This is a genomic window from Halorussus litoreus (assembly GCF_003382685.1).
In the GTDB taxonomy this organism is placed as follows: domain Archaea; phylum Halobacteriota; class Halobacteria; order Halobacteriales; family Haladaptataceae; genus Halorussus; species Halorussus litoreus.
On sequence record NZ_KZ859516.1, the window covers coordinates 1 to 55,146 of the forward strand.

The window sequence follows — 55,146 nt, forward strand, 5'->3', positions numbered from 1 at the left end:
CGCGGCCGCCGCGCGCCAGCGCGGCGGCCGCGCCCGGACGACCGTTCCGACAGGGCCCGTTTCGGCAGGACAGGTTCCGACAGGACCCGTTTCGGCAGGAGTAGCCCCGCCCGTGTGAATCGACCTGACCGACGGAACTCCCCTCAGTCGATCGACCGGTGGACGTCGAACGGCAGTCCCTCGACGCCGTCGCGCTGGAACGCCTCGATGGTCTCGTTGACCTCGTGGTAGCCCAGCACGTTCTCCTCGATCATCCGCTCCATAATCTCGGCGCGGAAGTCCAGTTCGTTGTAGATGTCGCGTGTGTTCTCGTAGCCCAGCAGGGTCGCGATCTGCTCTTCGAGCACGAAGGAGTTGTTCATCCCCTGGAACACGATCTCGTCCTCGACGGGGTCCCAGTAGAACGCCTGACGGGTGACGACCCCGCCCATCTCCTTCGAGTAGCCCTCGATCTCCTGGACGCTCGTGACCCGGCGCAGCACGTCGTCGCCCTGCTTGACCCGGTTCTGGAACAGCGCCACGTCGGCGTTGTCCATGAACGTCTCGGGGATGTTGATGGGGTCGCCCGTGAAGCGCTGGATCATCGAGACGATGTCGCTCGCGTGGAAGGTCAGCATCACGGGGTGGCCGGTCTGGGCCGCCTGGAACGCCATGCGACCCTCCTCGCCACGGACCTCGCCGACGATGATGTAGTCGGGGCGCGAGCGGAGGGCGGCCGCCACGAGGTCGAACATGTCCACGTCGGAGGACTCCTCGCCGCCGCCCTCTCGGGTGAGCAACTGCTGCCACGTGTCGTGGGGCGGCAGCACCTCGGCGGTGTCCTCGGCCGTGTAAATCTTCGAGTCGCGCGGGATGAACGACATGATGCAGTTCAGCGTCGTCGTCTTCCCGGACGCGGTCTCCCCGACCACGAACACGGTCTGCTCGTTCTCCAAGCAGAGCCAGAGGTACGCCGCCAGCTTCGGCGACAGCGTGCCCCACTTGGTAATCTGGGCCACCGAGAGCGGCGTTCCCTCGCCCTGACGGATGGTGAGGCTCGGCCCCTTCAGGCTCACGTCGTCGGAGTAGATGATGTTGATACGCGATCCGTCGGGCAGCGTCGAGTCCACGATGGGGTCGCTGTCGCTCACGGGGTCGCCGATGCGCTCGCCCATGTTTCGCAGCCAGTTGTCGAACCGCTGAGGTGAGCCGAAATCCACGCTGGTCCCGAGCATCCCGAAGGTGCCGTGGTCGACGTACGTCTCGTGGGGGCCGATGACGTGGATGTCCTCGTTGGCGCCGTCCCGCATGATGGGTTCGAGCGGGCCGAACCCGACGATGTCCCGGTTCAGCCGATACCGGATGTTCTCGTAGGTCTGCTCGGACACCTCGTAGGTGCCGACGTTGGTGAACTCCTTGACGACGCGAACCACCTCGTCGGTCGAGAACGACCGGACGCCCCGCTTGAAGTCGTTGTACGAGACGTTCCGCAACCAGTCGAGGATCCCCTCCGCCGACACGTTCCAGAAGCGATTGCCTCCGCTCGCACCGTTCGCGCTGTCGTTGACGAGCACCGTCTCGTCGAGCAGTTCTTCGATGCGGTCGTCGTACTCGCCCTCGTCTTGCGGCGCGGGCTTGTTGACGCTCTTCTCCAGGATCTGGTTGCGGACCTGCCCGAACAGCTCTTGCTCTGTGCCGGAGAGTTCGGGCTCGACCGCGTAGTACTCGGTGTCCTGTCCCACGTCGCCGTACACGTGACAGTAGATGGGACCGCCGACCGGATAGATGACGTTGGGCTTGTCGGCCTCCCACTGGTCGGCCGGCTCGTCGATGAGCCGCGGGAACTCACCGGTGAACTGCTTGAACCGCTTGAGGTAGTCCCGCAGGTGGGGCCGCCGCATGGCGACTTCCCGAAGGTCGTCCCGTATCTGTGCAGTCCCGTGCTCTGTCATGGTGGGTGGCGGTCTTACGCGACGCTACGACTCTCGATGACGATCCCGGCGTCGGCCCGGACCGAGAATCCGATGGTGTCGCCGACCTGCTCGCCCATCCCGGCGAACCGCTTGACCGAGATGTTCCGGCGCACGTCGTTGCCGACCTCGACCATCTGGAGCTCCATGAACACGTCCGCGATAGCCCGGAACGGGCCGATAGCCTCCTCGTCGACCGTGGAGGGGTCGACCGTGAGCACGATGACCTGCCCCTGCGAGACCAGATCGCGGAAGAAGGAGATGATTTCGAGGGCGGCCTGTCGCTCCTCGTTCTGACGGATGAGCGCCTCGAACATCGGGTCGTTCCGGAGGATAGCGTCGAACGTGTCGATGATGATCACGTCGGCGTTCCACATCGCTTCGGCGTTCATCAGGCGATTGAGCAGTTCCTTCCGGTTGCCGTCGTCCTCGCTGGGCTTGGTGAGCCGCCGTCCGCTCCCGGTGTCGACGTCCGCGTGGAGGAACAGTAGTCGTTCGTCCAGTAGGTGGTCCTCCACGTCGTACGACAGCGAGTGCATCTGGTCGATGAACCCGCTGACGGTCAACTCCGTCGACAGCAGGGTGACGGAGTGGCCCGTCTCGCAGAGCCCGTAGCTGAACCGCTGGCTCATCGCCGACTTGCCGGCCCCGTAGTCGCCCTCGATGAGCACGATGGAGCCCCGTGGGATGCCGCCGCCGAGTTCGTGATTCAGTCGGTCGTGATCCTCCAGTCCGAGCGAGTAGAGATTGTCGCGTGTCATGCTCTGAACTCCAGCACCTCCTCGTCGCCGCTGACGATCACCTTCGCGCGGTGGTCGCCGTCGGCCACCTCCGAACCCAGTCCGACCTCGATTCTGACGACGTTGCCGACCCGCCAGTACGAGCCGTCGACGACGGTCGTCGAGACGTTCGGCTGGTACCGTCCGTCGACCAGCACGTCCATTCTATCGGGTGACGCGTCTAGGTCCCGCGACCCGGTGTTCTTCACGAGCAGGGTAAGCGTCTCAGACGAATTGTCGTACACCGCGTCGCTGCCCGGATCGCTGATAACCTCGACGTCGGTCCGAACGTCGCTGCTCACGTCCACGCTCCGGTCACCGAGTGCGGAGGAGAGCCGCTGGACGCCTTGCGTGAAGGTGCCCGCAACGCTGGCCGCGATGAGCAGGCTCGCGATGAACAGGATGAGGTGGGACGTGGAGACGCTCGCCACTCAGATCACCTCCGAGACGGCGACGCCCGGCCCCGTCACGACCTTCACCTGCGAGGGCTCGGCCGACACGGAGACGTTCACGTGGAGGGTCTCGCCGGGGAGCCAGAGGTCGGTGTTCTCGTTACCGTCGACTGCCAGCGCCGTCATCCTCTCACCAGTAAAATTCGTGTAAGTCCCATCTATAAGAATATCGGTATCGTTCACGGAGAGCGACGTCGAGCCGGTGTTGGTCACGCTCAGATTCAGGTAGAGGCCGTCGCCCTCGTTGGCGACCGCCGCGTCGGCGACCGCGAGGTCGGTGTTCTGACGGGTCAACTCGCTGCTGGCGTCGTCCTCGAACGCGCCGTGGACCTGCTCGTAGCCGTTGTTCGCCGCGGTGTACGCGACCCCGAAACTGATGAACATCCCGAGGAACAGCACGACCGTCGCCCCGCTAACGCTGAATCCCATCGTTCCCACCTCGGATGCGCGCGCAGTGTTCGACGATCTTCCGCTGGACCGCGTCGCCGGTCAGCTGGCTGAGGAAGGTGAGACTCCGGATGTGGTCGTCGATCTCGAGGGTGGCCGGGCCGGTCTCACCCGGCTCGACCGAGTCCACGTCGGCGAACCCGCTCACGAACGACAGCAGCTCCTCCTCGACCGACTCGCTGATCCACCCGATGTCGCCGTAGTACTCGATTGTCCGGACCGCGTCTTCAGCCCCGAATTCGGTCACGAGGAACTCCAGCCACTCCATCACCACGAGGTCGGCGACGTACCCCTTCGGGAGTTCCGCGAGGTACGGCTTGCTGTCGAGTCCCGACCCCGAATCGGTCGCCGGTCGGGTCTCCGCGGCGGACTGATCTTCGGTGGGGTCGACGGGATCGGCGTTCGCGGGCTCCTCGAACTCGAATTCTCCCTCTTCGGGGTCGGCGGTCGGGGCGTCGTCATCGACGGTCGGCTCGCCCTCGACGACTGCCTCCTCCATCTCGGCGGCCTGTTCCGACTCCTCGCCCTCGGCCCAGTCGGCGTCGCCCGACTCGTACTCTTCCTTGAGTTCCTCGAAGGTGGAGCCACCGGCCTGTCCGCCGTCGTCGTCCGTCTCTGCGTCGTCCGCCTCCTCCTCCTCGATGGCGTCGTCTTCGATAATGTCGTCTGCGATAATGTCGTCCTCGTCCGGGTCGTCGTCCATCGCCTCGTCGGGGGCGTCGAAGCCGAGGTCGTCGCCCGCGTCCTCTCCGAACTCCGCGTCTTCCTCGAAGTCGTCGTCGAAGAAGCTCTCGGCCTCCGCCTCGGCCACGTCCTCGTCGAGGTCTTCCTCTGTTTCGGTCTCCTCCTCGCCTTCGAACAGTCCGAAGCCGCCCTCGCCCTCTCCGCCGAACGCGTCGCCGCCTCCTGCGACGCCCCCACCCTGCACGTCGTCGACGAACGGGTTGACGCCGCGGGTGACCATCTCGTAGATCTCGAGGAGCTTGCGCACGTTCTCCTCGGTCTCGTCGACCTTCTCGCTGATCTGTTCGTTCTCGCTCCGGACCGTGCTGACCGTCGAGGAGATGTCGGCCACCTCGTTCTCGAGCTCGTCGATGCGGTTCTCCAGCTCCTGCGTCGGGCCGCTCCCGCCACCGCCCATGCCGCCGAACTCGTCGCCGCCTCCGCCGTTGGCCCAGTCGTCCATCTCGCCGTCCATTCCCCCGCCGCCCATACCGTCGTCCATCCCACCGAAGTCGTCATCGAGGCCGCCGTCCATTCCCCCGCCACCGCCCATTCCGCCGTCGCCCATGCCGTCACCGCCCATGCCGTCGCCACCCATTCCGTCGCCGCTCATGCCGTCACCGAACAGGTCGTCACCTGCGCCGTCGGCGTTGACGCCGTCTTCCTCCTCTTCGTCCATGAAATCCATGATGCCCATCGCGACCAGCCCCGTCCCGAGGAGATGGACGAACTGGTCGCCGAATGCGATAAGTTTCATTACCGACAACAGCGAACTTGGCGCACATTAATCTTCCCCCTGCGTTATCATCGCTGATAGAAAACGGGTGACGCGGCTGAGGCCGCCGTCGAGCGTTCGGACCGGTGTCAGTCGGGTCGTCAGTCGAGCCGGACGTTCCCGGTCTTCTTATATATCCGGAGCCGTCGGACGACAGGTTCGAACGCGGGCTTGAGCGGCTCCGGCAGCGTCTCGGTCTTGCCGATGACGAGGTAGCCGCCCCGCGACAGCGACTTCGAGACGGTTTCGAGGATAGGGAGCTTGTGCTCGGTGTCGATGTAGATGAACAGGTTCCGACACACCACGAGGTCGAAGTTCGACTTCGGGTCGCCGTTGATGAGATCGTGGCTCTCGAACGAGACCAGCTCCTTGACCGGGTCGGTCACACTGAACCGCTCCCCGTCGCGCTCGACGTAGCGCTCGTAGTCGTCCAGCGGCGCGAGCTGCTCGCCGATGTCGGTCGTGCGCGTGTTCTCGTACACGCCCTCGCGCGCCGCGGCGAGTATCTCCGGGTCGATGTCGGTCGCGGTGATCGCGACGCGGTCGGCCTCGACCTCCGGGTCGTCGAGCGAGAGCATCGCGAGTGAGTACGGCTCGCGCCCGTCCGAGCACGCCGCGCTCCACACCGCCGGCCGGTCGTGCTCGGCCGACAGCGCCCGCAAGACCGAGCGGATCTCCTCCCAGACCTCCGGATTGCGGAAGAAGCTGGTGACGTTGACCGAGAAGGCGTCGAGTAGCGCAGTCCGCTCGTCCTCGTCGCTCCGGAGCAGTTCGTGGTACTCGGCGTAGTCCTCGGCCCCGCTCCGGCGCATCCGCGAGGACACCCGGCGGTCGAGATACGCGTCGTCGTAGTAGCTCGTGGCGAACCCCAACTCGGCTTCGACGTAGTCGAGCAACTGGAAGAACGCCGCCGGGCGCGAGTCGGTGCTCACAGCACCACCTCGCCGTCGTGAGCGCTCGTCACGGTGAGCGTCCACGACTCGGGGTCGACGCGCAGTGATCGGCCGTGGCTTCCGCCCACGTCCTCAGCGACGACATCCACGTCGCGCTCGTCCAGCGCGGTCCGCACCGCCTCGACGTTTCGCCGCCCCACGCCCTCGCTCACGCCCGAGAAGTCGAACATCCGGCTCCCGCCGGCGAGCTTGGCTTCTACGGAATCGAGGTTGCCGCCCGCTTCCTCGACGGCCGCCAGCAGATTCTCGACGCCCGACACCGCGGACTTGGCTGGTTTGCTCGTCTCGACCGATTCGTCGGTCGCGGTCCCTTCTTCCCCGGCGTCGGCCCGCTCGGGGAGCATCACGTGAGCCAGCCCCGCGACGCCCTCCGAGGGGTCCGCGACCGCCACGCCCACGCACGAGCCGACGCCGCTGGTCGCGAGCAGCGAGTCGCCGCTGGCGACCGCGAGTTCGGCGACGCCGACCCGGACGCGGCCCGGGTCGGCGTCGTCGTCGCCCGACAGAGGGCTGTCGGCGTCCGTGCTCATAGTGGCCCCGCTCTGGTCGTTCGCTCGGCGGTGTCGCCGGGGTCGATGTCGTCGAGCGCGTCCCGGAACTCCCGCTCGTCGGGGAGAACGTAGATCTCGCAGTCGAACGCCCGGTCGTCGGCCCGCAGCACGGTGTCGAACAGCACCGCGTCGGCCTGCCGCTGGCCGAGTCGCGCGACCACCGACTCGGCGACGGCGCGGCCCACGTCGTGGACGAACTGGGGCGGCGAGATGTCGATGGTCGTCTCCAGCACGTTGGCCCAGCCGTCCACGAAACTGCTTGTCATCACGTTGCCGATCTCCTCCATCGCCGACCGGGCCATGCCGTCGAACTCCTCGACCGATTCCGTTCCCGGCACGAGCGCCCCGACGACCTCGCGGGCCGACGCTTCGTCGAACAGGATCAGCACGTACCCGCGGGGCGTCCCCTCGAACTCGAACGCCGCGCCGACGTATCGTTCGGCGGGAAGCTGTGCGGGCACGTCCTCGACCGGGACGAAGCTCAGCCGCGTGACGTCGACGCGCGAGTCGATGCCGGTCATCTCGGAGACGCTCTCGGAGGCCGTCCGCGCGCCCGAGCGAGCCATCTCCCGGAGGGTGTCGAGTTCTTCGATAGCCACGCCGTCGCCGCCGAGTAGTTGCTGCATCGAGGCCGGGTCGGGGAACAGGTGGAACTCGACGTCGAGCGCCTCCCCGACCGCGCCGACCTCGCTCCGGAACGCGAGCGCTCGGTCGCGGTCGAATCCCGAAGCGTCGAGCGGTCCCGCGTCATCGAGCAGCCCTGCGGCGTCGAGCAGACCCGCGCCCGTCCCCTCGACGTACTCCGGCGGGGACACGTCCACCGTGGTTTCGAGGTGGTCGGCCCAGCCGTCCACGAAGCCGCTCGTAACGACGTTGCCGACCTCCGCGATGGCGCTCTCGGCCACGTCGGATCCGGGGACGAGCGCGTCGAGCAGCGTCTCCGCGCCCGCCGGGGAGAACGTCAGCAGGCTCGCGCCCTCGATGCCGCCCGAGAGGTCGACCGCGACGCCGATGCGCCGCTCGTCCTGCGCGAGGTCGTCGGCGGACGCCAGCGTCACGCCCGTCACGTCGACGCGGGCGTCGATGCCGGTCATCCCGGTGAGGTTGTCCGCGGCGCGCTCGCCGCCCTTCCGGGCGGTTCTGCTGACCGACCCGAGCGCCTCCACGTCGACGTTCATTGTATCTCGATCTGCTGCATCAGCGCGACCAGTTCCTCCAGTTCCGGGAAGGTGTACACCTTCACCTCCACGTCGGCCTCGCGCGCGTGGACACGCGAATCGAACACGAGCGCCATCTTGTCGCGGCGCGAGCCGACGAGTTCGTCGACCATCTTCGACCCCGCGCCGTAGGTGAACTGAGGCGTCGAGATGTCGATAGTCGTGTTGAGGACGTTGGCCCAGCCGTCGATGAAGCCGCTGGTCATGATGTTGCCGATCTCCTGGACGGCCGACCGCTCCATGTCCGAGAAGCCCTTCGCTGCGGGGTCGGCGCGGTCGCCGAGCATCCCGGCCGCGAGCTTCTTCGCACTCCGAGCACCGAACAGGAACAGGATGTGGCCGTGGGGCGGCTCCGTGAGTCCGATGTGGGTGCCGACCTGCTTGTCGTGGCCGACGTGGGTCTTGATGTCCTCGATGTCGAGGAAGTTGGTCTTGGTGATCTCCATCTCGGTGTCCATCCCGGTCATCTGGTTGAGATGGTCGGCCACCGTGTTCGCACCCTCCTTTGCCATCTGGTTGAACAGGTTCAGCTTGCGTATGTCGACTTTCAAGTTTCGTGTCTCTCCTCGGCTCATGGTCATAAGGTCTCCACGTCGAGTATCGTCACCACGTCGCCCTCGCCGAGCACCGCGGCCCCCGACAGCCCGGGGATGCCGCTCAGGATGCCCTCGAACGGTTTGACGACGACCTCCTCCTGTCGGCTCACCGCGTCGCAGTGGATGGCGACCGAGCGCTCGGACTCCTTGATGCGGACCAACATCCCGTCGCCGTTCTTCGTCTGGCCGGGGACGTTCAGCGCGTCACCGAGCCGAACGAGGGGATAGACGGTGTCGTCGTGGGTGACGACCTCCTCGCCCTCGACGGTCTGGACCGCCTCCATCCGGCGGATCTCGTCGACGTTCTTGATGGGGATACCGTACTCCTCGTCGCCGGATTGGACGAACAGGACCTTCACGATTGCGACGGTCACCGGCAGCGAGAGGCTGATGGTCGTGCCCTCGCCGGGCGCGCTTTCGACCGAGATCTCGCCGTCGAGTCGCGTCACCGTTTCCCTGACCACGTCCATGCCGACGCCGCGGCCGCTCACGTCGGTTACCTCGTCGGTGGTCGAGAAGCCGGCGTGGAAGATCAGCTTCTGGGCCTCCTCCTCGCTCAGCTCGTCGGCCTCCTCGCGGGACAGGGCGCCCTTCTCGACCGCGTTGGCTCGGATGCCGTCGGGGTCGATGCCGCCGCCGTCGTCCTCGACCTCGATGGTCACGCGGTCGCGCTCGCGCGAGCCCCGGAGCCGGATGGTCCCCTCGCGGGGCTTGCCTGCGGCCTCGCGCTCGTCGGGGTCCTCGACGCCGTGGTCCACGGCGTTCCGGAGCAGGTGCATCAGCGGGTCGCTGATCTCGTCGAGGATGGTCCGGTCGAGTTCGATGTCGGTCCCTTCCATCGCGAAGTCGATGTCCTTGTCCTGCTCGCGCGCGAGGTCGCGCACGAGCCGCGGGAACTTGTCGACCACCTTCTTCAGCGGGACCAACCGCATGTCCATCACGGTGTCCTGCAGGCTCGACGTGATCTTGTCCAACTCGTCGAGGTGGTCCTCGGCGCTGTCGAGTTCCGCCTGCTCGATGGATCGGCGGAGCTTGATTCGGCTGGTGACCAACTGCTCGACCTGCCCGTGGACGTCGTCGAGCTGGTCCACGTCGACCCGGACCGACTGTATCTCCTCGATAGACTCGTCGGTCGAGTCGGCGGACCCGGACGACCCCGAGCCGTCGGACGCACCCGTTCCGGAATCCCCGGACGCGCTCGTCCCGGACTCCTCGGGCGCGGAATCGCCCGTTTCACCTGCGGCACTCGCGCCGTCGTCGCCCGACTCGGCGGGACTCGCGCCGTCTCCGCCAGCCTCCGGGGACTCGGCCGCCGCGTCGAGATCGGGTTTCGGGACGCGAGTCACGGTCCCGCCGTCGATCTTGCCGACCGAGGCGACGACCGATTCGACCTCGCCCGCACTCGCCGCCGCGACGAACGCGTCGAAACCGTCGTCGTACTCGCCGTCGTTGACGGCTTCGACCGCCGGAACCGTGTCGAGCAGATCGAGATCCTCTTCGAGGCCCTCCAGCGCGAACATCGCGTCGACGCCCTTCATCTCGGGGTCGCCCATGTCCACGGCGACGTGGAACACCTCGCCGTCCGCCGACGCGAGTGCTGCGGGGTCGTCGAGGTCGGTCAGCGGGACTGCGTCGAGTACGTCGTCGCTGTTTCCGGTCGCCTCGCCGTTCGTCGCCTCGCTGGCCGTCGGTTCGGAGGACTCCCGCTCTTGGGAGCCAGTGCCGCCGTCCTCGATGACGGCTCGGATGTTCTCGATGGTGTCGAGGGCGTCGAGGTCCGTCTCGCCCGACGCCTCGATCTGGTCGAGCGCGCGGTCGATCTCGTCGACGCCCGCGAACACGAGGTCCATCATCTCGGGCGTGACCTCCATCCGGCCCTCGCGGACCTCGTCCAGCAGGTCCTCGATGGCGTGGGCGAGGTCGCTGGCGTCCTGGAACCCCATCGCGCCGAAGTTACCCTTCAGCGTGTGGGCCGTCCGAAAGATCGAGTCCATCGCGGCCTCGGACGATGGGTCGTCTTCGAGTTCGAGCAGCGAGTTGTTGAGTTCCGTGACGTTCTCTTCGCTCTCGCGGATGAAGTCCTGTAGGTAGTCGTCCATGTGTCAGTTCTCCGTATTGATAGCGTCGAGGATCGCCTTTCCCATCTCGTCTGCCGAGTGGACGCGGTCGACGCAGCCCGTCTCGATGGCCCGCGCCGGGATGCCGAACACCGACGAACTCTCCTCGTCCTGCGCGAGCGTCGCGCCGCCTGCGGCGTCGATGGCCTCGATACCCGCCGCGCCGTCGCTTCCCATGCCGGTGAGGACCACGCCGACGAGCGAGTCGTCGATCGCCTCGGCGGCCGTCTCCATCGTCACGTCGATGGCCGGGCGCACGCCGTGTTGCTGTTCGTCCTGCTGGAGTTTGACGCGGAGCCGTCCGTTGCCGTAGCCCGCGACCTCCATGTGGTAGTCGCCCTTCGCCACGAGCGCCTCGCCGCCGCCGATGCGCGTGCCGTCTTCGGCCTCGCGAACGTCGTACTCGCTGTGGCGGTCGAGCCGCTCGGCGAACCGGCCGGTGAATCCCTCGGGCATGTGCTGGACCACAAGCACCCGGAGGTCGGCGGCCAGCGGGAGGCTCGCGAGCACGCGCTCGACCACGCGCGGGCCGCCGGTCGACGCGCCGACGACCAGCGTGGGATCGTCGACGTAGCCGTGGTCGGTCTCGATGGCGTCCGTGTCGTCGGCGTCGTCGACCTCCGCGACCGAGTCGAGGTCGGCCCGCGTCGCCGACCGGACGGTCTCGACCAGCGCGTCGCCGTGGGCCGAGATCTCGGTCGAGACCTCGCCGCCGGGCTTGGCGAGGAAGTCGACCGCGCCCTTCTCCAGCGCCTCGAAGGTGGCCTCCGCGCCCTCGCCGGTGTGAGCCGACAGCATCACCACTGGCGTCGGATTCGTCGCCATGATCTGCTCGACGGCCTCGATGCCGTTCATGCGGGGCATCTCGACGTCCATCGTCACCACGTCCGGGTCGTGGTCCGCGACCGCCTCGACGCCCGCTTCGCCGTCACCTGCCTGCGCGACGACCTCGACGCCGGCGTCTTCGAGGATGTCCGAGATGACCGTGCGCATGAAGTGCGAGTCGTCGACGACGACTGCTTCGGTCATGCTGAGACGACGTCGTCGATGGCGTCCATCACGCTCGGCTTCTGGAACGGTTTGGTGATGTAGCCGTCCGCGCCCGCCTTGATCGCGGCCTTCATCTTCTCCTCCTGTCCGATACTGGTGCACATGATGACGTTCGAGTCGGGGTCGGCCTCCTTGATCTCGGAGGTTGCCTCGATGCCGTCTCGGATCGGCATCACGATGTCCATCATCACGAGGTCCGGGCTGTGCTCCTCGTACAGTTCGATGGCCTCGACCCCGTTCTCGGCCTCGCCAGCGATCTCGAACTCTTCTTCGAGTATCTCCCGGAGCAGATTCCGCATAAATTCCGAGTCGTCCACGATGAGTACGTTCTTCGCCATGGAGTAGTCACCAGTAGGCTGATAGAAACCGGGCTGAAATAAATTCTCTCATGCAATTATCATCGCTGATGTTCCCGGCGGGAGTTGCGGCCATCATTTCAACTGGTCGATGACCGCGTCGATGTCGATCCACACGACGAGGTCGAGCCCGTCGCCGTTCTGCTTCCGGATGAGCCCCCGCGAGACCTCCTGTTCGACGCTCCGCGTGTCGAACTCCGAGAGGTCGTCGTCGGTGTCGATCCGGTCCTCGGGGTAGGTCGAGACCTCCCGGACCTCGTCGACCCGGATGCCGACCTTCTGCTTGTCGTCCGGGCGGTCGAGGACCAGCACGTCCTGCTCGCCGCGCTCGACCGCGTCGCTCTCGACGCCGAGGAACGACCGCGGGTCGATAATTGCGGTGGTCTCGCCCCGGAGGTCCATCACGCCGTCGACCGCGTCGGGCGTCCGGGGGATGCGAGTTACCTTCTTCGTCTCGACGATGCTGTCGACCTCGTGGATGTCGACGGCGCAGTCGTCCTCGCCGAGGCGGAACTCCACGACCTGCCGAGTCGGAACGTCCCGAGAGTCGGGCGACTGCTCGGGGTCGTCCGACTCCGAGGCTGCGCCCGATTCGGTCGGTGCGCCTGAGCCGGTGTCGGTCTCCTGTACCTCCATAGCGCGCTCTGTTTGGAACATCGAACCCGAGCACGTAAAACCCGGCCTCGGCTCTCGCTATTGATAATCGGCTGGGCGTCTCGGAAGCTTCACTTTCTGCCGGCGTGCGCTGGATTCGACTGACGGCCCGGCGCGCGCTGGCTCGTCTTTTCCACATAGCTTGCGCTGGATCGTCCTTCCACCCGGCGCGTGCGGCGCGGCGTCTCACCGAGCGACGCGAGATGAGGCTCGTGGGAGCCGTGCTCCCACGGCGTCTCGACGAGTGAAACGAGTCGAGGTTCGTCAGCGCGTGCGCTGACGGCGCTCCCATGCGCCGCGCAACCCGCGCGAGGGCTGCAGGAGCGACGCGACTGCAGGCTCGGCGGACGCGGGTTGTCCGCCGGTGTCGTCGGGAGCGCAGCGACCGACGGCTCGGCAGAGCGTGCGCTGCCGGTGGACGAGGACCACAGGCCGGTGGACGAGTAGCGCAGGCTGGAGGCCGAGGACCGCAGGAGGCTGGGGTGGTATGCGGACCGCGGTGTTGTGCGGAGCGGTGCGGTCACGCCGAGACTCAAGGAGTAGCTAGCTTCACCCAATTGTTCAACGATATCTCGCTGGCTCGGCCACTGCTTTCCAGATTCCACGCAGACCGCCCAAGACAGACATCTTCCTCCGGGCCCGGCGTACTCTTCCGCAACCGGAGTACCCTTCCGGCGGGCGTGCGTAATCAATTTCCATGCCGGAGACGAACCGCAAGTTCCTGCTGGCGAATCGCCCCGACGGAAAACCCGACCGCGACACGTTCGAGCTGGTCGAGGAGGACGTGCCGGAACCCGGCCCGGGCGAGGCGCTGGTCCGGACGCTCTACCTCTCGGTCGACCCGTACATGCGCGGCCGGATGGACGCCGGCGAGTCGTACGCCGAAGCCTGGGGAGTCGGCGACCCGCTTCAGGCTGGCGTCGTCGGCGAAGTCGTCGAGTCCAACGGCGCGGGGTTCGAGGCGGGTGACGTGGTCACGGGCAACCTCGAATGGGCCGACTACGCCACCGCGGCCGGACCGGACCTCCAGCCGGTGAACCCCGATCTCGCCCCCGTCTCGACCTCGCTGGGCGTGCTCGGGATGCCGGGTCGGACGGCCTACTTCGGGACGCGCGAGCTCGCCGACCCCGGCGCGGGCGACACCTTCGTCGTCACGGGCGCGGCTGGCGCGGTCGGCTCGGTCGCGGGCCAGATCGCCAAGCTCTCGGGAGCGCGCGTGGTCGGGTTCGCCGGCTCGGACGAGAAGGTCGCGTTCCTCGAAGACGAACTGGGCTTCGACGCGGGTATCAACTACAAGTCGACCGACGACTACCGCGCCGCGCTCGACGAGGCTGCCCCAAACGGCGTGGACGCCTACTTCGACAACGTCGGCGGACCCATCACCGACGCAGTCTTCTCGAAGCTGAACGTCGACGCCCAGATCGCGGTCTGCGGCCAGATCTCGCTGTACAACGCCCAGCAGATGCCGACCGGCCCGCGAAAGCTCCCGAAGCTCATCGAGAGCCGGGCGCGAGTCGAGGGCTTTCTCGTCCAGGACTTCGCGCCGCGCTTCCGGCAGGCGACCAAAAAGCTCGGTCGGTGGGTGTCGAACGGCGAGATCCAGTACCGCGAGACGGTCACCGAGGGACTGGAGAACGCCCCGGACGCGTTCCTCGGACTGTTCGAGGGCGAGAACATCGGCAAGCAACTCGTGAAGGTCGGCGAACGCGGCGAGTAGTCCGAAACAGAAGTTCCCGACTTCTCAGACGTTCTCCGGTGGGAACACCATTCCGCGGTCGTCCTGCACCGCCTCGACCAGATCGGCGATGGTGTCGTTCGGGCCGAGGTCGTAGGCTTCGAGGATGGCCTGCAAGCACGACGGTGAGTAGCGCACCCGGACGTTCGACTCGGTGAGTAGGATGCCGAGCACGTCCTCGACCGCCGTCTCGGTGGTCAACTGCTGGGCGTACCACCGCAGGAGGCCGTCGAAGACGGTGCCCACGTCGTCCGATGACACCTGCTGGTGGCCGATGGCGTCCTCGGCCTTCGCAGTGACGTGGAACCCGTACTGGGCGCTGACTGCCTGCAAGTCCGCCTCCAGCGCCTGTTTCACCGCGCTCGATTCCACGGTTCCGACTCCGGATTCGGACGCGCTGGCTCGGGCTTCGGTCCCGGGCGCAGATTCGCCGTCGCCGTTCCCACCGCCAGCGTCGCCGGTAGCGCCTGCCGTGGATGCGCCACCTGCGTCCGCGGGAACGTCCGGACGGTCGTCGGTTCCGATGACGAACCGGTCTTCGTCCAACTGGACGACGTTCTCCTCGTCCTGGATGTCGAGTTCGTCCGGCGACAGCGCCGGCCCGTCCTCGGCGCTCGCGCCCTCCTCGGGAGCCAGCGGCGGCTCTTCCGAATCGCGGCCGTCGTCCGGGGCGGGGGACATTGAAGTATCGTTCCCGTGGATTTCACATAAATTCTCCGCCTAGATCTCCGGTTGGCCTGTCGCGGGATCACCAATTCGGCGGTCGAGGGACGACGAGGTCGCCCGTGCGTCGACGCTCCACTCGACGAAATCCGACTTGATTCGACTTGGTTCGACGATCGTCGTAGGAAGATTTTATTATCGTCGAACTTCTGGCGTTCCGTATCGTGACTGGCCTTCAGCATCCGACCGCGTCGTCGACAGCACTGCCGACCGAACTGGAGTCGCCGCGCGCGAAACTCGTCTACCTCTCGCTCCGATCGAGCGCGGCGTCCGTGGACGAGCTCCAGTCGACCCTCGGGGTCCCGAAGCTGACGCTCTACAGCGTGCTCCGGACGTTACGCGAACGGAATCTCGTGAAGAAGCAGGACGGTCGGTTCGCAGTAGTCGAGTAGTTACTCCTCGTCGTCCTCGGGGCAGAGCTGATCGGGCGTGCGGTCGTAGCGGGGCGTCGCCACGAACCGTTCGATGCGCTCGCGCTCTTTCTCGGAGAGAGGCATAGCAGGGGAAAACCACGGAAGGGGTAAAAAGACAGCGGCCACTGGTCCCGTTCCGGAGAGGTTCGGCGTCGCTCCGCCACGATTCGGATTTTCTCCGGCAACTCCCCACCAACCCTATTTGGTCGCAAGCCGTGTCTCCTTTCGATGGGGGACTGCACGCTCGACAGCACCGCGAGTCGATCCGGGGGGAACCATGGCCGAGGCTGACGACAAGTATCCCGCCGAGTCCGGCCGTCGACGCTTCGTAAAGGGGGTCGTCGGGAGCGCGGCACTGACTGGAGTCGGGACGGCGACCGCCGCGGCCGTCAGCTCGGCGACTGCGCCGTCCGGCGCGGGCGGCGGCATCATCCAGTACTACGGCGTCGAGAACACCGCGGGGCCTGCACCCCGCGCGATGCCACAGATTCCGGTCGAGATCGACGACGACGGGTACGTCAAGGGCGTCTGGCCCGAGCCCGAGACCGTGACCGAACAGGGCCAAGAGATAACGGTCGCCGAGATGCAACTCGGCGGGACAACCTACTCCAGCGAGTGGTTCCAGTACTGCGGCGTCCAGACGTACCCCGGCGTGGAGCCCGACGCCGATCAGGACAACTTCTTCCGGTACTCGTCGTCGCCGCCGTACGAGTGGCAACAGGAGGCGGTCGAGAGCGGCGACCGCGTCAACATTTCGGACTTCCAGGACTACGGCTCGTGGGGAAACGGCGTCGGCGAGAGCGGCGTCGGGAAGCCCGCGATGGCGACGTGGCGATCACAGGACGTTCCGGCGAGCGGGACCATGCCAGTCCAGCTTATCCGGTCGCCGGTGGTCGAGCAGATGTCCGAGCGGGGCGGGAGCGACTGGGTTTCGGCCAGCACCGAACAGGGGTTCGTCGCCAACCTCAACAAGTGCACCCACTTCTGCTGCGTCCCCGCGTTCAAGGCGTTTGCCGACAGCGGACGGTTCGGCGCGGCCGACGAGATCTACTGCCAGTGCCACCAGTCGGTGTACGATCCGTTCAGCCTCGTCACGCAGTCGTTCGTCTCCCTTCCCCGGCCCGACGAGTGATGGCCCGAAGCACCGGCCGGTCCACGCCGCGTCGGTACGCCTCACTCCGGCAATCCTCGACGCGCCCGCGGACCGGCAACAAACGTTTTGTGTCCACGGTTAGCAAGGACGAACGTTGAAGCGAACGCTGTCCACGGTCGTCGAACGAGTGAAGCGCCTCTGGAACTCGTCCGCCGCATCTGGGGACGAGGAGAGCGCCGACGAGCGAGACGCCGGTCCCGACCTCTACGAATGTGCCGGCTGTGGCGCGGTGTTCATCTCGAAGCCCGACGAGTGTTCGACCTGCGAAGACGACGACTTCACGAACGTCGGTTCGTTCTGAGTCTCCTTTGGATCTGACGCCACGGCCATCTCCGACCTTCCGCCCGAAAAAGGACTGATCTCGCGGAGCGGGGCGTCCGCGGAGAGAGTGCTGTCTGCGGCGCGCGACCCGTCCGCCGAGAGCGCGCGGGCGTTTCTCAGCAGAAACAGCCCGGCGTACAGGAGGGCTCGCACCAGCAGCAGTTGTCGCACGTCTCGCCGGCGCAGTCGTCGCATCGCTCGATGGAACAGTCGATGTCACAGCCACCGTGACACTGGATGCTGACCTCGCCGTCCTCGCCGGGAACCTCGGCACCGTAGACGGTGACTTCGCCGTCGCTGGTTCGGTGGGTCGCCGACGCGAAGCCGATCTCCGGCCGGACGCGGATGGTGACGAACCCGTCGTCGGTCTTGCGGTTGACCGTGTACGAGGGGGTCGTTCTGGTGCCCGCGAAGTTGGTGGCGACGGTCTTGGCGACGCCTTCCTCGGTCGCGCCCGGGTGGGCTTGCGCGTCGAGTTCGAACTGACCCAGTCCGGGGTTGTCGAGGACGCCCTCCGCGCTGAGTTCGCGGAGCAGATCGGCGTTGTTCGAGAGGTGCTTGCGCATCGTCCGCGCGTCTACCTCGGCGTCGTCCGCGCTCGCGATGCTACTCAAGCCAGCCGTGCCGGCGACCGCACCGACGCCAGCTTTCTTCAGAAGGTTTCGTCGTTTCATTTTTGGACTCCATCGGCGACTCTAGACATATTCTTACTTTAATTTTTTGTGCGTAATCTAGAACGAGTGGGTTCGAGCGCCCGCTGTTCGACCGCGTTCACGGAATCCGTCTGGCCGTCCGAAGAGCGACGCGTATCCCGCTCGCGCCCGAGCGGCCACACGTCCGAAGGGATGTGAACTTTGAAAGGATTGATTAGATTTGAGCCGCATGACACGACCACCGGCACGCCCCACGTCAGTGCCGGACTGGCACCCATGGACACCCAAACCGCGCTCGAACTGCTGCGACACGAACACCGGCGAGCCGCGGTCGTCATCTTGAGCGAGACGAGCCCCCTCTCGCGGCCGGAGCTGACGGTGCGGCTCGCCGCGAGGGTGGTCGACGGCGAGGCGACCAGCAGCCTCCCGGACGAGGACACGCGGCGTCGGCTGCGCCTCGGGCTCCACCACAACCACCTGCCGAAGCTGTCCGAGGCCGGCGCTATCGAGTACGACGACCGGCAGGTGACCGCGATGCGGAAGCTGGAACCGCTCGCGTCGTTGCTCCGCGACCATCGCCGCGACCCGCCCGCCACGGCCAGTAGCCTCGGCGAACAACTGTCCGGGTTCTACGCGTAGCAATTTTTCGACTCGGCGAATCCTCACCCCATCGTTAGACTCGGCCGAACCCTCACCGCGTATTCTCGATCTGGGCCGCGAGCGAGGGGCGCGCGGCAAACCGCGCGCCCCTCGCCCGCAGCCCTTTTTTCGTCGCTTCGCTCACGGAGCGACTCGACCCAGCTCGGGACAGTCGGGGGCAGCCTCTTTTGTTCGTTCTTTCGGGGGACCGTCGACGTAACCCGCGGAATCGGACCAAACGCCTAAGTTCGCGATGGTCCCATTTATAGGCGCTCGATGGCCCCTGAGCTGGCGATTGTCGTAACTGCGGTGGTGTTGCCGTTCGTCGCTTCGGGAGTGGCACCGCTGGTCTACCGCCTCGCGGGCGACTACACCGGCTACTTCGGTGCGGTCGTCGCACTGACCTGCTTCGGACTCGTCGGAACCCAACTCGGGAGCCGCGGCGCAGTCGCCCTCCCCTGGGTGCCGTCGATGGACGTGGCGCTGCGATTCTACGTCGACGGGTGGGCGGTGCTGTTCGCGCTGCTGGCCAGCGGCATCGGCGCGCTCGTGTTCACCTACTCGGCCAGCTACATGCACGACGAGCGGAGCCTCGCGCGGTACTACGCGACCTTGCTGGCGTTCATGGGATCGATACTCGGCGTGGCGTTCGCCGCGGACCTCGTCGTCGTCTTCCTGTTCTGGGAGCTGACGAGCCTCTGTTCGTTCGTGCTCATCGGTCACCACACGGAGGACCGCGAATCCCGGTACGCCGCACGGATGGCGATGGTGGTCACCGTCGGCAGCGGCCTCTTTCTGCTGGTCGGCGTCGTCCTGCTGGCAATCGCGGCCGGCGACGCGCTCGGGGCGACCACGTTCGACCTCGCGGCGATGCTCGCCGACACCGACGCGATGCGGGCGACGCTGCGCGAGTCGGGGCTGTTCGTGCCCGCGCTGGCGGCGTTCGCCGTCGCTGCGGGCGCGAAGTCCGCGCAGGTGCCGCTGCACTTCTGGCTCCCGAACGCGATGGCCGCCCCGACTCCCGTCTCGGCGTTCCTCCACTCCGCGACGATGGTGAAGGTCGGCGTCTACTTCGTGGGGCGGCTCCGGCCGCTGTTCGGCGGCCCGGAGTGGACCCTGCTGTTCGCGACGGTGGGGCTCGCGACGATGACCGTCGGCGCGATGCTGGCGGTGGTCGCGACCGACGTCAAGGAACTGCTGGCGTACTCGACGGCGAGCCACCTCGGGCTGATGGTCGCGGGCTTCGGCTTCGGGACCGTCTACGGCAGCGAGGCCGGAGTCTTCCACCTCCTGAACCACGCGCTGTTCAAGGCCGCGCTCTTCCTGGTCGCCGGCATCGTCGCCCACGAGGTCGGCACCCGGCGGGTCGACGCGCTGAGCGGCCTCTGGCGCGACCTCCCGGTGACCGCCGCCGTGACTGCCGTGGCCGCGCTGAGCATGGCCGGCTTTCCGCCGTTCAACGGGTTCTACTCGAAGGAACTGCTGTTCGAGGCGACCTACGAGGCGGCCCACGCAGCCGGCGGGCTGGCGTGGCTCTATCCCGCTGTCGCGGTGTTCGCGAGCGTCTTCACGGTGCTGTACTCGCTGCGATTCCTGGGCATCTTCTTGGGCGAGCGGCCAGCCGCTGTCGCTTCGGTACACCGGCCGTCACTCGCGCTGGTGGTCCCGCCTGCGGTGCTCGCGCTCGGGACCGTCGCGATTAGCGCTTCCCCGCAACTGGCGGTCGACACCGTCGTCCAGCGGGGCGTCGCGGCTACGAGCGCGGGCCGACCCGAAGTACACGTCGAGTTTCCGACGCACGTCTCGCCGCCGGTCGTGATGTCGGCGATCACCATCGGGGTCGGACTGGCGGGCTACGCGGTCTACGACCGGGTTCGGACCGCGGTCGCAGCGCTCGCGGACGCCGCCTCGTTCGCGCATCCCAACTTGTGGTACGACCGCCTCCTGTTGGGCGTCGAGGCGGCCAGCCCGCGAGTCGCCCGAACCGTCCACAACGGCCGACTCCGAACGTACGTGACCTGGGTGGTCGCGACCGCGAGCGCGCTCGCGCTGTTCGGCTACGCCACCACGTCCGGACTTGCTCCCGGTGTCGAGAGTACGCGGATCACGGCCGCGATGGGGCTGGTGCTGGTGGTGGCAGTCGTCGCTGCGGTCGCGGTCGTCATCGCGCCGTCTCACGTCGTGGGCGTGCTCGCGCTGTCGATTCTGGGGTTCATGGTCGCCATCTTCTACATCCTCGCCAGCGCTCCGGACCTCGCGTTGACCCAACTGGTCGTCGAGACGCTGGTGTTGCTCATCTTCCTGCTCGTGCTCGAACGGATGCCGGCGTTCTACGGCGACCTCCGACCCCGGGTCGTCGCGCGCGACGCGGCGCTGTCGGCCGTCGTCGGGGCCACGGCGTTCCTGACCGTCGTGCTGTCGATTCCCGATGCTGGCGCGGACCCGACGGCCATCGCCCGCTTCTACGCCACCGAGGCGGTGCCCTCGGGCGGGGGCACGAACATCGTGAACGTGATACTGGTCGACTTCCGGGGCTTCGACACGCTCGGCGAACTGTTCGTCGTCGCCATCGCGGCGATGTCCATTGTAGTGCTGATAGAGATGCGGGACAGAGGTGAGACCCAGTGACGACTGTCATCATGAAGACGACCGCGCGCATCGTCGTCCCGATAATCCTCGTGTTGGCGATCTCGCTGCTGTTGCAGGGGCACAACCTCCCCGGCGGCGGATTCATCGCCGGCGTACTCACGACCGTCGCGTTCGCGCTGATCTACGTCGCCCAAGGGCTCGACTACCTGGACAGCGGCGTGCTCGGACAAGAAGTCGAGTCCGGTGCGGGCGTCTTCGAGCACCGCTCGGTCACGGCGTTCCGTCAGACGTTCATGGTAGGGCTGGCGGTCGCGGTCGCCAGCGGCTTCGCCGCCCTGTTGTTCGACGAGCCGTTCCTCACCCAGACGTTCGTCATCGTCGAGCACTTGCCGCTGTATCACGAGCTAGAGTTCGCGAGCGCCTTGGCGTTCGACGTCGGCGTGTACATGGTCGTCGTGGGCGTGCTCCTGACGATCCTCTCGGTGGTGGGTGCCGAGTGATTCGACGCGTTCGCGGTCCCGGCGCTCGTTGGGGAGGTGACCGACCGTGAGCGTCGCGCTCGCGACCGTGGTCGGCGGCCTGTTCGCGCTTGGGACGTTCCTGTTGCTCCGGCGGGACCTCGTCCGCGTCGTCTGGGGCGTCTCGGTGCTCTCGCAGGCCGCCAACGTCTACCTCATCTCGATGGGCGGGGTCCAGCCCGGCACCCACGACACCGTGCCTGTTCTCGACGCCCACGGCGGGGCGGTCCCCGAGACCACCGACCCGCTGGTGCAGGCGCTAGTGTTGACCGCAATCGTCATCAGCTTCGGCACGACGGCGTTCGCGCTCGTGCTGACGTATCGCGCGTATCAGGAGAACGAGACGATGGACGTCCAGGAGTGGCGCTAACGATGGCGAACGACCTCGTCGTCGCACCGATGCTGGTGGTGCTCGCGAGTATCGTCGCGATGCTGGCCTTGCGTCCGCGCCCGCGCGCTCAGCGCGTGGCGAGCGTCGCCGGCAGCCTCGCGTACGCGGTCGCCGTCGGCGCGGTCGCGTGGCTGATCGTGCTTTCGCCGGACGCCCCCGGCGCGGCGACCTACCAACTCGGCGGCTGGGCGGCCCCGTTCGGCATCACGTTCGTCGTCGACGCGCTCTCGGCGTTCATGCTCACCATCGCCGCCGTGGTGGGACTCGCCGCGGTCGTCTTCTCGGTGGTGTTCGTCGACCGGGCGAACCAGGGGGTGTTCTACCACCTGCTGTTCCACTGCCTGCTGCTCGGGGTCACGGGGGCGTTCCTCACCGGCGACCTCTTCAACCTCTTCGTCTGGTTCGAGGTGATGCTGATGGCCAGTTACGTGCTCGTGGCGTTCTACGGCGGGCCACAGCACACCGCTGCCGGATTCCGCTACCTCGTGCTCAACGTCGTCGGCAGCGTCCTGCTCCTGCTGGCGGTCGGCGGCCTGTACGCGACCACCGGCACGCTCAACATGGCCGATATGTCGCGGCGGCTCGCGGACCCGGCAGCTTACGGCATCGACCCGGCACCGGTCGTCGGACTGGGGGCGCTAGCGTTCGCGACGTTTTCGCTGAAAGCCGGACTGGTGCCGTTCCAGTTCTGGGTGCCCGGCGCGTACCGGTCGGCACCGCTCCCCGTCGCGGCGACGCTCGCAGGCGTCACGAAGAAGGTCGGGATGTACGCCATCGTTCGCGTCTACTTCACCGTGTTCGCCGGCGCGACAGTGGGGATTTCCGTTCCTGGGGCCGCCGGCGCGTCGCCGCTGGCCTTCCTCGCACCGGCCCTATTGGTGATGGGGTCGGCGAGCATCCTCGTCGGCGGACTCGGCGCTATCGCCTGTGACACCTTGGACGAGATGCTCGCGTACTCCAGCATCGGGCAGGTGGGGTTCATCGCCGTCCCAGTCGCCATTGCCGCGGCGGCCCCGCCGGGGTCGCTGCGCCGACTCGGGCTGGTCGCCGCACTCGTCTACGCGCTCCACCACGCGCTGGCGAAGTCGCTGCTGTTCTTCGCGACGGCCGCGATCCGCAGCGCGACCGGCACCCACCGTCTGTCGGACCTGGGCGGTCTCGCGAGCCGAGCGCCCGTCCTGGCGGGGTGCTTTTTCGTCGGCAGCCTCTCGCTGGTCGGGATCCCGCCGCTGACCGGCTTCTTCGGAAAGTTCCTCGTGTTCGAGGCTGCTGCAAGGCAGTTCACCGCGTCGTCGGGGCTCGCCGGTGGTGCCGTGATCGCCGTCGTGCTGGTCGGGGCGGTGCTCACCATCCTCTACACGACGCGAGCGTGGACCCGGAGCTTCTGGGGGCGTCGAACGCCGGCCGTCGAGGGCGCGACGGTGCGTCGTTCGCAGGTGGCAGTGCTGGTCGGGCTCGCAGCCCTCATCGTCTGCCTCGGCATCGGGTTCGACCCCGTCTTCGAGTTCGCGACCGCGGCCGCCGAGGCGGCGCTCGACCGAGAAGGGTACGTCGAACTCGTCGGCCCGGCGGGAGGTGACGGCGCGTGATGCGGCGCTGGGTCGTCGCCGGCGTGGTGTTCGCCCTCATATGGCTGTTCGTCCGCGGCGTCGAACTCGCGGTCGACGCCGTGGTCGGGGAGTTCCTCATCGGCCTCGCAGTCGGGGTGCCCGTCGCCTACCTGTTCCGGCGTCTCTACTCCGAGGGCATCGAGTTGGGTGACATCCTCCACTCGCTGCCCTACGCTGTGCTGTACGTTCTGGTGTTCCTGCGGGAGGTAGTGGTCGCCAACGTCGACGTCGCTTACCGCGTGCTCGCGCCGGACCAACCCATCGAGCCGCAGGTCATCTTCGTGCCGCTGCGCGTCCAGACGGACCTCGGCGTGACGACTATCGCCAACAGCATCACCATCACGCCGGGCACCATCACGCTGGACCACGACAGCGAGGAGAACGCTCTCTACGTCCACGTCATCGACGGCCGGAACCCTCAGGAGATCGTGGAACCGATACGCACCTGGGAGGACTACGCGCTGGTGATCTTCGACGAGCCGCTCTCGCGGTCCGACCCAGCGCCCGACATCGCCGTCCATCCGGAAGACCGAAATCCGCCACCCCCGGCGGACGACAAGCCATCGCCCGAGGAGGGAGGTGACGGCGATGGCCGCTGAGGCCGACCTGCTGACGACCGCGGCCGACGCCGGCCTCATCGTCGTCAGTGCGCTCTGCGTGCTGTGCAGCTATCGGGCCATCCGGGGGCCGACCGTCCCCGACCGGGTGGTCGCGCTCGACGCAATCGCGACCAACGTGGTCGCTATCGCCGTGCTGTTCGCGCTCAAGACCGGCCGGGGCCTGTTCGTCACCGTCAGCCTCGTGCTGGCGATCATCGGGTTCCTGTCGACGGTCGTCGTGGCGAAGTTCGTCACCGAGGGCGACATCATCGAGAGACGCGAGTGATACCCACCATGCATCGACATCACACGACCCACGTCAAATCTGTGCGCGGAGGCGAGCGACGATGGTGACCGCGGGGACCGGGTTGGCGGTCGCGCTGATCGCGGTCGGCTGTTTCTTCCTGACCGTCGGTACCGTTGGCCTGCTGCGGCTCCCGAACGTGTACAACCGGATGCACGCCACCAGCAAGCCGACGACCCTGGGCACCGCCGCCATCTTCCTCGCGGGGTTCGTCCACTTCGGACCGGGCGGAGCCGGCCTGCCGTCGCTGGTCGGTATCCTGTTCCTCTTCCTGACGGTGCCCACCGGCGCGCACATGATCTCGCGGTCGGCCCAGCGCACCGGCGTCCCGTTCCTCGGGGGCGTCACGTGGCCGGGGAAGAGTGACGGTGACGACGACTGACCGTTCCTCACTCGGCGTGGGAGTCGGAGTTGGAGTCGACGTCAGGGTCGTCGGCGTCTGGTAGCGCGAGCACGGGAACGTCGCTCTCCGCGACGAGCGCGGTGGTCACGTCGCCTGTGAGGAGCTTGATCCACCGGCTCCCTCCGCGTGGCGTGAACACGATGGCGCTCGCGTCGTGGTCGTGGGCGGCGTCGATGACCGCTCGGGCGACGTTCTCCCCGGAGAGCAGTTCGGTCTCGACGTCGACCCCGGTTCCCTCCAGCCCCGAGACGACCTGCTCGAAGATGGCGTCAGGGAACTCCTCGCCCTCCTCGGCGGCCCGCTCCTCGGCGCTGAGTTCGGAGTCGTCGTACACGTGGACCGCGATTACGGTGCCGCCGGCCGCCGAGACGTACGGCGCGAGCGCGGCGGTCGTCGACTCGGCGTCCCACCGGTTCGCGACGGGGACGACGACGCGTCGGAACAGCGAGTCCGGCATCAGCGGGTGGGGTGAGGCCGTTGACACTCGAACGTCGATACGCGCGGGATGGGTTGCATACTCATCGCATCGTCGAGTGACGCCTTAGTTCGTTTGGCGAGTCGGGCGTCAGTGTCGCGACGGAATTCTGACCGACGAGAGCGCGACTGGACTCTATCGAGCGGTGAGTCACCCGGAATGATGTACCGCGAGCAGAGAGCGGTGCGCGCGGGTTCGACCGCGGGCGGTCGAACCCGCGCGCAGCCGACGATGAAAATTGGTCCGAAGCCAGGGGTGGGATTTGAACCCACGAACTCCCGATTACAAGTCGGGTGCTTGAACCGCCCAAGCTCCCCTGGCGCGCAGGCCGACGTTCTCGCTACTCCTTTGTGAGCGTATCGCTTTCGACCCATTTTTCCAACTCGACCCGTTGCGGACTGTAACCGTGGCGCCGATAGAACCGCAGGGCGGCTTCGTTGTCGGCCATCGCCTCCAGCGAGAGCACGTCCGCGCCCCCGTCGACGAGTGCGTGCTCGGCGGCCGCCAGCAGTTCCGACCCGACGCCCTCGCCGCGGCGGTCCGGGACGACGAAGACGTTCTCGATCGCCCCGCGGACGGCGTCGCTTTCGTAGCGGCCCGACTCGACGCCGAACGTGACGAAGCCGACGATGTCGCGCCAATCGGGGGTCCGGTCGGATTCGCGGTCGGATTTGCGGCCGGACTCCGAATCAGAGCTGCGCGCGACGAGCAGTTCCCCGGCGACCGCGCGCCGGGCCATCACGTCGCGGATCGCCTCGCGGTTCTCGTCGGCCAGCAGGTGCGAGCCGTACTCGCGCTGGTCGGCGGCGAGGTCGACCCACAGGTCGGCGACCGCGCTGGCGTCGACGACTTGCCCCGGGTCGACGGCGACCATTCAGTTCCGAAGCGCCTCCACGGCGGGCAGTTGCTCGCCGGTGAGCATGTTGAGCGCCGCGCCGCCGCCCGTGCTGACGTGGTCGAACCCCTCGATGCCGAACGTTCGGATGGCCGCGGCGGTGTCCCCGCCACCGACCACGCTGTAGTCGGCACCGGTCGCGGCCGCGAACAGCTCGCGAGTTCCGTCGGCGAACGTGTCGTCCTCGAAGACGCCCGCCGGGCCGTTGAGCACGACCGTACTCGATTCGCGGACGACCTCCTCGTACGCCGCCACGGTCGCGTGGCCCACGTCCATCACGGCTTCGCCTTCCGACGGCGGGAGGTCGGCCAGCGCGATCTCGTGGCGGTCGCCGTCGCGCTCGACGGCCACGTCCTCGGGCAGCCGGATGCGGTCGCCGTACGTCTCGAGCAGGTCGGCCGCGCGGTCGATCTCGTCCCAGTAACCCTTGTCGTACACGAAGTCGGCGCTGGCGTCACCCAGATCGACGCCATCTGCCAGCAGGAACACGTTGGCGACCACGCCGGTCGTGAGCACGGTGTCGGCCACGTCCCGGTCGAGCACGCTGTCGATGACGGTCATCGAGTCGGGCACCTTCGCACCGCCGACGACGTAGGTCCGGGGCTCGGGCGTACTCGACATGTCGCCGAGCACGTCGATCTCGGCCTCCATCACCCGGCCAGCGTAGCTCGGGACCCTGGCAGGGAACCCAACGAGCGAGGGCTGGGAGCGGTGTGCCGCGGCGAAGGCGTCGTTGATGTAGGCGTCGAGCACCGGGACGAGTTTGTCGACGAGTTCGGTTCGTCCGGCCTGCTCGGCCGGGAACTCCATGTACTCCTCGCTGTAGAAGCGGGTGTTCTCGAGCACGACCGCCTCGCCGTCGGTCAGGCTCTCGACGGCGCGGCGCGCGTCTGCGGAGAAGGTGGCGTCGGAGTACTGGACGGACGCACCCAGCAGGTCGCCGAGGCGGTCGGCGTGCGGTCGGAGGTCCCTGAATTCGTCGCCGCCCGGGCGGCCCTGATGGGCGAGGACGGCCACGCGACCGCCCCTGTCCAGCAGTTCCGAGAGCGTCTCGACGTGAGCGCGGAGGCGGGCGTCGTCGGCGAGGTCGCCGTCGTCTGTCAGCGGACTGTTGATGTCGATGCGCACTCCGAGTGCGTTCCCTTGGACGGCGAGGTCGTCCAGGGTCTGTATCGGCATATGTGTCCCTGCGATAGCCCCACGCATATATGTGTCGAGTCAGGTGACAAATAAAACTCGGTCCCGAGTGAATCGACGTTAGCGCCCGCGGTGACGCGGAACGTCGCGCTCTTCCACCGAACGCACATAGTCATACATCCGGTATAGAGCTGGTTTTGAGTTTTTGATCGTGTCCGTCAGCGCACGGAAATTAGTTTATAACTTGGTTCGAACGCGCGTGAAGGGCCCGTTTTTGAAAGATATTTTACAGTATAGGGATATACTTATAGGTAATGGCTATCTATGGGGGGACATGTCATACCACGAACGGCGCAGGGACGTGCTGAAGGGTATCGGCGCTGCGAGTGCTGTGGGCCTCGCTGGCTGTATCGGCGGCGGTGGCGGCGACAACGCGCCCGACCTGCTGACGGTCATCGGCTACCCCGAGAGCGGCATCCAGCTGTTCCGCGACTACTACAGCGAGTCCGACGGCGAGGAGGAAGTGCTGATTCCGGACGGGCTTCAGGACGGTGCGATGCCGGGACAGGTCGGCAACGACATGGCGAACGTCACGGGAACCGCACCGGCTGCGGGCGGTCCGAATCAGGAAGCGTTCAACTCGCTGTACCAGGACGAGTACGACGAGACTCCGGGTGTGTTCACCTCCCAGTCGTACGATTCGAGCGCGCTCCTCATCCTCGCGAATGCGGCCGCTGGCGAGAACAGCGGCACTGCCATCCGCGACCAGCTCCGCCGCATCGCGAACCCGGACGGCACGGAGTACGGTCCGGACGAGTTCATCGACGCGGTTCAAGCGGCCGCGAACGGCGAGAACGTCAACTACCAGGGCGCGTCCAGTTCGACGAACTTCAACGGTGACGGCGACCCCGCCTCCGCGGCGTACTCCATCTGGGAGTTCGACGGAGCCGACTCGGAGTCGGTCAACGTCCAGGAGACCCAGAGCTTCGAGGGTGACAGCCCCGACGGGGCCGGCCCGAGCGCGGACGAGTCGCCCGGCGGCCTCGGTCGCGAGGTCAGCCTCGGTATCCTGCTGCCCGAGACCGGCGACCTCGCGTCGACCGGCGGACCGATGATCAAGGCCTCGGAGATTCCGGCCAAGCAGGTCAACAACTCCGACCTCGACCTATCGGTCAACGTTTCGTTCGAGGACACCAACACCTCGCCCGACCAGGGAGTCAGCGGGGCCGAGTCGCTCGTCAGCGGGGGCGTCCCCGCGGTGAACGGCACCGCCTCCTCCGGCGTGAACGTCCCGGTCTGTCAGCAGGTGTTCATCCCGAACGAGGTCGTCGGCTGTTCGCCGTCCAGCACCGCGCTGTCGGTGTCGAACCTCGAAGACGACGACTACATCTTCCGGACCGCGCCGAGCGACATCCTGCAGGGCCGCGTGATGGCGCAGGTCGCCTCCGAGCGCCTCGAAGCCGAGACGGCCGCGACGCTGTACGTGAACAACGACTACGGCCAGCAGCTCTCCGAGCGGTTCAGCAACGTGTTCGAAGACGAGTTCGATGGCGAGGTGTACGACCAGATCAGCTTCAACATCGGCGAGTCGTCGTACTCCAACGTCATCCAGGACGCGCTGTCGAGCGGTGAGTGAGGACCGGATTCGGGACGGGCTTCTTTTCGCGTCGTGGGCAACGTCGCTCCGGTATCGAACTCGACATCGAATGCGCCGGATCGGTAGCAGTAGCTGGTTCGCGGTTTCGGTATTCAATTTGTATCTCGGAGACGCGGGCGGCGGATTCGATACGTCGGTCGTGCGTCCCTATCGGCGAATGGCTCCGATGGCTCTCAGGGGAGATAGGTAGCGATGTTCCCCGACTGACCGTTGGGAGTGGAGTGTCGCGTCGAGGATCGACGAGGGGATCGTACCGATCTACCCGCCGAGGAACTGCTGGCGGACCTCCTCGTCGTCCAGCAGCGCTGTGCCCTCGTCGACGTACCGGTTCTGTCCGTTCGCGAGGACGTAGCCGCGGTCGCAGCGCCGCAGGGCCTCCTTGGCGTTCTGCTCGACCATCAGGATCGAGGTCCCGGCGTCGTTGATCTCGTCGATCTTGTCGAACATCTCGTCGACGAGGTCGGGGGCGAGCCCCGCAGACGGCTCGTCGAGCAGAAGCAGGTCCGGGTCGAGCATGAGCGCCCGGCCCATCGCGAGCATCTGCTGCTGGCCGCCCGACATCGTCCCGGCCTTCTGGTCCTTGCGCTCTTCGAGAATCGGGAAGCGGTCGTACACCTCCCGGAGCGCGTCTTGGGGCACGTCGTCGAGGATGTACGCGCCCATCTCGAGGTTCTCCTCGACGTCCAGCGCCGCGAACACGTTGTCGCTCTGGGGCACGTACCCCAGGCCCTTGTGGATGACGTCCTCCGGCCGGGTGTCGGTGATGTCCTCGTCCGCGAACGTCACGGTCCCGCCCATGTAGGTGGTCAGCCCGAACACCGACTTCATCACGGTGGACTTGCCGGCCCCGTTCGGGCCGACGATGGTGACGTACTCCTCGTCGTCGACGTGGAGGTCCACGTCGGTCAGGATCTGGAGGTCGCCGTAGCCCGCGTCCAGGCTGTCGACGGTCAACAGACTCATACTTCACCTCCGAGGTAGGCCTCGATGACCTCCTCGCTCTGCTTGATCTCGGCCGGCGTGCCGTCCTTGAGGACGCGTCCCTGGTGCATGACGATGACTCGCTCGCAGTTGTTCATGATGAGGTCCATATCGTGCTCGACGATGAGGAACGTGTACCCCTGCTCGCGCAGTTCGTGAATGTGTTCGAGCAGGCGTTTCTCCAGCGATGGGTTGACACCCGCGAACGGCTCGTCGAGCAAGAGTACGTCCGGGTCGGTCAACAGCGCCCGCGCCATCTCCAGCAGCTTTCGCTGGCCGCCAGAGAGGTTGCCCGCGTGCTCCTCGGCGAGGTGGTCGATCTCGAAGAAGTCGAGCACGTCCCACACGCGTTCGAGCTGCTCGCGCTCCTGTCGCTGGACGTCGCCGCGAACGCCCGGGGTGACCGACCGCCACAGCTCCTCGCCGATCTGGTCCTTCGGCGCGAGCATCATGTTCTCCAGCACGGTCATCTCCTCTAACTCGCGGGCGATCTGGAACGTTCTGGCGAGCCCGCGGTTGGCGATCTCGTGGGGCGCGAGCCCGGTGACGTCCTCGCCGTTGAACTGCACCGTGCCCGAATCGGGGTCGTGCATCCCCGTGATGAGGTTGAACGTCGTCGACTTCCCGGCCCCGTTCGGGCCGATGAGGCCGGTCAGCGATCCCTTCTCGACATCGAAGCTCACGTCGTCGACCGCGGTGATGCCACCGAACGTCTTCCGAAGGTTCCGGACTTCGAGCGGCGTCCCACTGTCGAGGGCGACGTCGTCGACCGGGATGGCGGCGTCAGCGGTCGTTTCGGCGGTCCCTTCTGCAGGTCCGCCACTCTGGTCCGTAGGCTCACTGCTCTCGTCGGCCGGGGGCGCTTCGTCGGTTCCGCTCACTGCTGTTCACCCCCGTCGGTCGCGGCGGCCTCACCACCGGGTTCGGCGCGCTCGGGACGCGAGAGGTCGATGCTCGCCGCCGTCTCCTTGCGGTGACCGAGCAGCCCCTCCGGGCGGTTGTGCATCAGCCAGATGAGCGTCACACCCATGATGACGAGCCGGAGCTGTCCGATGCTGTTGAGCGTGTAGACGACGAACGGGACCGGGTCGAGCGACCCGCCGAGCGCGGCCATCGCCTGCCCGAAGCTGCCGGGCCCGTCGCCGAGATCGAACGCCGCCTCGACGAGGTTCTTCACGTACCGGGGGCCTTCGTACAGCAGCCCGGCGAACAGGGCACCGCCGAGGACGCTCCCGGTGTTCGAGCCCGCGCCGCCGATGATGAGCGCAATCCAGATGTAGAACGTGATGTTCGGTCGGAACGACGGCGGCGTGATGGAGCCGCGGCCGCTGTACCACAGCACGCCCGTCAGCCCCATCAGCGCACAGCCCAGCACGAACGACTTCAGCTTGAAGCGGTTGGTGTTCTTGCCGAGCGCGTTCGCGACCTCCTCGTCCTCCCGGATGGCCTTCAGCACGCGACCGAACGGCGACTCGCCGGTCCACGTCAGCAGCCAGTAGAAGATCCCGACCACGCCGAGCAGCACGAGGCCGTACGCTAGCCCGTCGACGACCGGCTTCGGGTTGTTGGCGATGAAGTTCGCCGCCACGAAGTCGACGAAACCGAGGTACGGGTCCCAGAGGTACAGCGCGCGAAGCAGCGCTTCGAGCGGCGACAGGTGATTGAGGATAAGTCCGCCACCGCCGCCGAGCCCGACGGTGTCGGCCGCGAGGTCGACGCCGAACACGGTGTTGGGCACGTCGAACGACTGGAACGTCCGGGACATCAGCGTGAATCGGACGATCTCGGAGAACGCGATGGTGACGATAGCGAGGTAGTCCGCGCGCAAACGCAGGGCCGGGAGGCCGACCAGTAGGCCGGCCAGCGCGGCCGCGAGCACGCCGAAGATCATTGCGACGCCGAGCGGGAGGCCGAAGCCGCCGATCTGGGCGGCTCCACCCTGCGCGACCGGCGGCTTGGCGAATATCGCAGTCACGTACACGCCGATCGCCATGAACCCGACGATACCGATGTTGAACAGCCCGGTGTATCCCCAGTGGAGGTTGAGCGCGAGCGCCGCCATGCCGAACACGGCGACGTAGAACGTGAGGTTCGCCAGCGAGTTGAGTTGACCGCGCAGCGTGTAGCCGAACGCGAACCCGGCGAGCACGTACGCGAGGTAGATGGAGCCGAACACCGCGATCAGCAGTTTCGGGTCGCTGTCGAACAGCCAGCCGAGCCGACTGCCCTCGTCGGTGTCGGTCATGCTGTCGTCCTCCCGCTGAAGATTCCCTGCGGCTTGAACAGCAGGATGACGATCATCACCATGAACGCCGCGGCGCGGCCGAACTCGGAGGGGATCCAGATGACCGACATCGAGGCGGTCAGTCCGATGATGAGGCCGCCGCCGATGGCGCCGTAGATGGAGCCGATGCCGCCGAGGATGACCGCCGCGAAGATGAGCAACAGCAACAGCCAGCCGTCGTTGAAGCCCAGCGTCCCCTTCCAGAGGACGAACATGTAGCCGGCGACGCCGGTGAGGCCGCCGCCGATGATCCACGTCGCGCGGACGACCTGCTCGGTCGGGATACCCGTGATGCGAGCGAGGTCCTCGTTGTCGGACATCGCGCGCATCGCCTTCCCGAGTTTGGTGCGCTGGAGCAGGAGGTGGACGCCCAGCATCAGTCCGACGGCGACCACGGCCAGCGTGATGTCGTGGGCGTTGATCTTGACGCTCCCGTCGATGACGAACATGCTCAGTTCGGGAACCGACCCGGCCGCCGTGGTGCCCCGGACGTCCGTCCCGAAGACGAACACGATGAGGTATCGGAGCGCGAACGCCACCCCGACGCTCGTGATGAGCAGGGTGATGCCGCCCTCGTCACGCACCGGCCGGTAGACGAACCGGTCGATGAACAGGGCGAGGGCGACGGTGCCGACGCCCGCGAAGATCATGCCCGCGATGACGGCGATCGGCGACGTCGTGATGCCGACGCCGAGCGTGCCGCCGAACACCGAGCCGCCGGCCCCGACCAACAGCAGCGAGCCGACGTTCGCCTCTCCCAGTCCAGCGAGCAGGTACGTGACCGCCCAGCCGGAGAACGCCCCGCTCGTCAGGTAATCGCCGTGGGCGAAGTTGGCGAAGTTGAGAATACTGTACGTCATCGAGAGACCGATGCTCGCGAGACCGATGATCAGTCCGCGCATCAGCCCGTCCCAGGCGTACGACACGAGGTTGTTGAACTCGACGTTCCCCGTGGCGAGACCCCTGAGCAGGAACCACACTAACCAGATGGCGACCAGACCGACGACCAGCGCGAACGGTTGTTCGCTGGCGAGTCGGCGGCCGCGCACATACGTTTCAGATGCACCCATTTGATAACACTCCTCATGCCACTGTCCGGCACCGCACCCATAATAAGGTTTCCCAAATCCATAATGTTACGTAGCACGAAATGCCGGGTTTAGCGGACGAGTTACAGCAGAATCGGCCCGCCGCCGAACCAAAGGTCAGTGGCGTCCAAGTGGTGCGCCGCCTCCCGGTCCGGCCGTAATCTATCCAGCGTGGCGGTTTAACTATCGGGGCGTCCTCCAACAGAATTACACAATCTTTTATTATAATCTCGGCGTGCATTACCTCGGAGATGTCAGAGAAATATCGAACGACGCGGCGGACGTACTTGAAAGCGACCACGGCTGCGGGGGTGGCCGGGCTGACCGGGCTGTCGGCGTCGGCGGGCGCGCGACAGGGCGGTGCGATCCAGATGGGGTCGATCCTCCCCATCACGGGCGATCTGAGCGCGTACGGGAGCGGGATGCAGGAGGCCGTCAACCTCGCCGTGCAGGATGTCAACGACGCGGGCGGGCCGCTCGACCGTCAGATCAACGTGACGAACACGGACAGCCAGACCCAGCCCTCGCAGGCCATCCAGGAGTACAACTCGCTCGTCAACGAGCAGGGCATCGTCGGGTTCGTCGGCGCGGCCTCGAGCGGGGTGTCGGTCCCGCTGGCCGAGAACGTCGCGGCCGACCAGGTGATGCAGGTGAGCCACGCGAGCACTTCGCCCGCGCTGGCCGAGATCGGCTACAACGAGGACGGGAGCGTGAAGTACTTCGGCCGGACCGCACCCAACGACGCCCAGCAGGGCATCGTGATGGGTCGCATCTTGAACGACGGCGAGTTCGTCGGGGCCGACACCGCGGCGTTCCTCTTCGTCAGCAATCCGTACGGACAGGGGCTGGCCGAGCAGGCCCGCGCGGAGTTCGGCGGGGAGACGACCGCGATGGTCGGCTACGACCCGCAGGCGAGCAACTACACGTCGACGCTCGATCAGGTGTTCGCCGACGACCCCGACGCGGTCGGATTCGTCGGCTACCCGGGCAACGGACGGACCATCCTCAACCAGTGGAACGACGGCGGCTACGGCGGCGAGTGGGTACTCAGCGAGGGCCTGAACTCCACGGAGTTCCTCTCGGACCTGAGCGACATCACGGCCGGGATGTACGTGGCGTCCCCGAATCCGGAGACGACCCGGGGAGCGACGACGTTCGAGGAGAAGATGGGCGATGCCAACACCCTGTTCGCACCCCACGCCTACGACGCGATGTTCCTGATGGCGCTCGCCATGGAGGCCGGCGGCGAGGCCAACGGGACGACTATCGCGGAGAACATCCGGTCGGTGTCCCGGCCGGAGGAGGGAGCCTCGGCCCAGACCACGACCGAGGGAATGGCGGGGACGACGACCGAGGCTGCGCTACAGGACGAGACCACGACCGCGCAGGACGGCGGCGAGGCCGCCGGAAACGTCGTCACGGTCGGGGAGTTCCAGCGCGCGAAGGACCTGCTCGCCAACGACGAGGACATCAACTATCAGGGTGCGTCCAGCCCGGTGAACCTCAACGAGTCGCTCGAACCGCTCAACCAGTTCGCCATCATGCAGGTGCAGGATGACGGCTCGACCGAGATCCTGCAGACGATTCCGCGGTCGTTCTTCCGCGGACGGCTCGGCGGTGGCGGGGAGACGACCACGACGGAGATGTAGGCATCCGGTTTTCCTTTTTCTGGACGACTTGCGGTACGTGGCGTAGACGTAGATTTGATTAAGTGGGGCGTGGGAACGTATCACTTCCATACGAGACAGATACCAAACCATTTAGCGGAGCAATGCTGCAGACGGTACACCGCGGAACCCAGATATTATCACTCCAGAAATTCCGGTGAGAGAATCGCATCATCGTAACAACACCGTTTTCCCATCTCTTTTGCAAGTTAGAACAATGACGGCGCACGACTCCTCGGAGACTGAAGACCGAAAAGACGACCACCTTCAGATCGTTCAGGAGCGAGACGTCGAAACGACGGGCACGGGCTTCGAAGACGTCCGCCTCGTCCACAACGCGCTCCCGGAAGTCGATTACGACGCCATCGACCTATCCATCGACTTCCTGGGTCACGATCTATCCGCTCCGATCGTCATCGAGAGCATGACGGGTGGACACCAGAACACGACGGAAATCAATCGGGCGCTTGCCCGGGCCGCCAGCGAGACCGGTATCGCTATGGGTCTCGGTAGCCAGCGAGCGGGTCTCGAACTCGACGACGAACGCGTCCTCGAATCGTACACTATCGTCCGCGATGCCGCACCCGATGCGTTCATCTACGGGAATCTCGGCGCTGCACAGCTCCGGGAGTACGACCTCGAAATGGTCGAGCGGGCTGTCGAGATGATCGACGCGGACGCACTCGCAGTCCACCTGAACTTCCTCCAGGAGGCCGCCCAACCGGAAGGCGACGTCGATGCACGGAACTGTGTAGCTGCGGTTGAACGGGTATCTGAGGCACTCTCGGTGCCGATCATCGTCAAAGAAACGGGCAACGGAATCTCCGGGGAGACCGCGCGACAACTGACGGCAGCAGGTGTTGACGTGATCGACGTCGCTGGAAAAGGCGGTACCACGTGGTCCGGGATCGAAGCCTACCGCGCAGCGGCCGCAAACGCGCCGCGACAAAAACGAATCGGCAATCTGTTCCGAGAGTGGGGAATCCCGACCGCTGCGAGCACAATCGAGTGTGTTGCCGAACACGACTGCGTAATTGCGAGCGGTGGTGTACGGACGGGATTGGACGTGGCAAAAGCGATTGCCTTAGGTGCCCGTGCTGGCGGACTAGCGAAACCGTTCTTGAAACCAGCCACGGACGGGCCGGACGCTGTTATCGAGCGAGTCGAGGATTTGACGGCCGAGCTACGGACGGCAATGTTTGTCACCGGTTCGGGTTCGGTTGACGATCTTCAGCAGGTAGAATACGTGTTGCAGGGAGAAACGCGCGAGTACGTCGAACAACGAATCAGCACCGACTAGCACAGAAGCGCCGAGTGTTTACAATCTAAATCGCGGAGATATCGATGGGGAGGAGTTCTACTCCGATAACTGTCCAACCTGTCCTTACTGTGGGGTTTCCGAATCGAAAACTGCGCTACGATACGCTAAAGGCGGCAGGTGGGAAGCGACTGACGATATCCCGGCCGCTCAATCTCCGGCCGCTCAATCTCCGGCCGCTCAATCCCCGGCCGCCTCGCCGCTCCGCCCACCGCCACCGCCGAGATACAAGTCGATGACCTCCTCGGTTTCGAGCAGTGCCGCACCGGTGTCCTCGAAGCGGTTCTGGCCCATCTCCAGCACGTAGCCCCGGTCGGCGTTGCGCAGCGCCTTCCGGGCGTTCTGCTCGACCATCAGGATGGCGGTGCCCGACTCGTTTATCTCGCCGATCTTCTCGAACACCTCGTCGACGAGGTCGGGCGCGAGGCCGGCGCTCGGCTCGTCGACGAGCATCAAGTCCGGGTCGACCATCAGCCCGCGGCCCATCGCGAGCATCTGCTGCTGGCCGCCCGACATCGTCCCCGCTTTCTGATTCTGACGCTCCTTCAGGATGGGAAAGCGGTCGAACACCTCGTCCAGCGACTCGCGGGGCACCTCGTCGAGGATGTACGCGCCCATCTCCAGGTTCTCCCGGACCGTAAGACTCGGGAACACGTTGTCTGTCTGGGGCACGTAGCACATCCCCTCGCGGGTGATCTCGTCGGGTCGCAGGTCGGTGATGTCCGCGCCGTCGAAGACCACCGACCCGTCCCAGCAATCGATGAGACCGAACACCGCCTTCATGAACGTGGACTTGCCCGCGCCGTTCGGCCCGATGATACAGACCACCTCGTCGTCGGCCACGTCCATCGAGACGCCGTGGAGGATCGTCGCGTCGCCGTACCCCGACACCACGTCGCGGGCTTCGAGCAGCGCCACGGTCAACCCCCCAGGTACGCGTCGATGACGCGCTGGTCGTTCCGGACCTCCTCTGGCGTCCCCTGCATCAGTTTCTTCCCCTGGTCCATGACGATTATCGTGTCGCTCAGGTTCATGATGACCTCCATGTCGTGTTCGACGATGCAGAACGTGTACCCCTGATCGCGCAGGTTCTCGATGCGTTCGAGCAGCTTGGTCGTCAGCGTGGGGTTGACCCCCGCGACGGGTTCGTCGAGCAGGATGAGCTCCGGGTCGGTCATCAGCACGCGACCCAGTTCGAGCAGCTTTCGCTGGCCGCCAGAGAGGTTGCCCGCCTGCTCGTCGGCGAGGTGGTCGAGTTCGAGGAACTCCAGCATCGTCGAGGCCTCCTCGCGCACGTCCTCCTCGGCATTCGCGACCGCCTTCCGGCGGAACCACGCGTTGGCGAGGTTCTCGCCGGGCTGGTCCTGCGGCGCGAGCATCAGGTTCTCCAGCACGGTCATCCCCTGGAGTTCGCGGGTGATCTGGAACGTCCGGGAGAGGCCGGCCTGAGAGACGCGGAACGGCCGGTTGTGCGCGAAGTCGACGTACCGATCCTTGAGTCGCTCCTCTATTTGATACAGTCCCGCGCCCATGCCCGCGCCCACGAGTGCCGCGCCCCCGAGCGCGAGCGCGGACGCGCCCCCGGACGCCACGACCGCGATCCCCGCCCCGCCGAAGGTGAGTCCCGACGCACTCATCCAGATGCCCTGCTCGGCGTCGCTGGGCCGCATTATCCCCTGCAGGTCGGTTCCCCGATAGCGTATCTCCCCGCCGTCCGGCGTGTAGAACCCGCTGATGAGGTTGAACGTCGTGGTCTTCCCGGCACCGTTCGGGCCGATGAGGCCCGTGATGGTGCCCTCCTCGACCTCGAACGTCGCGCCGTCGACCGCGGTGATGCCGCCGAACGTCTTGCGCAGGTCCTCGACGTCGAGTATCGCGGTCACTCGCTCTCACCTCCCACGGCCAGCTTCTCGCCCCACAGCCCCTCGGGGCGGTAGTAGAGGATGATGATGAGCAGCGCGCCGATGAACGCCAGCCGGAGCGCCTGTATCGACGACTGCATCGCGGTGGGGAAGAATCCTGCTACGTCTGCGGTCGCGCGCTGGAACGCCCAGTAGATGACTGCGCCGAGGATCATCCCCCGGTTGTTGGCCGTGCCGCCGATGATGAGGATGAGGAAGGCGACGAACGTCACCCGCGGGACAAACATGGTGTGGACCAGACTCTGGTAGTAGATGGCGGTCAGTCCGCCGGCGAACCCGGCCATCGCGGAGCCGAGCATCATGCTCTGGACCTTGTAGCCGAACGAGTTCTTCCCGAGCGAGGTCGCCACGTCCTCGTCCTCCCGGATGGCCTTCAGCACGCGACCGAACGGCGAGTCGACCGTCAGCTCCGAGAGGTAGTACGCCACCGCCAGCGAGGTCAGGGTCAACACCAGCAGGAACCGCGCGAAGTCGAACGCCGCGGCGTCGAACGTCACGGTTCCTCCCTGGAACACCACCAGCCAGAGCAGGTTCTCGACGGTGTTGTACGCGACTGCGCTCACCCCGCCGAGTTGGAACGGTGTCACGTTCGCCATGCCGAAGTACCGGAGGACGAACAGCCAGAGCGCGCCGACGCCGACGATGCGGACGAACGCGGCGTCCGACCCGACCGATCGGGCGGTCACGGAACCGCCGTCACCGCCACCGCCAGCGTTTTCTGGGCTGTCTCGACTCCAGTTCACGCCGAGGTAGTAGATTCCGTAGAGGAACGCGCCGAGAAGCCCGAGCGTCAGGAGCAGGCCGATACTGCTGCTCTCGTCGCCGCCCCCGCCGCCGAGCACGATGAGCGGCAGGAACGCCGCCACGAACGCGACGGCGAGCCCGAGCGCGATTGCGAATTCCCGGGCCGAGAGGTCGCTGTACCGCCGGACGACGGCCACGCCGCCGAACACCCACGTGAACAGCGAGATCGCGCCGAGGAAGACGAGCAGGACGGTCGAGGAACCGCCGGTCAGCAGCATCGCGACGAACGCCACCGTCGCGGTAATCGCCCCGGCAGTCGGCACGTGGCGCTCCCGGACGCCGTAGAACACCGCGAGAGCGGCCGCGAGGACCACCAGTCCTAGCCACCACTCGAACGCGAGCCAGGCGACGATTCCGGCCGCCAGACCGAACAGCGCGCCGACGCCGAGGAGCGCGCGGCGTTCGGTCTCGCCGGTCGGGGTTCTGGCGCTCCGTGCCGCGCCGTACCCGATCCCGAGGGTCGTCAGCGCGAGGAGGCTGTCCACGATCTTCCCGCGCATCCCCGGCCCGGAGATGGTCCGGCCCGCGGTGACGCCGCCGTCGGGCCTGACGCCGCTGTCGGAACGGTCGCCGCCGTCGGACCGGACCTCCGCGGGCGGGCGCGAGTCCGAGTCGGCGAACTCGGACTCGCGTCCGCCCGACTCGCGGCCGGTGTCGACCCGGGCGAGCGCGTACGTCGCTCCGGTCCACAGCACGAAGACGACGAACCCGAACAGCGCGGCCGCCGCGAGGGTGTCGCCCGGGAGCGGGAACTGCGTGCGGAACGGCTGGTCGAAGCCACGCAGCGACCCCGGGCCGTTCGCCAGCCAGCCCTCGGTCTGGACGATGCGCTGGAGGATGACCGAGATGCCCAGCACCGCGATGGCGAGGTAGTCTTCCCGGAGCCGGATGGCCGGGAGCGCGACCAGCATGCCGACTACCCCGGCCGCGAGGGTCCCCACCGCAATGGCGGGGAGCCACGGCCAGTTCAGCCCGAGAATGTACGAGGCGAACGCCTGCTCGCTCGCCGGGGGCAACACCAGCAGGGCGGTCACGTACGCGCCGACGAGATAGAACGCGACGTGGCCGATGTCCAGCAGGCCGGTGTAGCCGAACTTGAGGTTGAGTCCGAGCGCGAGAATGGCGTAGATGCCCACGATGGTTCCAAGCGAGACGATAGTCGAGGATAAGGCCACGCTATGCACCCCCCGTGATGCCTTCCGGTTTGACCAGCAGGACGACGAGCAATACCGCGAACGCGATGGGAATGCGGTAGGTCGACGAGTCGATGCCGGGGAGCGCGAACAGCCCGACGTCCATCGACAGCCCGACGATGTAGCTGCCGAGGATCGCGCCGTACACCGAACTCAGCCCGCCGAGGATGACGCCGGCGAACATCGGAAGCAGCAGGAAGAAACCCATGTTGACCGTGAGCTGGTTGAACAGCACGCCGAGCATCACGCCAGCCACCGCAGCGAACGCCCCCGCGATGATCCACGTCGCCATCATCACCCGGTCGGTGTTGATACCGGTCGTCTTCGCGAGATCGAGGTTATCGCTGGCGGCCCGCATCGCCTTGCCGAGCTTCGTCTCCTGCAGGAGGAAGTGGAGCGAGCCCATCATCAGGACCGCGATGACGACGACCGACGCCCGCATCACCGAGAGTCGGACGCGAGTCGAGAATCCAGCGGCGTCTGGCACCGACCCCGAGCCGGCGAGTGCGACCGCCGAGACGACGAACGCGACCAGTCCCAGCACCGCCGCGGCGAGCTTCGGGCCGAACGTCCGGGCCGCGCCGAACTCGTCGCCGCCGCCGCTCCGCCATCGGTAGCCCAGCACCGCCGTGCCCACCGTGAGGACGAGTACCGCGAGTACGGCGAGCCACGAGTAGTTCGCGGTGAAGATCGGTTCGGGGGGCGTCGAGCCGGGGTCGACCGCGTTCAGCACCATCCCCGCGTCGGTGACGTAGAGGTCGTAGAAGTTCGCGGCCGAGAGTTCCACGTCGAAGCCGAAGATCGAGCCCACGTCGGGGACCTCATAGGTGCGAACGTCGCCGCCGTAGAACGCCTGCGTGCTGAACCGGAGCACGAACGACAGTCCGAGCGTGACGATGAGCATCGTCGCGAGCGACGCGCCCTTCTCGCGGAACTTCTGGAAGATGACCTTTTCGAGCAGCGGTGCGACCGCCGCCAGCACCGTGGCAGCCAGCAGGAGCCCGGCCCAGATGGACGGGAAGCCGATTACGACAGCACCACCGAGCGCGGCGGCCGCGAGCGCGTGGACGCCCAGCGCGAGCCACGCCGGTGGGTCGCCCGGCCACCACGAGCCGGTCAGCGCCGCCGCGCCGCCGAGCAGGTACACCGCGGCGAGCGCAGCTCCCGCAGTCAGCAGGAACAGCACGGCGTACCCGCCCGTTCCGACCGTGCGCTCGGCGGCCAGCAGCTCGAACACCGGCACGGTTCCCGGCCGGTTGACGAACAGCGCGACGTACGCGCCCAACATCAGCAGTTCGCCGTGTGCGAAGTTCGGCACCTCCGCGATGTTGTACACAAGCGCCAGCCCGATGGCTCCGAGCGCGACGACGCTCCCGGTCACGATGCCGGTCACCACCGCGTTGGCGAGCTCGGTGCTAGGTGCCACCGTCTACCTCCCGGCTCGCGCCCCCGTCAGTTCCGTCGATGGCGCTGTCCAGCGACTCCGTCAGTACACCCTCGTCGATATCCCTTCGGTACCCCATTCCCTGTCACTCCCCACCACGATACATCCTCGCAATGCCGACGCATTTGTGTCTTGTGCCTTTTCGCACCCTCCGCGGCGGAATATGAACCTCGCGTCGGGTTGGGCTTATCCCCTCGCCGGCGATACGCTCGGCGGCCTCCCTGACCGCCCGGCTGCCCCTCAGACCTCCCGGCAGTCGGCGCAGATGAGTTGGCCGTTCACGTTGGCCAGTCCTCGGCTCAGGGTGCCACAGGCCTCGCAGATGCTCCGGTCGGAGTACTCGTACCGGTCGCCCTCCTCGCTCTCGACTCCGGCCATCTCGCCGCCCGACTCCCCGGCCATCGGCTCTCCACCGACTGCTGGGGACTCCGAGTTCCCGGCGGCTCCGAACTCGCCGGTCGTCCCATCGCGGGGCGACCCGCTGGCGACCGACGGCACGCCCGACAGCGACGCGGACGCCGCGATCACGTCGCGTTCGGAGAGGACGCCGACGAGGTCGTCGTCGTTCGTCACCACGAGCCGCCGGATGTCCTCCCGGGACATCGTGCCCGCGGCGTCGGACAGCGCCCGGTCGGCGTGGACCGACACCACCGGCTCGGACATCACCGACGAGACCTCGACCTCGCCGGGGTCGCGCTCGTCGGCGACCAGCGCGAGCACGTCGGACTCGGTCACGATGCCGACCGGGTCGCTGCCCCTGAGGACGACGACGCAGCCCGCGCCGTCCTCGTCCATGAGTTTCACCGCCCCGAGGACCGTGTCCGACTCGTTCACGCCGACGAATTCCCGGGTCATCACGTCCCTGACGGTCACTTCGCCCTCCATGTGCGAAAGATTGACACAGGTTCTCTAAAAAGTATCCCCGGCAAGCTTAAGCGCGCGTCCCGCCTACACTCAAAGTTGCGTTCCCGCTGGTCATTCTCCCCGTCGAGCCATCGGTTCCACTGTGCTACCAGTCGCGTCCGCTCTCGGTTCACTCCACGCGATTCGGGAAGTACTGCGCCACGTCCGCCCCGGTCGCCTCACCGTCGACCGCCTCGACGGCCAGCGCGAGCTTCAGCCGGGCCTTCCACGGCGCGAGGTCGCCGCCCGAGATCACGCCGCGCTCGTGGAGGGTTTGGCCCCCACCCGGCGTGCCGTACACCGCGCCGGTGGTCCCGGCCCCGCACCGCGAAGTGACCACGACCGGGAGTCCGGCGTCGACGGCGTCCGCGACGGCCTCGCCGAGTGCGCCCGTCGCGTTTCCGAGCCCGGTACCCGCGAGCACGAGGCCGTCGACGCCCGAGTCGACCGCGCGCTCGACCTGCGCGCCGTCCACGCCCGCGGCCGAGACGACCATCTCGACGCGGGCGTCGGTCCCTTCGACCGGGATCGACTCTGACTCGCTCCGGGGCTCACGGTGGAACTGCAGGCCGTCGCGCGTGAGCGTGGCGACCGGGCCGTCGTTCGGCGACTCGAACGCCGCGAGCTTGTGCGAGTGGCCCTTCCGTACGTCGCGGGCGGCGTGGAGTTCGTCGTCGAACGCGAGGAAGACGCCGTCCTCGACGCGCGGGTGGGTCGCCGCCCGAACCGCACTGAGCAGGTTCGCGGGCGCGTCGGAGCTCGGTTCGTCGAGCCGACGCTGCGCGCCGGTGAGGACCACTGGCACCGGGAGCGAGCGCGTCAGGTCGAGGAAGTACGCCGTCTCGGCCATCGTGTCCGTGCCGTGGGTGACGACGAAAGCGTCGGGATCGCCCGATTCGACCGCCGCGCGGGCGCGCTCGCCGACCGCGCTCATCACGTCGAAGTCCATGTCGAAGCCCGGCACCTGCGAGACGGATTCGACGGTGAGGTCGGCGCGGGCTCCGGCGGTTTCACCGCCTTCGCGAGGCTCCTCCGGAGCCTCACAATCTATGTCCGGCACCGATTCGATGAGATCCTCCCCGGAGAGGCTCGGTGCCGCCCCGTCCTCGTCGGGCGTGCTGGCGATGGTTCCACCGGTCGCGATCACGTGGACTCGCGAGAGCATGCTGTGTCCCGTACGTCTTCGAGTGGGGTGGTAAAGGACGCGGTGTGTTCGTCGGGAATCGCGGAATTTCGCGGATGGAGCGTTACACAGCCGAATGTCGACCGAATTCTGTTACGGCGGTGAAATCGCTCAGTCCGACGTTCCGCGGTCGGTGTACTCCAGAAGCAGATGCGGAACCACGACGCCGACGAGAGTGACGGCTCCGAAGACGATCTCCGACGAGAGGTCGGTGTACGCCGAGAGTCCGAACAGCAGTCCCATCGCGGCCAGTACGAAGACGCCGATGAGCTTGTTCTCGGCAGTCAGCAGTCCCTCTCGGCGGACGAGAACGGCCAGCGAAATCGCGACCAGAGCGACGATTCCGACGAGCACGACCATGAGCGACTCGACCGAGTCCGTCGCGAGGCTGTAGACCAGTCCGACGCCGACCGAGACGTACGCCAGTCCGAGCGCTATCGTCCCCAATTTGCCGCCGGGAGAGCGGTGGTCTCCCGTTTCTGATTCTGAATCGGTCATACTGTTTGTGCCACGATTAGTTCCGTTAGTTATCCGAGGAGATACCGCATCCAGGAGTACCGTTCGACGAGCGGCTGCCCGCCGACCTCGTACTGCTCGATGTACTTGTCGAGACCGAGGATGCGGCCTGCGCCGAACGCCGCCACCGAGAGGAACACCAGCATGTACGCGAAGTCCCCGTTGATGTACCCGTGTGAGATCTCCCAGTTCCCGAGGTAAAACAGCAACATCATGAACGCGCCGAAGAAGGCGGCGAGGCGCGTGAACCCGCCAACGAGCAGTCCGAGCCCGATGAGGACCTCGCCCCACGGGACCGCGACGTTGACGAACTCCACGAACCACGACGTCTGACCCATCTGGACGAAGAGGTCCGCGACGGGGCTACCGTTTGCCGGCGGTGCGTTCACGAGGTAGCCGCTTGCCGAGAACTCGCCCGAGAGGACCTTGTCGATCCCGCTCTGAAGGAAGGCCAGCCCCATCATGAGCCGGAGCGCGAGGATGAACCAGACGCTCAGCGTGTGGAGTTTGCCTTCCGCGGTGAACCCTGCAATCGTACTTCGGAGTTCGACTTCTTGAGACGACATTACCCCGACAACACAGCCATCTAATAAAGAAGTTGCCCCACCAGCGGCGCGATATCCAATCCTGGCGCAGAGTGACTTCCACCCCCGCGAGGCTACTCACCGACCGAGAATCCCTCGTCTTCGAGCAGTTCGCGGACGCGCTCGCGGTGGTCGCCCTGTAGCTCGATGCGACCCTCGTCCACCGTCCCGCCGGTGGCGAGGCTGCTCTTGAGGTCGGAGGCGAGGCTCTGGACGTCGACCGACGACTCGTCGAACCCCTCCACGATAGTCATCGCCTTGCCGTACGTGCGCTCGTCTACCCTGACCCTAAGTCGCTGCTCGGTGCGGCCCAGATCCTCGTCGATGCCGAGTTCGTCCGGCAGCCCGGACACGTCGCTGATGTCTTTGTCCCCCATGACTCGGAGTAGGGTACGCGCGACCTTGAGCCTTCGGCGAGTCCCGACTGTAGGCACCCACCACCCGCGGGACCACCGCGGCCAACGTCGGTCGTCGCCGCCGACGGTCACCCGCCAACGGTCACCCGCCGACCCACGGAATCACCGCGACGAAGACACCCAGGGCCGTGAGAACGCCGCCGAACCCGAGATAGACGAGGCCGCTCCGTTTGCCTTCGCGGATCAACTCCTCCTCGGACTTGTCCGAGAGGACGAAGTCGCCTGACTCGGTCGGCTCGTCGATGACGAAGTTGCGCTCGCCCCACTCGGACTCGGCCTCTCGGGCCGCGCCCAACACGTAGACCTCTTCGCCCGGTTCGATCATCCCCTCCGAGTAGCGGCGGCGCTCACCGAAGCTCAACGGCCCGACGTCGTACCGCGACGCCTCCTGTATCGCAGCCTCGGCTTCGAGATACTGCCTGATCTGCTCGGACGGTTCGTCCCCGCTTCCGACCTTCGTCTTCGCCTGTTCGACGTTCAACTCCCCGTCGGCCGGGAGTTCGATCCGTACCTCGCCGGTCCCGTCGTCCACGACCATCGACACAGTCGTGCGGTCCTCGTGTTTCGTCTCCCAGCTCCCGCCACCTTGGCCACTGCTCTCCCACTCCTCCATCTCCACGTACGTTGCCAGCGCGTCCTGCTTGGTAATCGGCGACTCCACGACGTTCGCGTCGTCTGCCGGTCGAGCCGTTCCCTTGACCTCGACCGTTCCGGATTCGAGGTCACGGATTGCGGTCGTCTCCGTGTCGTCGATGCGCTCGGTTTGGGCCCGCTCTACGCGACCTTTGTTCATCGTGTAGAGGCCAGTGACCACGAAGACCAGACTGAATCCTGATATGGCGATATTCTCGAGCAAGCCCTGAACCATCGTTGCAGGTAAATTTTCGGGTACGCGATAAAAATCTGGTGTCACGGCCGGGGGTCGTATTCGAGTTCGGCATTCGAGGACGCGGAGTTCCGTCGTTCCGGGAACCCGAGTTTTACGTGGGTACGGGCAATCTATCACCACGAAATGCTTTCCGCACGCGGCTCGCTGCTCACCATCGACGTCGGCGAGCGCGAGGCACACACGGAGGATATCGACGACGGACTGGCGTCGTTCGTCGGCGGCCGAGGCGTCGCGACCAAGCTCGCGCACGACCGCGTTCCGTTCGACGCCGACCCGCTCGGACCGGAGAACAGACTGTACTTCTCGTCGGGACCGCTCCAGCAGTCCCGGATGAGCTTTACAGGGCGGATGAACGCGACCGCGGTGTCACCGCTGTCTGACGGCATCCGGTCGACCAACGCCGGCGGGTTCCTCTCGCGGAACTTCGTCGCGACCGGTCACCCCGTGGTCGAGATCGTGGGCGAGAGCGACGACCTGCTCGCGGTCCACGTCGACGACGAGGGCGTCGAGTTCGAGGAAGTTCCAGAGTTGGTCGGCGCGACCGTTCCGGAGACCAGCGAGTACGTGGACGGCGTACACGATCTCGGTTCCGAACATCTCGTGACCGCGGGCCCCGCGGGCGAGAACGAGGTCCGGTACGCCTCGATCATGACCTCCGACACGCGAGCGTTCGGGCGCGGGGGTCTCGGCGCGGTGATGGGCGCGAAGGGCGTCAAATGCGTGAGCTTCGACGGCGACTCCGCGCCCGACGTGGCGATTCCGGACGTACAGATGGAGATCCACCGCGACGCCGCCCAGAGCGACGACTCGATGAAGCGACAGGGGACGACCGGCAGCACCGAGTTCATCAACGACGAGTTCTCGCTGCCGACCCGGTACTTCGCGGAGATGTCGTTCGAGCACGTCGCGGACATCGGTGGCGACGCCGTCGAGGCGAAAAAGTACAAACGCGGGACCTGCTCGCAGTGCGCGTTCGGTTGCAAGCTCCCGACGCGCGACGAGGAGACCGGTCTCGAAACCGAAGGCCCGGAGTTCGAGACCGTCTTCTCGTTCGGCAGCTGCGCGGGGGTCGGGGACATCGTGGACGTGATGAAGTCCAACGACCTCTGCGACCGACTCGGCCTCGACACCATCTCGGCCGGCGTCACCATCTCGGCGTACCTCGCCAGCGAGGACGAGTTCGGGAACGCCGACCTCGTCCACGACCTGGTCGAGAAGATCGCCCGCCGCGAGGGCGTCGGCGACCTGCTCGCGGAAGGCGTCGACCGGTGCCACGACGAACTCGGCGTCGAGAACTGGTCGTCGAAGGGATTGGAGTTCGCGGCTCACGACGGGCGGGCCATCAACGGTCAGGGGCTGAGCTACGCCACTTCGAACAGCGGGGCGGACCACATGTACTCGGAGATCCTCGGCGACGAGTACTCGGGCGAACTCGACCCCGTGGGTCTCGACGGGAAGGCGTCTCACCTCGTGGCGTCCGAGAACGCGGCCGCGTTCAAGGACAGCGGCGTGGTCTGTGCGTTCTCCAGCAGTTACGTCGGCGAGGAACGTCTCGAAGCGCTGTTCGACGCTCCGTACGAGGACCTGCTCGCGGTCGGCGACCGGGTCGTCGAACTGGAGCGACACTTCAACAACCAACGGGGCTTCGACCGGAGCGACGACGATCTGCCGTACGACCTCCCGGACTTCGAGCGGGCGCTCGACGACTACTACGAGGCTCGTGGCTGGAACGCCGACGGGACGGTGCCCGAGGGCCGGATTGCGGGTGACGCGGACGCGGCGGGTGCGGACTAAGGGCTGTTGCGGACGAGTGTAGTTTGGCTCACCCGTTCGGGCGCGTGCGGCGCGCGCCATTATGGGCGCGCCGCACGCGCCCGAACAGCACCGGAGGATTTCAGTTCTCCACGGAAGATTTCAGTATTCGCTGTGCGACGGATTTAGCACGTGCTGTGGCCCGCTCCGCCGTGGATCGGTGTCACGAAGCTCACCTCGTCGCCGTCCGCCAGGGTCGTCTCGGCGGTCGCGCGCTCGCGGCCGTTCCTGAGCGCGCGCACGCCGTCGCGGACCTCCCCGCGCCCGGTCAGGATCTCCTCGTCAATATCCGGGTACGCCTCCGCGGCGTCGGCGAGCGCGTCCCCGAGCGTCGCCCCGGCGGGGAGTTCGCGCGTCACCGATTTCCGGCCCACCGCGTCGCGGAAGGTGGCGTAGAACTTCAACTCGACGGCAATCGGCTCCTTGGAGTCGCTGGTCGCCGTCATCAGTTTCGTATGAATCGTTCCGGCCCGGCGGATTAGTAACCACCGACTGCCCCATCCCCGAGATATAAAGCCCCACTGCGTCTTCGGTCGAGTATGGACCGAGTAGCAATCGTCGGCGCGTCGATGACGGCGTTCGGCGAGCGCGACGCGTGGCTGCGCGAGTTGCTCGCGCAGGCCGGACGCGAGTGCCTCGCCGACGCCGACGCCGCCCCGACCGACGTGGAGCATCTGTACGTCTCGAACATGGCCAGCGGCGAGTTCGAGGGCCAGACCGGCGTGCCCAACGCCCTCGCCCACGATCTCGGAGCGATGCCGGCGTACACCCAGCGGGTCGACCAGACCTCCGCCTCCGGCGGCGCGGGCGTCTACGCCGCGTGGCAGTCGGTGGCATCCGGCGCGAGCGACCTCACCCTGCTGGTCGGCGGCGAGAAGATGACCCACCGGACTACCACCGAGGCGACGGACGTCATCGCATCGCTCACGCACCCGGTGGAGTACAAGCACGGCGTGACCCTCCCCTCGTTCGCGGGCCTGACTGCGCGGCGGTACCTCCACGAGTACGACGCGCCCCGCGAGAGTCTGGCGAAGGTCGCGGTGAAGAACCACAAGAACGGGCTCGACAATCCCCACGCCCAGTTCCGGAAGGCGGTCGACCTCGAAACCGTGATGGAGTCGCCAATCGTCGCGGACCCCCTGCGCCTCTACGACTTCTGCCCCATCACGGACGGGAGCGCGGCCCTCCTCCTTTGTCCGGAGTCGCTGGCCGACGAGTACGCGCCCGACGACAACTACACCGTCGTCTCGGGCGTGGCGGGCGCGACCGACACCCACGTCGTCCACGAGCGCGACGACCCGACCGTGATGGGCGGTGCGGTCGAGAGCTCCGAGGAGGCCTACGAGATGGCCGACCGCGAGCCCGAGGACGTGGACGTCGCGGAGCTCCACGACATGTTCACAATCCTCGAATTCCTCCAGAGCGAGGCGGTCGGCTTCTTCGACCAAGGAGAGGGCTGGAAGGCCGTCGAGGAGGGCGTCACCGACCGCGACGGCGAGTTGCCCATCAACACCTCCGGCGGTCTCAAGTCGAAGGGGCACCCGCTCGGCGCGAGCGGGGTCGCACAGATCTACGAACTGCACCAGCAGTTGCTCGGCGAGGCGGGCGACCGGCAGGTCGACTGCGAGGTCGGCCTCGCGTGCAACGTCGGCGGCTTCGGCAACTGCGTGACCACCACCATCGTGGAGGAACCCTGAGATGAGCCTGAACGCACACCGCTGTCCGAACGACCACCTGACCTACCCCGGTCACGAGCTCTGTCCCGACTGCGGCGAGGAGCAGACCGACACGATCGACCTGAGCGACGAGACCGCGACGGTCGTGACGTGGACGACCAACACCGCGACGCCGCCGGGCGTCCGCCAGCCGAACTCGCTCGCAATCGTGGAGTTCGAGGTGAGCGAGGCGCCGAGCGCCTCGGAGAGTCGGACGGAGTCCGACGGCGACGACTCGGTGCGAGCCATCGGCCAACTGACGGAGGACGCCGACGTGGAGATCGGCGACGAAGTCCGGCCGGTGTACGCCGAGGAGTTACGCGACCCCGACGCGGGAATCCGGGAGAAAGCGAGTCAGGAGTGGGACGGGTATCGGTTCGAGCCGGTCTGAAGCCGTTCGGAGTTCGGCAGACGAGTGCCGACGACCGACTCGTTGGATTCGCTTCCCCGCGTCAGTTCCCGGCTGCCTCGTCGGCGAACGATGCGAGGTCCGCGACGACTGCCTCGGCGACGTGGTTCTGGTCGAAGTATTCCTCGCGGCCCGGTTTGCCGGAGCCGGGCATGAACAGGTGGTTGAGCTTCGGGTACCGCTGGAACTCGACCGACTCGTCGTCGCCGATGGCGTCACGCCACTGCGCGAAGTCGTCCTCGACGGTCACCTGATAGTCGCGGCCTCCTTGGAGGATGAGTCGCGCGAGGTCGAGTTCTTGGGCGGTCTCCAGATGGTCGTACTCCCGGAGAGTTCGCCAGTACTCGTCGCCGCCGAGGTACACCGTCTCCTCGTCGGGGAAGTCGAGCGACCGGATCTGCTCGACGATCCCACGGACCTGCGCCAGTAGCTCCTCCTCGGCGTCGGTGACCGTCCCGTCGCGTTCGGCGAGATACTGGTTCTGGTCGAGGATCGCCTCGCTCGCGGACCGTGCCAGCGGCGCGAGCATGACGACGCCGGCGAGATCGCCGTCGCGGGCGGCGATCCGCGGCGCGAGGGTCGCTCCGATGCTGTGCCCGGCGACGATCACGTCGTCGTCCGCGACAGCGTCCGTTCCCCGGAGGGCGTCGACTGCCGTCAGCGCGTCTTCGGTCACCGCGTCGTCGATGGTGATCTCCGCGAGGTCCACGTCGCAGGCCTGCGTCCGCTTGTCGTAGCGCAGGACCGCCACACCGCGACTCGCCAGCCCCCACGCCAGATCCTTGTACGGCCTGTTCGGGCCGACGGTTCCGTCGCGGTCACTCGGGCCCTGACCGTGGACCAACACCACGCCCGGCACATCGGCCGCGCCCTCGGGAACCGTCAGCGTCCCGCCGAGTGAACAGCCGTCGGTCGCGACGAGCGACACCTCGCGCTCGGTGAACGCCGACTCGTCGGCGTACGACGGTGCCGACCAGTCGGAGGTCCGCGGCCGGATTCGGAAGCCCGTGATGCCGTCCGATCCGAACGACAACACGAACTCCGGGCGTGCGCGCTCGAACTCGACGGTCCCGGTGACGACGTGGGAGCCGTCTCGTCTGGTGGTTTCCATTGCGGACAGCGATTGAAACGCACCGCTCTCCTGCTCCAGTCCGGACCAGACTCGCTCGAGTTGGCTCTGGCTGATCTGGCTGGCCGCGGTCGAGTTGAATCGCTCGTGGGCCGCCTCGAACGACCCGTCGTCGAGCAGTGCCACGAACTCCCTCGCTCGCCGCTTCAGTTCCTCGGGGTCTGAGGTGGTAGTCGCTTCTTCCGTCTGACTGTCGGTGGTGGTCTCGGTTCCTGTCTCGGTCGGTGGTAGAGTGGTCTGCGGGGCTGTGGTGCCCGCATCGGTCGTCGCGACCGAATCCTGACCGTCGGTGGTTCCGCCGGACTGACAGCCGGCGAGCAGGCCGATCAGTCCCGTTCCGGTCGCGCTCAGGAACCTTCGCCGGTCGAGGCTCATGCTGTCACCTCGGGTCGCCCGGCGTCAGGCCGCGGAACTTCGAACTGCGCCGAACTGGACGATGCGTCATCGTTCGAGGGCTTAGCTGTAACGATCACTGGCCGTAAAGCACCCTTTACAGTAAAGAGAACTTTACGTCACCAGTTAAACTCTTTGGTATCAGCTATCGCTCGTGTCGGTCGGCCATCCCCCGGGACGCCACGAATCACTGCTTTCAGGAACGTGAGGGCCGAACTGGAGACGGATGACGCCACCCCAAGAAGGCGATAGCCGTCGGTTCCAGCGCTGCTTCACGCCCGAGGAGGTCCGGGAGTTCGCGGCCCTCTCGGGCGACGAGCAGCCGCGCCATCTCGACCCCGACGAGGACGGCCGACTGCTCGTCCACGGACTGCTCACGGCCACCATGCCCACCAAGATCGGCGGCGATCTGAACGTGCTCGGTCGCTCGATGGCGTTCGAGTTCCTGAAACCGGTGTACACCGGCGAGACCGTCACCTGCGAGTTGACCATCGAGTCGGTCGTCGAGCGCGAAACGCGCTACGACCTCACCGCGTCGGCGACTTGCGAGAACGAGGACGGCGAGACGGTGCTGACCGGGACTGTCGAGGGGCTAGTCGAGAAGTAGCGCGTCGGCGACGAAGCAGCACTCGACCGTCTCTTAGAGCACTCGGCCGTCTCTTAGCGGTCCGCCCGCTCGGTCTCGGTCGGGTCGACCTCGCGCTCGACAGCCTCCGCGGACTCCCGGATCTCGCGCTCGATGTCCTCGCGGCCTTTCCGGAACTCACCGATAGCTTGGCCGGACGAGCGAGCGAGTTTCGGGAGCTTGTTCGCGCCGAACAGCAGGACGGCGATGAGCAGGATGATCATCATCTCCATCCCGCCGGGCACCGGGCCGAACAACGGTATCGGGTCCATGCGGATGGTAGTCGACGGACCGCTATCAACTCGTCGCGCCTCCGAAGCCCGACATCTCTTGAATCGATAGATTAACATTGAATCCCGAGAGGCGCTTCAGTATGTTTCCGCCGGGCCACTACGGGGTGGCGCTGACGCTGTACGCGGTGGTCGGCTACGCCCTGCTCTCGCGGGGGTACGACAGCGACGCGCTCTACGGTGGCGGCATCGTCCTGGCGTACGCGCTGTTCCCGGACGTGGACGGCGACCTCGCGTTTCTGGTCCACCGTGGGGTGACCCACACCCTCTGGTTCGCGGTCGCAGTGGGACTGTTCTGCGTGCTCGTCGTGGCGTCGTCGCTGTGGCACCGTCCCCGCAGGCAGGCGTTCCGCGGTGCGTGCTGGGCGTTCTTCCTCGGGTCGTTCGCGGTGGTCTCCCACCTCCTCGCGGACCTGCTGAACCCGTGGGGCGTGATGCCGGCGTACCCCGTCTCGCCCGCGCTCTACTCGCTGGACGTCGTGCGCGCGACCAACGACGCCGCGAACTACGCGCTGCTGGCTCTGGGCGTCGGCGCGGCCACGCTCGCGTGGCTGGCGGGGCGACCTGACCGCTCCAGACCGATGCTCCCGGTGCGGATTCTCGTCAGAACGTACCGGCGACTCCGGGGTGGGGACCCGGAGCGCGAGCGCGTCCCGAAGTAACTGACACGAACTGGAATCGAAACTATTCCTCGCCGTCGTCCGGTGAATCCGCCGACTCGCTCGCATCGCCGTCCTCGCTCGACTTGGAAGTCGCGCCGCTCTCCTCCGAGTCGCGTTCGCCCGATGCGTTCTCGGCGCTCTCCGGGTCGCTTTCCGCGTTCGTCGAGCCGCTTTCCGCGTTCGCCGAGTCGCTTTCTGCGTTCGTCGAACCGCTTTCCGCGTTCGTCGAGCCCGTGTCTTCTGCCTCTTTGCGATATTGAATCTCCTCTTTGATCGACCGAAGTTCGGCCTCCACGTCGACCTCGGCGCTGTCGTCCGCGACCTCGCTCTCGGCGTCACTTTCTCCATCGCGTCCCCTGTCGCCCTGGTCGGTGAGTTCGATGGTCGTCCCTCCCGGAAGGTCGTCGTCGGATTCCTGCGAGTCCCCGCGCACTCGATCGCTCTCGCTCTCGTCCGCGCGCTCCTGGCCGCGTTCGCCGCCGCTCGCGCGCTCGCGGTCGTCCGTACGGGGTCGCTCGCGGTCGGCCTCGCGCGCTTGCTCGCGGGCCTCGTCGACCGCGCTCTCCCCGCGGCTGACTCGGTCGCGGATCTCCCGGTTGATTCGTCGGGCGTCCTCCAGCACGTCACGCGCCTCGTCGTCGCGGGGCAGGTCGCTTTCGCGGATGGTCGTCTCCACGTCCGCGAGCGCGGATTCGAGCCGGTCGAGCGTGGCTCGGCTGGCGTCGGCGGCCCGGGATTCGAGCCGGTCGCGCTCCTCGTCGACGACGCTCCGGTCGGGGTCGAGCACGCGAACGACCTGCTGGAGCGCCTTCAGCGCGCGGACGTTGGCCTCCAGCACGGCGATTGCGGTCGGGATGGCGTACTCACCGGTGAACGACAGCACCTCGCGCGGGGTCGGCGGTCGGGGCAATCCGAGTGGACCCTCGGGGGGACGGCCGAGTTCGTCCCGGAGCTCCCGGACGCGTGCTTCGAGTTCGGCCACGCGCTCGTCGAGGTCCTCCGGATTGGTCGAATCGGTCGTCGGTCGTCGGTCCGTCCCATCACGGCGGTTTCGGCGGTCGTCACGGTCGTCGCTCATGACTGGAGATACGTGTCGTGGCGTAAAGAGTTTGGGCGCTTCTCGGAATCAGTCGGGTCGTCGTCGGCAGTGAGTTCGGACGAATTCGGTTACGTATCGTCGGGAACCACGTCTCAGAACCCTTCCCGAAGGAACACGTCGCGCTCGGGGAACATCGCGGTGAGGCCGTCGCGGGCGCTCGCGTCCCGAACTTCGAGGTCGCCGAACTGCTCGGCGTCCGCGACCGAGTGGTGGCCGACGACCACCTGCGAGAGCGTGCTGACGGACGTAGACGCGTCGGCGGTGTCCGTCTCGGCCTCCTCGTCGGTCGGTTCGCACGTCGCGCGGCCGTCCGCGAGGTCGACTCGGAAGGTCCGGTCGTTCCAGTCCGCGAGCGGGTCCGACACCGAGAGCGTGAACGCGCGGGACGCCACGTCTGGGTAGTCGAACGCTTCGATGGCGGCGGGAACGTCCACGAGGCGGACCATCGGCCCGGCCTTCACCTCGCACTCGACGCTTCCGGGGTCCTCGACCGCGTCGAACAGCCCCCAGTCGGGCGGCGCGTAGACGCTCACGCTGTCGACCTGCGAGTCGTGGTTCGCGAGATAGCGCAGGAGGTTGAGCCGGGCCTCGCGGTCGACGGCGGCGAACTCCTCGACGTGGAGTCGCTTGCCGTCGTCCTCGGCCTCGAATCGGTAGACGAGGTAGCCCCGAATCTCCCCATCGTCGGCCCAGCCGGCGACGTAGGGTTTGGCCTGCCAGTTCTCCAGCACGCGCTCGCACCACCAGTCCTCGGAGCGGTCGACGGCGAGTTCGTAGCCCGCGCTCTCGGCGGCCAGAACCGGGTCGAGCCGGTCGTAGTCGTCGGTGTCGAGCGAGCGGAACTCCCCGCCGGCTTCCTCACAGTCGCGGGCGAAGGCGAGGTCGTCCGGGTCGCACTGATACTTCCCGAACCTGTTCGCCAGCCCCCAGCCGAGGCCACCGTAGACGGTGTGTTCGGTCGCCCAGAGCGCGGTGAGAACGTCGCC

Annotated in this window: 57 protein-coding genes and 1 tRNA gene (1 of these 58 only partly in view); 20 read left to right on the forward strand and 38 right to left on the reverse strand. The window is 66.8% G+C overall.

Annotated elements, in window-relative coordinates:
• Positions 1-143: 143 nt before the first annotated feature.
• From DPQ64_RS07690 to DPQ64_RS07750, 13 genes are all read right to left on the reverse strand, one after another.
• On the reverse strand, positions 144-1,931 hold the full coding sequence (locus tag DPQ64_RS07690) for a type II/IV secretion system ATPase subunit (protein WP_115863774.1): 1,788 nt from the start codon (positions 1,929-1,931) through the stop codon (positions 144-146).
• Between the two features lie 14 nt (positions 1,932-1,945).
• On the reverse strand, positions 1,946-2,710 hold the full coding sequence (locus DPQ64_RS07695; protein WP_115863775.1) for an ATPase domain-containing protein: 765 nt from the start codon (positions 2,708-2,710) through the stop codon (positions 1,946-1,948).
• Positions 2,707-3,159, reverse strand: a complete 453-nt coding sequence (locus DPQ64_RS07700; protein WP_115863776.1) for a flagellar protein G — start codon at positions 3,157-3,159, stop codon at positions 2,707-2,709. Before DPQ64_RS07700 ends, DPQ64_RS07695 begins: the two co-directional genes overlap by 4 nt.
• Complete coding sequence (locus DPQ64_RS07705; RefSeq protein WP_115863777.1) at positions 3,160-3,609, reverse strand: fla cluster protein FlaF; 450 nt, start codon at positions 3,607-3,609, stop codon at positions 3,160-3,162.
• Positions 3,593-5,107 (reverse strand): FlaD/FlaE family flagellar protein, encoded by a 1,515-nt coding sequence (locus DPQ64_RS07710; RefSeq protein ID WP_232820510.1) that lies wholly within the window; start codon positions 5,105-5,107, stop codon positions 3,593-3,595. The genes DPQ64_RS07705 and DPQ64_RS07710 overlap by 17 nt, the downstream gene beginning before the upstream one ends.
• Before the next feature lie 119 nt (positions 5,108-5,226).
• Entirely contained in the window at positions 5,227-6,057 is an 831-nt protein-coding gene (locus DPQ64_RS07715; RefSeq protein ID WP_115863778.1) for a CheR family methyltransferase, read from the reverse strand.
• Positions 6,054-6,608: a chemotaxis protein CheD gene (locus tag DPQ64_RS07720; RefSeq protein ID WP_115863779.1), complete on the reverse strand. Its 555-nt coding sequence runs from the start codon at positions 6,606-6,608 to the stop codon at positions 6,054-6,056. Before DPQ64_RS07720 ends, DPQ64_RS07715 begins: the two co-directional genes overlap by 4 nt.
• Positions 6,605-7,807, reverse strand: a complete 1,203-nt coding sequence (locus DPQ64_RS07725; RefSeq protein ID WP_115863780.1) for a chemotaxis protein CheC — start codon at positions 7,805-7,807, stop codon at positions 6,605-6,607. Before DPQ64_RS07725 ends, DPQ64_RS07720 begins: the two co-directional genes overlap by 4 nt.
• On the reverse strand, positions 7,804-8,421 hold the full coding sequence (locus DPQ64_RS07730; RefSeq protein WP_115863781.1) for a chemotaxis protein CheC: 618 nt from the start codon (positions 8,419-8,421) through the stop codon (positions 7,804-7,806). Before DPQ64_RS07730 ends, DPQ64_RS07725 begins: the two co-directional genes overlap by 4 nt.
• A 2-nt stretch (positions 8,422-8,423) precedes the next feature.
• Positions 8,424-10,541: a chemotaxis protein CheA gene (gene cheA, locus DPQ64_RS07735; RefSeq protein WP_115863782.1), complete on the reverse strand. Its 2,118-nt coding sequence runs from the start codon at positions 10,539-10,541 to the stop codon at positions 8,424-8,426.
• 3 nt (positions 10,542-10,544) lie between these two features.
• Positions 10,545-11,588: a chemotaxis-specific protein-glutamate methyltransferase CheB gene (gene cheB / locus DPQ64_RS07740; protein WP_115863783.1), complete on the reverse strand. Its 1,044-nt coding sequence runs from the start codon at positions 11,586-11,588 to the stop codon at positions 10,545-10,547.
• Positions 11,585-11,947, reverse strand: a complete 363-nt coding sequence (gene cheY, locus DPQ64_RS07745; RefSeq protein WP_115863784.1) for a chemotaxis protein CheY — start codon at positions 11,945-11,947, stop codon at positions 11,585-11,587. Before cheY ends, cheB begins: the two co-directional genes overlap by 4 nt.
• Before the next feature lie 93 nt (positions 11,948-12,040).
• Positions 12,041-12,622, reverse strand: coding sequence for a chemotaxis protein CheW (locus DPQ64_RS07750; RefSeq protein ID WP_232820511.1), 582 nt, complete (start codon positions 12,620-12,622; stop codon positions 12,041-12,043).
• A gap of 694 nt (positions 12,623-13,316) precedes the next feature.
• Between DPQ64_RS07750 and DPQ64_RS07755 the strand changes: the two genes are divergently transcribed.
• The gene (locus DPQ64_RS07755; protein WP_115863786.1) at positions 13,317-14,336 is read left to right on the forward strand and encodes an NADP-dependent oxidoreductase; all 1,020 of its coding nucleotides are present in this window, start codon (positions 13,317-13,319) and stop codon (positions 14,334-14,336) included.
• A 24-nt stretch (positions 14,337-14,360) separates the two neighbouring features.
• On the opposite strand, the gene DPQ64_RS07760 is transcribed toward DPQ64_RS07755, so the two are convergent.
• A complete protein-coding gene (locus tag DPQ64_RS07760; protein ID WP_232820512.1) occupies positions 14,361-15,035 on the reverse strand; it encodes a DUF7500 family protein in 675 nt (224 codons plus the stop codon).
• 206 nt (positions 15,036-15,241) lie between these two features.
• Here DPQ64_RS07760 and DPQ64_RS07765 point away from each other — a divergent pair, with 206 nt between their 5' ends.
• The 3 genes from DPQ64_RS07765 to DPQ64_RS07775 all read left to right on the forward strand — a co-directional run bounded on the left by DPQ64_RS07765 (position 15,242) and on the right by DPQ64_RS07775 (position 16,944).
• Entirely contained in the window at positions 15,242-15,469 is a 228-nt protein-coding gene (locus DPQ64_RS07765; protein ID WP_232820513.1) for a helix-turn-helix domain-containing protein, read from the forward strand.
• A gap of 298 nt (positions 15,470-15,767) precedes the next feature.
• A complete protein-coding gene (locus DPQ64_RS07770; RefSeq protein ID WP_115863787.1) occupies positions 15,768-16,622 on the forward strand; it encodes a ubiquinol-cytochrome c reductase iron-sulfur subunit in 855 nt (284 codons plus the stop codon).
• A 115-nt stretch (positions 16,623-16,737) separates the two neighbouring features.
• Positions 16,738-16,944, forward strand: a complete 207-nt coding sequence (locus DPQ64_RS07775; protein ID WP_115863788.1) for a hypothetical protein — start codon at positions 16,738-16,740, stop codon at positions 16,942-16,944.
• A 136-nt stretch (positions 16,945-17,080) separates the two neighbouring features.
• Here DPQ64_RS07775 and DPQ64_RS07780 read toward each other — a convergent pair whose 3' ends face one another.
• Complete coding sequence (locus DPQ64_RS07780; RefSeq protein ID WP_115863789.1) at positions 17,081-17,638, reverse strand: twin-arginine translocation signal domain-containing protein; 558 nt, start codon at positions 17,636-17,638, stop codon at positions 17,081-17,083.
• A 255-nt stretch (positions 17,639-17,893) separates the two neighbouring features.
• Between DPQ64_RS07780 and DPQ64_RS07785 the strand changes: the two genes are divergently transcribed.
• From DPQ64_RS07785 to mnhG, 8 genes are all read left to right on the forward strand, one after another.
• Complete coding sequence (locus DPQ64_RS07785; protein ID WP_115863790.1) at positions 17,894-18,256, forward strand: DUF7344 domain-containing protein; 363 nt, start codon at positions 17,894-17,896, stop codon at positions 18,254-18,256.
• 276 nt (positions 18,257-18,532) lie between these two features.
• Positions 18,533-20,884 (forward strand): hydrogen gas-evolving membrane-bound hydrogenase subunit E, encoded by a 2,352-nt coding sequence (gene mbhE, locus DPQ64_RS07790; RefSeq protein ID WP_115863791.1) that lies wholly within the window; start codon positions 18,533-18,535, stop codon positions 20,882-20,884.
• Positions 20,881-21,345 (forward strand): MnhB domain-containing protein, encoded by a 465-nt coding sequence (locus DPQ64_RS07795; RefSeq protein WP_115863792.1) that lies wholly within the window; start codon positions 20,881-20,883, stop codon positions 21,343-21,345. Before mbhE ends, DPQ64_RS07795 begins: the two co-directional genes overlap by 4 nt.
• A 46-nt stretch (positions 21,346-21,391) precedes the next feature.
• On the forward strand, positions 21,392-21,733 hold the full coding sequence (locus DPQ64_RS07800) for a sodium:proton antiporter (RefSeq protein ID WP_115863793.1): 342 nt from the start codon (positions 21,392-21,394) through the stop codon (positions 21,731-21,733).
• Between the two features lie 2 nt (positions 21,734-21,735).
• Positions 21,736-23,343, forward strand: a complete 1,608-nt coding sequence (locus DPQ64_RS07805; protein ID WP_115863794.1) for a complex I subunit 5 family protein — start codon at positions 21,736-21,738, stop codon at positions 23,341-23,343.
• On the forward strand, positions 23,343-23,963 hold the full coding sequence (locus tag DPQ64_RS07810) for a Na+/H+ antiporter subunit E (protein ID WP_115863795.1): 621 nt from the start codon (positions 23,343-23,345) through the stop codon (positions 23,961-23,963). The genes DPQ64_RS07805 and DPQ64_RS07810 overlap by 1 nt, the downstream gene beginning before the upstream one ends.
• Positions 23,953-24,249 (forward strand): monovalent cation/H+ antiporter complex subunit F, encoded by a 297-nt coding sequence (locus DPQ64_RS07815; protein WP_115863796.1) that lies wholly within the window; start codon positions 23,953-23,955, stop codon positions 24,247-24,249. The genes DPQ64_RS07810 and DPQ64_RS07815 overlap by 11 nt, the downstream gene beginning before the upstream one ends.
• A 61-nt stretch (positions 24,250-24,310) precedes the next feature.
• On the forward strand, positions 24,311-24,649 hold the full coding sequence (gene mnhG / locus DPQ64_RS07820) for a monovalent cation/H(+) antiporter subunit G (RefSeq protein ID WP_115863797.1): 339 nt from the start codon (positions 24,311-24,313) through the stop codon (positions 24,647-24,649).
• Between the two features lie 7 nt (positions 24,650-24,656).
• Here the strand turns inward: mnhG and DPQ64_RS07825 are convergent, their stop codons facing one another.
• The 4 genes from DPQ64_RS07825 to DPQ64_RS07840 all read right to left on the reverse strand — a co-directional run bounded on the left by DPQ64_RS07825 (position 24,657) and on the right by DPQ64_RS07840 (position 27,219).
• Positions 24,657-25,154: a universal stress protein gene (locus DPQ64_RS07825; protein WP_232820514.1), complete on the reverse strand. Its 498-nt coding sequence runs from the start codon at positions 25,152-25,154 to the stop codon at positions 24,657-24,659.
• Between the two features lie 238 nt (positions 25,155-25,392).
• A tRNA-Thr gene (locus DPQ64_RS07830) sits at positions 25,393-25,466 on the reverse strand.
• A gap of 19 nt (positions 25,467-25,485) precedes the next feature.
• Positions 25,486-26,019 (reverse strand): GNAT family N-acetyltransferase, encoded by a 534-nt coding sequence (locus DPQ64_RS07835; RefSeq protein ID WP_115863799.1) that lies wholly within the window; start codon positions 26,017-26,019, stop codon positions 25,486-25,488.
• Positions 26,020-27,219 (reverse strand): phosphoglycerate kinase, encoded by a 1,200-nt coding sequence (locus DPQ64_RS07840; RefSeq protein ID WP_115863800.1) that lies wholly within the window; start codon positions 27,217-27,219, stop codon positions 26,020-26,022.
• A gap of 322 nt (positions 27,220-27,541) precedes the next feature.
• On the opposite strand from DPQ64_RS07840, the gene DPQ64_RS07845 reads away from it, so the two are divergent.
• Positions 27,542-28,813, forward strand: coding sequence for an ABC transporter substrate-binding protein (locus tag DPQ64_RS07845; protein WP_368276019.1), 1,272 nt, complete (start codon positions 27,542-27,544; stop codon positions 28,811-28,813).
• Between the two features lie 279 nt (positions 28,814-29,092).
• On the opposite strand, the gene DPQ64_RS07850 is transcribed toward DPQ64_RS07845, so the two are convergent.
• The 4 genes from DPQ64_RS07850 to DPQ64_RS07865 all read right to left on the reverse strand — a co-directional run bounded on the left by DPQ64_RS07850 (position 29,093) and on the right by DPQ64_RS07865 (position 33,001).
• The gene (locus tag DPQ64_RS07850; RefSeq protein ID WP_115863802.1) at positions 29,093-29,797 is read right to left on the reverse strand and encodes an ABC transporter ATP-binding protein; all 705 of its coding nucleotides are present in this window, start codon (positions 29,795-29,797) and stop codon (positions 29,093-29,095) included.
• Entirely contained in the window at positions 29,794-30,591 is a 798-nt protein-coding gene (locus DPQ64_RS07855; RefSeq protein ID WP_115863841.1) for an ABC transporter ATP-binding protein, read from the reverse strand. The genes DPQ64_RS07850 and DPQ64_RS07855 overlap by 4 nt, the downstream gene beginning before the upstream one ends.
• A gap of 101 nt (positions 30,592-30,692) precedes the next feature.
• Positions 30,693-32,060, reverse strand: a complete 1,368-nt coding sequence (locus tag DPQ64_RS07860; RefSeq protein WP_115863803.1) for a branched-chain amino acid ABC transporter permease — start codon at positions 32,058-32,060, stop codon at positions 30,693-30,695.
• Complete coding sequence (locus DPQ64_RS07865; protein WP_394338832.1) at positions 32,057-33,001, reverse strand: branched-chain amino acid ABC transporter permease; 945 nt, start codon at positions 32,999-33,001, stop codon at positions 32,057-32,059. The genes DPQ64_RS07860 and DPQ64_RS07865 overlap by 4 nt, the downstream gene beginning before the upstream one ends.
• A gap of 437 nt (positions 33,002-33,438) precedes the next feature.
• Here DPQ64_RS07865 and DPQ64_RS07870 point away from each other — a divergent pair, with 437 nt between their 5' ends.
• Together DPQ64_RS07870 and fni are read left to right on the forward strand one after the other, a co-directional pair.
• The gene (locus tag DPQ64_RS07870) at positions 33,439-34,836 is read left to right on the forward strand and encodes an ABC transporter substrate-binding protein (RefSeq protein WP_115863805.1); all 1,398 of its coding nucleotides are present in this window, start codon (positions 33,439-33,441) and stop codon (positions 34,834-34,836) included.
• A gap of 235 nt (positions 34,837-35,071) precedes the next feature.
• Positions 35,072-36,154, forward strand: a complete 1,083-nt coding sequence (fni, locus tag DPQ64_RS07875; protein WP_115863806.1) for a type 2 isopentenyl-diphosphate Delta-isomerase — start codon at positions 35,072-35,074, stop codon at positions 36,152-36,154.
• A gap of 198 nt (positions 36,155-36,352) precedes the next feature.
• Here fni and DPQ64_RS07880 read toward each other — a convergent pair whose 3' ends face one another.
• The 10 genes from DPQ64_RS07880 to DPQ64_RS07925 all read right to left on the reverse strand — a co-directional run bounded on the left by DPQ64_RS07880 (position 36,353) and on the right by DPQ64_RS07925 (position 46,005).
• A complete protein-coding gene (locus DPQ64_RS07880) occupies positions 36,353-37,090 on the reverse strand; it encodes an ABC transporter ATP-binding protein (RefSeq protein ID WP_232820515.1) in 738 nt (245 codons plus the stop codon).
• A 2-nt stretch (positions 37,091-37,092) separates the two neighbouring features.
• Positions 37,093-38,055 carry an ABC transporter ATP-binding protein gene (locus tag DPQ64_RS07885; RefSeq protein WP_115863807.1) on the reverse strand — a complete coding sequence of 321 codons (963 nt, stop codon included), beginning with the start codon at positions 38,053-38,055 and terminating at the stop codon, positions 37,093-37,095.
• Entirely contained in the window at positions 38,052-40,073 is a 2,022-nt protein-coding gene (locus DPQ64_RS07890; RefSeq protein ID WP_198662048.1) for a branched-chain amino acid ABC transporter permease, read from the reverse strand. Before DPQ64_RS07890 ends, DPQ64_RS07885 begins: the two co-directional genes overlap by 4 nt.
• A gap of 1 nt (position 40,074) precedes the next feature.
• Positions 40,075-41,517, reverse strand: a complete 1,443-nt coding sequence (locus DPQ64_RS07895) for a branched-chain amino acid ABC transporter permease (protein ID WP_115863809.1) — start codon at positions 41,515-41,517, stop codon at positions 40,075-40,077.
• A 258-nt stretch (positions 41,518-41,775) separates the two neighbouring features.
• A complete protein-coding gene (locus DPQ64_RS07900) occupies positions 41,776-42,420 on the reverse strand; it encodes a CBS domain-containing protein (protein WP_115863810.1) in 645 nt (214 codons plus the stop codon).
• A 148-nt stretch (positions 42,421-42,568) separates the two neighbouring features.
• A complete protein-coding gene (locus tag DPQ64_RS07905) occupies positions 42,569-43,603 on the reverse strand; it encodes an asparaginase (protein ID WP_115863811.1) in 1,035 nt (344 codons plus the stop codon).
• A 129-nt stretch (positions 43,604-43,732) separates the two neighbouring features.
• Positions 43,733-44,119 (reverse strand): hypothetical protein, encoded by a 387-nt coding sequence (locus tag DPQ64_RS07910; RefSeq protein ID WP_115863812.1) that lies wholly within the window; start codon positions 44,117-44,119, stop codon positions 43,733-43,735.
• Positions 44,120-44,148: 29 nt separating this feature from the next.
• Positions 44,149-44,703, reverse strand: coding sequence for a DoxX family protein (locus DPQ64_RS07915; RefSeq protein WP_115863813.1), 555 nt, complete (start codon positions 44,701-44,703; stop codon positions 44,149-44,151).
• A gap of 92 nt (positions 44,704-44,795) precedes the next feature.
• Positions 44,796-45,098, reverse strand: coding sequence for a translation initiation factor (yciH, locus tag DPQ64_RS07920; RefSeq protein ID WP_115863814.1), 303 nt, complete (start codon positions 45,096-45,098; stop codon positions 44,796-44,798).
• A 121-nt stretch (positions 45,099-45,219) separates the two neighbouring features.
• A complete protein-coding gene (locus DPQ64_RS07925; protein WP_198662049.1) occupies positions 45,220-46,005 on the reverse strand; it encodes a GIDE domain-containing protein in 786 nt (261 codons plus the stop codon).
• A 144-nt stretch (positions 46,006-46,149) separates the two neighbouring features.
• Here DPQ64_RS07925 and DPQ64_RS07930 point away from each other — a divergent pair, with 144 nt between their 5' ends.
• Positions 46,150-47,820, forward strand: coding sequence for an aldehyde ferredoxin oxidoreductase C-terminal domain-containing protein (locus DPQ64_RS07930; protein WP_115863815.1), 1,671 nt, complete (start codon positions 46,150-46,152; stop codon positions 47,818-47,820).
• Positions 47,821-47,963: 143 nt separating this feature from the next.
• Here DPQ64_RS07930 and DPQ64_RS07935 read toward each other — a convergent pair whose 3' ends face one another.
• Positions 47,964-48,284, reverse strand: coding sequence for a ubiquitin-like small modifier protein 1 (locus tag DPQ64_RS07935; protein ID WP_115863816.1), 321 nt, complete (start codon positions 48,282-48,284; stop codon positions 47,964-47,966).
• Positions 48,285-48,377: 93 nt separating this feature from the next.
• On the opposite strand from DPQ64_RS07935, the gene DPQ64_RS07940 reads away from it, so the two are divergent.
• Entirely contained in the window at positions 48,378-49,535 is a 1,158-nt protein-coding gene (locus DPQ64_RS07940; RefSeq protein WP_115863817.1) for a thiolase family protein, read from the forward strand.
• Position 49,536: 1 nt separating this feature from the next.
• A complete protein-coding gene (locus DPQ64_RS07945) occupies positions 49,537-49,944 on the forward strand; it encodes a Zn-ribbon domain-containing OB-fold protein (RefSeq protein WP_115863818.1) in 408 nt (135 codons plus the stop codon).
• A 61-nt stretch (positions 49,945-50,005) separates the two neighbouring features.
• Here the strand turns inward: DPQ64_RS07945 and DPQ64_RS07950 are convergent, their stop codons facing one another.
• Positions 50,006-51,466, reverse strand: a complete 1,461-nt coding sequence (locus DPQ64_RS07950; protein ID WP_115863819.1) for an alpha/beta hydrolase — start codon at positions 51,464-51,466, stop codon at positions 50,006-50,008.
• 244 nt (positions 51,467-51,710) lie between these two features.
• Between DPQ64_RS07950 and DPQ64_RS07955 the strand changes: the two genes are divergently transcribed.
• Entirely contained in the window at positions 51,711-52,091 is a 381-nt protein-coding gene (locus tag DPQ64_RS07955) for a MaoC/PaaZ C-terminal domain-containing protein (protein ID WP_115863820.1), read from the forward strand.
• A 53-nt stretch (positions 52,092-52,144) separates the two neighbouring features.
• Here the strand turns inward: DPQ64_RS07955 and DPQ64_RS07960 are convergent, their stop codons facing one another.
• Positions 52,145-52,381, reverse strand: a complete 237-nt coding sequence (locus DPQ64_RS07960; RefSeq protein ID WP_198662050.1) for a Sec-independent protein translocase subunit TatA/TatB — start codon at positions 52,379-52,381, stop codon at positions 52,145-52,147.
• Positions 52,382-52,482: 101 nt separating this feature from the next.
• On the opposite strand from DPQ64_RS07960, the gene DPQ64_RS07965 reads away from it, so the two are divergent.
• On the forward strand, positions 52,483-53,061 hold the full coding sequence (locus tag DPQ64_RS07965; protein ID WP_115863821.1) for a metal-dependent hydrolase: 579 nt from the start codon (positions 52,483-52,485) through the stop codon (positions 53,059-53,061).
• 22 nt (positions 53,062-53,083) lie between these two features.
• Here the strand turns inward: DPQ64_RS07965 and DPQ64_RS18715 are convergent, their stop codons facing one another.
• Both DPQ64_RS18715 and DPQ64_RS07975 read right to left on the reverse strand, forming a co-directional pair.
• The gene (locus tag DPQ64_RS18715) at positions 53,084-54,139 is read right to left on the reverse strand and encodes a DUF7547 family protein (RefSeq protein ID WP_157971638.1); all 1,056 of its coding nucleotides are present in this window, start codon (positions 54,137-54,139) and stop codon (positions 53,084-53,086) included.
• A 113-nt stretch (positions 54,140-54,252) separates the two neighbouring features.
• Positions 54,253-55,146, reverse strand: partial view of a GNAT family N-acetyltransferase gene (locus DPQ64_RS07975; protein ID WP_115863822.1) — the 3' portion only. 318 nt of this gene lie beyond the right edge of the window; only the last 894 of its 1,212 coding nucleotides appear in the window; its start codon lies off the right edge, out of view; its stop codon occupies positions 54,253-54,255.

Excerpts from the sequence above, each read along its gene's own strand:
- DPQ64_RS07690 (WP_115863774.1), bottom strand. The coding sequence starts at position 1,931 with ATGACAGAGCACGGGACTGCACAGATACGGGACGACCTTCGGGAAGTC.
- DPQ64_RS07695 (WP_115863775.1), bottom strand. The coding sequence starts at position 2,710 with ATGACACGCGACAATCTCTACTCGCTCGGACTGGAGGATCACGACCGA.
- DPQ64_RS07705 (WP_115863777.1), bottom strand. The coding sequence starts at position 3,609 with ATGGGATTCAGCGTTAGCGGGGCGACGGTCGTGCTGTTCCTCGGGATG.
- DPQ64_RS07710 (WP_232820510.1), bottom strand. The coding sequence starts at position 5,107 with ATGAAACTTATCGCATTCGGCGACCAGTTCGTCCATCTCCTCGGGACG.
- DPQ64_RS07720 (WP_115863779.1), bottom strand. The coding sequence starts at position 6,608 with ATGAGCACGGACGCCGACAGCCCTCTGTCGGGCGACGACGACGCCGAC.
- DPQ64_RS07725 (WP_115863780.1), bottom strand. The coding sequence starts at position 7,807 with ATGAACGTCGACGTGGAGGCGCTCGGGTCGGTCAGCAGAACCGCCCGG.
- DPQ64_RS07730 (WP_115863781.1), bottom strand. The coding sequence starts at position 8,421 with ATGAGCCGAGGAGAGACACGAAACTTGAAAGTCGACATACGCAAGCTG.
- cheA (WP_115863782.1), bottom strand. The coding sequence starts at position 10,541 with ATGGACGACTACCTACAGGACTTCATCCGCGAGAGCGAAGAGAACGTC.
- cheB (WP_115863783.1), bottom strand. The coding sequence starts at position 11,588 with ATGACCGAAGCAGTCGTCGTCGACGACTCGCACTTCATGCGCACGGTC.
- cheY (WP_115863784.1), bottom strand. The coding sequence starts at position 11,947 with ATGGCGAAGAACGTACTCATCGTGGACGACTCGGAATTTATGCGGAAT.
- DPQ64_RS07750 (WP_232820511.1), bottom strand. The coding sequence starts at position 12,622 with ATGTTCCAAACAGAGCGCGCTATGGAGGTACAGGAGACCGACACCGGC.
- DPQ64_RS07755 (WP_115863786.1), top strand. The coding sequence starts at position 13,317 with ATGCCGGAGACGAACCGCAAGTTCCTGCTGGCGAATCGCCCCGACGGA.
- DPQ64_RS07760 (WP_232820512.1), bottom strand. The coding sequence starts at position 15,035 with ATGTCCCCCGCCCCGGACGACGGCCGCGATTCGGAAGAGCCGCCGCTG.
- DPQ64_RS07770 (WP_115863787.1), top strand. The coding sequence starts at position 15,768 with ATGGCCGAGGCTGACGACAAGTATCCCGCCGAGTCCGGCCGTCGACGC.
- DPQ64_RS07780 (WP_115863789.1), bottom strand. The coding sequence starts at position 17,638 with ATGAAACGACGAAACCTTCTGAAGAAAGCTGGCGTCGGTGCGGTCGCC.
- DPQ64_RS07785 (WP_115863790.1), top strand. The coding sequence starts at position 17,894 with ATGGACACCCAAACCGCGCTCGAACTGCTGCGACACGAACACCGGCGA.
- mbhE (WP_115863791.1), top strand. The coding sequence starts at position 18,533 with ATGGCCCCTGAGCTGGCGATTGTCGTAACTGCGGTGGTGTTGCCGTTC.
- DPQ64_RS07805 (WP_115863794.1), top strand. The coding sequence starts at position 21,736 with ATGGCGAACGACCTCGTCGTCGCACCGATGCTGGTGGTGCTCGCGAGT.
- DPQ64_RS07810 (WP_115863795.1), top strand. The coding sequence starts at position 23,343 with ATGCGGCGCTGGGTCGTCGCCGGCGTGGTGTTCGCCCTCATATGGCTG.
- DPQ64_RS07815 (WP_115863796.1), top strand. The coding sequence starts at position 23,953 with ATGGCCGCTGAGGCCGACCTGCTGACGACCGCGGCCGACGCCGGCCTC.
- mnhG (WP_115863797.1), top strand. The coding sequence starts at position 24,311 with ATGGTGACCGCGGGGACCGGGTTGGCGGTCGCGCTGATCGCGGTCGGC.
- DPQ64_RS07835 (WP_115863799.1), bottom strand. The coding sequence starts at position 26,019 with ATGGTCGCCGTCGACCCGGGGCAAGTCGTCGACGCCAGCGCGGTCGCC.
- DPQ64_RS07840 (WP_115863800.1), bottom strand. The coding sequence starts at position 27,219 with ATGCCGATACAGACCCTGGACGACCTCGCCGTCCAAGGGAACGCACTC.
- DPQ64_RS07850 (WP_115863802.1), bottom strand. The coding sequence starts at position 29,797 with ATGAGTCTGTTGACCGTCGACAGCCTGGACGCGGGCTACGGCGACCTC.
- DPQ64_RS07860 (WP_115863803.1), bottom strand. The coding sequence starts at position 32,060 with ATGACCGACACCGACGAGGGCAGTCGGCTCGGCTGGCTGTTCGACAGC.
- DPQ64_RS07865 (WP_394338832.1), bottom strand. The coding sequence starts at position 33,001 with ATGCGCGGACTGATCATCGGTCTCGCGAGCATCGGTCTCTCGATGACG.
- DPQ64_RS07870 (WP_115863805.1), top strand. The coding sequence starts at position 33,439 with ATGTCAGAGAAATATCGAACGACGCGGCGGACGTACTTGAAAGCGACC.
- fni (WP_115863806.1), top strand. The coding sequence starts at position 35,072 with ATGACGGCGCACGACTCCTCGGAGACTGAAGACCGAAAAGACGACCAC.
- DPQ64_RS07900 (WP_115863810.1), bottom strand. The coding sequence starts at position 42,420 with ATGGAGGGCGAAGTGACCGTCAGGGACGTGATGACCCGGGAATTCGTC.
- DPQ64_RS07905 (WP_115863811.1), bottom strand. The coding sequence starts at position 43,603 with ATGCTCTCGCGAGTCCACGTGATCGCGACCGGTGGAACCATCGCCAGC.
- DPQ64_RS07910 (WP_115863812.1), bottom strand. The coding sequence starts at position 44,119 with ATGACCGATTCAGAATCAGAAACGGGAGACCACCGCTCTCCCGGCGGC.
- DPQ64_RS07915 (WP_115863813.1), bottom strand. The coding sequence starts at position 44,703 with ATGTCGTCTCAAGAAGTCGAACTCCGAAGTACGATTGCAGGGTTCACC.
- yciH (WP_115863814.1), bottom strand. The coding sequence starts at position 45,098 with ATGGGGGACAAAGACATCAGCGACGTGTCCGGGCTGCCGGACGAACTC.
- DPQ64_RS07925 (WP_198662049.1), bottom strand. The coding sequence starts at position 46,005 with ATGGTTCAGGGCTTGCTCGAGAATATCGCCATATCAGGATTCAGTCTG.
- DPQ64_RS07930 (WP_115863815.1), top strand. The coding sequence starts at position 46,150 with ATGCTTTCCGCACGCGGCTCGCTGCTCACCATCGACGTCGGCGAGCGC.
- DPQ64_RS07935 (WP_115863816.1), bottom strand. The coding sequence starts at position 48,284 with ATGACGGCGACCAGCGACTCCAAGGAGCCGATTGCCGTCGAGTTGAAG.
- DPQ64_RS07940 (WP_115863817.1), top strand. The coding sequence starts at position 48,378 with ATGGACCGAGTAGCAATCGTCGGCGCGTCGATGACGGCGTTCGGCGAG.
- DPQ64_RS07945 (WP_115863818.1), top strand. The coding sequence starts at position 49,537 with ATGAGCCTGAACGCACACCGCTGTCCGAACGACCACCTGACCTACCCC.
- DPQ64_RS07950 (WP_115863819.1), bottom strand. The coding sequence starts at position 51,466 with ATGAGCCTCGACCGGCGAAGGTTCCTGAGCGCGACCGGAACGGGACTG.
- DPQ64_RS07955 (WP_115863820.1), top strand. The coding sequence starts at position 51,711 with ATGACGCCACCCCAAGAAGGCGATAGCCGTCGGTTCCAGCGCTGCTTC.
- DPQ64_RS07960 (WP_198662050.1), bottom strand. The coding sequence starts at position 52,381 with ATGGACCCGATACCGTTGTTCGGCCCGGTGCCCGGCGGGATGGAGATG.
- DPQ64_RS07965 (WP_115863821.1), top strand. The coding sequence starts at position 52,483 with ATGTTTCCGCCGGGCCACTACGGGGTGGCGCTGACGCTGTACGCGGTG.
- DPQ64_RS18715 (WP_157971638.1), bottom strand. The coding sequence starts at position 54,139 with ATGAGCGACGACCGTGACGACCGCCGAAACCGCCGTGATGGGACGGAC.